Below are 57,671 nucleotides of genomic sequence, written 5' to 3' on the forward strand. Positions count from 1 at the left end.
AGAATTTGAGTGTGCCGATGGTGGGATGCGTAAGAACGAACCAGTTGAAGTGGTATTACGTCCGGAAGACATCTTCATTACAACGGTTGAAAAAGGTAAACTGAAAGTTAAAGTTGATACGCAATTATTCCGTGGCGTTCATTATGAAATTGTTTGTTACGATGAAGACGGTAATGAGTGGGTCGTTCATTCAACGCGTAAAGCGATTGAAGGCGAAGAAGTGGGCTTATACTTTGAACCAGAAGATATTCACGTAATGCGTTTTGGTGAAACTGAAGAAGAATTCGATGCTCGTTTAGAAAGCTACGAAGAGCAAGAGGAGGCGTAACCGTGACAAAAACAAAACGAATTTATTCGGTTCCCTATGTTCTATGGTTGTTATTATTTGTTATCGCACCGGTCTTGTTAATCGTCTATTATTCATTTTTAGATGGTAGTGGTGGTTTCACCTTAGAAAACTACAAAAACTATTTTACGTCTGGTACAAGTTTACGTATGACATTGAACTCACTAATTTATGCGGGGATTATCACGTTAGTTGTATTGTTAATTAGTTATCCAACGGCGTATTTATTAAGCAAAACCAAACATAAACAGCTATGGTTAATGTTAATTATTTTACCTACATGGATTAACTTATTATTAAAAGCCTATGCTTTTATCGGGATTTTTAGTATTAACGGAAGTGTGAATAACTTCTTATCATTCCTAGGGTTAGGTCGTCAGCAAATTCTTTTTACTGACTTGAGTTTTATTTTAGTGGCGGCATATATCGAAATTCCGTTCATGGTTATTCCCATTTTTAATGCGTTAGAAGAGTTAAACCCGTCGTTAATTAGTGCTAGTCGTGATTTAGGAGCAAATAGTTGGCAAACGTTCCGTCGTGTTATTTTTCCGTTATCAATGAACGGCGTGAGAAGTGGGGTACAAGCGGTCTTCATCCCATCACTAAGCTTGTTCATGTTAACGCGCTTAATTGGTGGTAATCGTGTTATTACTCTTGGTACAGCCATCGAACAACATTTCATGGTGACTCAAAACTGGGGAATGGGTTCAACGATTGGGGTCGTCTTGATTGTGGCAATGTTACTGATCATGACCTTAACTGGTGAGAAAAAACGTAAAGGAGTGAAAGTGAAGTAATGAAAAAATCATTTAAGTGGTCCAATTTATATTTAGTGTTAGTATTTGTGATTTTATATTTACCGATTATTTACTTAACGTTTTACTCGTTCAATGCCGGTGGCGATATGAATGGTTTCACAGGCTTTACGTTGGAACATTACCAAGCTCTATTTGAAGATAAACGTTTGTTACTGATTGTAGCAGATACCTTTTTACTAGCGTTCTTATCAGCGTTAATCGCAACGGTTATCGGAACATTTGGAGCAATGATGATTTACTATACGAAGAAAGTAGAACGCCGTAATTTATTATTAAGTTTAAATAACATTTTAATGGTGTCGCCTGATGTTATTATCGGGGCTAGTTTCTTAATCTTCTTTACATTACTAGGTATTAGTTTAAACTTCTTATCAGTGTTGCTATCACATATTGCGTTCAGTATTCCAATTGTGGTGCTAATGGTTTTACCAAAACTAAAAGAAATGAATCCATCGTTAGTTGATGCAGCAAAAGATTTAGGTGCAACTAACTGGCAAATTATTCATAAAGTTATTTTACCGTTCATTACACCAGGGATTATCGCGGGCTACTTTATGGCCTTTACGTATTCGTTAGATGATTTTGCCGTGACATTCTTTGTAACCGGAAATGGTTTTTCAACCTTAGCTGTTGAGATTTACTCACGTGCTCGTCAAGGGATTAGTTTAGAAATTAATGCCTTAAGTACGTTGTTATTCTTGTTCTCGATGTTATTAGTTGCAGGTTATTATTTCATCAGTCAAGAAAACACCACAAAAAAACAACGTGTGAATCGTAAGAAACAAAACGAGGTGGCAGACTTACTATGAAAAAATTAAAAGTTTTATTAATCGGCATCCTTGCCATCATTGTGATTTTATTTTTCACTAGTCGTCATATGCGTACAGCGCAAGGACATACTAGTGGTAACACTTTAACGATTTATAACTGGGGTGATTACATTGACCCAGAGTTAATTGGGAAATTTGAAGACCAAACAGGTTACAAAGTAAGTTACGAAACCTTTGATTCCAATGAAGCGATGTTTACTAAAATCAAACAAGGTGGGACGTCTTACGATTTAACGATTCCAAGTGAGTACATGATCCAAAAGATGATGAAAGAGGATATGCTTCATAAATTGGATTACTCAAAAATTAAAGGAATTGAAGCGATTGATCCGCGTTTTATGGACTTAGACTTTGATCCAGATAATCAATATTCTATTCCTTACTTTTGGGGGACGCTAGGGATTGTTTATAATGACAAACAATTTTCAGAAGACGATATTCAACACTGGGATGATTTATGGAAACCAGAATTACATGACAGTTTGATGTTAATCGACGGAGCTCGTGAAGTGATAGGCTTAGCTTTAAACAGTAACGGTCAGTCATTAAATAGTACGGATAAAGACGAGCTGTTAGCGGCGTCTAAGAAGTTAAGCACATTAACTGATAACGTCAAGGCTATCGTCGCTGATGAAATTAAAATGTACATGATTAATGAAGAAGCAAGCGTTGCCGTAACCTTCTCTGGGGAAGCAGCTGAAATGGTTGATAGTAATGAACATTTACATTATGTCATTCCAAGTGAAGGGTCAAATTTATGGTTTGATAATATCGTCATTCCTAAAACAGCTAAAAATATTGACGGTGCCTATGATTTCATTAACTTCATGTTAGAACCGGAAAATGCCGCTCAAAATGCCGAGTACATCGGTTATGCAACACCTAACAAAGAAGCAATGGCCATCATGCCAGAAGAAATCACAAGTGATGAACAGTTTTATCCAAGCGATGAAACCGTTAATAACTTAGAAGTCTATGAAGATTTAGGCTTAGAATATTTAGGTATTTATAACGATCTGTTCCTAGAATTCAAAATGCATCGAAACTAGAAAGTGCTTGAGGACGCGTTTAGGCCTGAGAAATATCGAAGAACAGTTAAAAATTGTTTCTCAAATTTTTAAACTGTTAAGAGCTATTTCCGAAGGACTGCGTTCGAAAGCCGGATTAAGCAAAGTTCTAACTCGTAAGATAAATATTTAAAGTAACAGGTGAGAGATAAATGATATCTTTCACCTGTTTTTGTTGGTTGAATAATGTTATATTAGTAAGAAAATAGACATTAAATAATAGAGGTGCTCCGATGGTTGATAAAGAAAAATGGTTAGAAATGTATAAAATAGCGAAGAAGTTAAAAAACACACAACATTTAGATATTTTTAACAATAAATATGTGGTTTTTAATTTTGATGATAAGCAACAACCAATCGTTGCTAGAATAGGAATAAGTAAGGGTACGCTAGTTGGTGTTAGTATTTTTCCAACAATTAAATCGCAATTATTTTTAAAAGATATGCATCACGGGACATCAAAAGTTGTCGACGCCTTTTCCTATGATCTTGCGTCGGTAGAATGTTTAATGGTTTATTTTGGTAATCGCTACGAAGTGTCGAAAGTGAGTTATCAGGTGATGAAGCAATTAGGTGTTAGCTTTCGAGGAGATGGCAACTGGATAATAGCAGAGTCTAATCAAATTGGATTTGACGGGAAGGTACCTACAAGTAAAGAAATTGAAGTAATGCAACAAGTTATGCGGGGCTATTTAAATTTATCAAAAAAAATTGAACAAGGTATATTTAATTTTAACTCTTCACTTCATTCAAAAAAATGGTTACATACTAAAATGAATTTAGCAACAGGCAAAAGTTTTGAAAGTTTAGAAAATTTTCAATATCCTAAGGCTTCCGTCGTTAAAATGCCAACACCTTTAAGTGATTTGGAGAAATATGAACTAAATAAAATAAGTAACCATCCTAAAATAAATCACGAATTAGAAATAACTTATTTTTATACAAGTACCTCAGAAAATGGTCAGTATTTTCCGATGTTAGCTGTTGCAGAACGTCATTCAAGCTTAATAGTAGCCATGGAGATGTTTAATGATGTCGAAGTAGTTATAGGTAATTTAAAATGTTTACTCTATAATTATGTTGTTGATTTTGGAAAACCTAAAAAGATATATCTTCGCTTAGAAGTGTTGAAAGAAGCTTTATGGGCTTTATGTCATGAACTTAATATAAAAATTGAGATGACTAATAATCTCCCTACACTTGAAATAGCTTTGATAGAAATAGGAGACTATTTACTGGATTCAGAAGAACTGCCAGAGGCTTTTGATGATGATACTGATTCGGATTACTGGTTTTAATGATTGAAGATGATTTATCCTTGTTACTATAAAGTATACCTAGCTTTTTTTGTTTTTCTCTATTAAAAATATGTTATCATGAACTTAATAAACTTTAGTAAGGATTGAGGGCTATGGAAATCATTGAAAAAGCGCCAGCTAAAATCAATCTAGGCCTAGATATTCTAGGGAAACGTCCTGATGGTTATCATGACTTGGAGATGATTATGGCGAGTGTTGATTTAGCAGATAAACTGATTATCAATGAATTACCGCAAGATAAAATTATCGTCAGAACCAATGCAACGTTTTTACCAGTCGATGAGAAAAATAATGTCTATCAAGCGGTAGCGTTAGTCAAAGAACAGTTTGGTATCAAGCAAGGACTGTCTGTTGAAATTAAAAAGACGATTCCTGTAGCTGCTGGTCTAGGTGGAGGTAGTAGTGATGCTGCGGCAGTATTACGTGGTGTCAATAAACTATGGCGTTTAGGTTTAAGTAAACAAGAACTAAGTGATATTGGTTTTAATGTAGGGACAGATGTTCCTTATTGCGTGCATGGGACCACGGCTTTTGTAGCTGGACGTGGTGAAATTGTAGAGCCTTTACCTCCAATGCCACAATGTTGGGTGGTAATTGTTAAGCCCCAGTTCAGTGTGTCTACTCGCAAAATTTTTGCTGACTTTGATATGACGGGTATTGAACATCCAGATATTCCAGGGTTAAAAGCAAGTATTCTTGAGCAAGATTACGATAAGATGATTAGCTTGATGGGGAATTCAATGGAACGTGCGACCATGCAACGTCGACCGGTTGTTCGTGAAATAAAAGAAAAAATGATGAAGTACGGTGCAGATGCAGCGTTGATGAGTGGCAGTGGACCAACCGTTTTCGGCCTTTGCCAAAATTATTCCCGAGCTAAACGTGTTTATAATGCCTTTCGTGGTTTTTGTAAAGAAGTTCATTTAGTTAGAACCATTAATCAATAAAAAAACTTGATTTTTGAACGGAAAACGTTATAATTTAACTATTAATAGACATGTGACTGGATAATACTAGGCATGGAACTAAGGGGACTTGATTTGATAGGCAAGCTCTTATTTCCGTGGCTAGTTTTTTATTTAAGGAGAAATTAAATGAAAGTCGTAAAGGTATTTAATCAAAATGCAGTGTTAGTAAATGATGAGGGACAAGATAAAATTGTAACGGGAAAGGGCATAGGTTTTGCTCGTAAACGTCATGATTTGATTAAACCTGATGAAGTAGAACGTATTTATGTGAACGATGAGAGCAAAAGTAAAATGATGCAATTACTGGAACACATCCAGCCAGAATATTTTATTGTGTCAGAAGAAATTATTTCAGAAGCAGAAAAAACGTTGAATTTGAATATGAATGAACATGTTCATCTTGTGTTAGCTGATCACATTGCGTTTGCAGTTGAGCGAATGAAATCAGGCATTGTGATGCAAAATAAATTATTGAATGAAATTCAAATCATGTATCCCGATGAATTTAGAATGGCCGAATGGGCAGTGAGACATCTAAAAAAACGATTTGACCTCGAATTTCCACTTGATGAAGCCGCTTATATTGCACTCCATTTTCACAGTGCTATTAATGGTAAAAGTAACACAAGCAAAAGTTTACGTGAAGTCACAATTGTTTCTGAAATGATTGAACTAATTGGCGAACGTTTGGCGATTGATTTTTCTCAAATGGCTAACAGTTTGGATTACTCGCGCTTGGTTTTACATTTGCGCTATGCGATTGAACGAGTCTATCAAGGGAAGTTACATAGTATGGATCAGGACGTACTCGCGATTATTAAAACAAAGTATTTAGAGAGCTATCAAATTGCGTGTGAAGTGACAGAAACGATTATGAATTATTATAATATCATTATTCCAAATGAAGAAATTGGTTATTTAACGTTACATGTGGAACGTTTAAAAAATCAGGTGCCAACATCTGATCATAAAAATTAATAATAGTAGGAGGACATAGATTATGTTTGGTATTTTTAAGAAAAAGAAAAAAGAAGAGGTTGTGGCATTTCATGCTGTAGCACAAGGAACAGTTATGCCGTTAGAGTCAGTTGGGGATGGTGTTTTCTCAGGTAAATTATTAGGAGATGGCTATGCGGTAAAACCAGAAACAGAAGAGGTTTACGCACCAGTTACGGGTAAAGTGGTGAGTGTTTTCCCAACTAAGCATGCGATTACTATTGAAACAGCGGAAGGCCTAGAAGTTTTAGTACATATGGGGATCGATACTGTGGAATTAAAAGGCGAACCATTTGAGGTATTTGTATCAGAAGGACAAGCTATCACCCCTGAAACGAAATTAGCGAACATGAACTTAGATAAATTAGCAGAAACAAATACTGTTTCGACGATTGTGATTGTTGTGACGAATATGGATAAAGTATCTAATCTTTCAACAGTTAACGAACATGTAGTAGCTGCTAGTGAACAAGTGACAACGGCTACAATGGCGTGAGGTTGAGTAAAAAAATACAATAAACAGAAAGAGAGGGAACTGATTGAGTCAGCTCTCTTTTTTCTTTACTTTTAATTACGCCGATTTATTGATAAAATAAGACATGATGCTTAAAAGAGAAGAGGAAGCGTAAATGCGCATATTATTTGTCGGAGATGTAGTTGGGTCTTTAGGAAGAGACTTAATTACGGAATATCTTCCAAAGTTAAAACAAAAAGAAAAACCTCAGGTGACGATTGTAAACGGTGAAAATGCCGCTGGTGGTCGTGGGATTACTGAGAAAATTTATAAAAAATTATTACAAGATGGGGCTGATGTGGTAACCCTTGGGAATCATACTTGGGATAATCGTGAAATTTTTGAATTTATTGAGCGAGCGCCTAAAATGGTTCGTCCAGCCAATTTTCCAGAAGCAACGACGCCCGGTCAAGGGATTGTCTATGTGAAAGTGAATGCGATTGAATTAGCGGTCATTAATTTACAAGGTCGCACGTTTATGACGCCAATTGACGATCCGTTTACTAAGATTGAAGCGTTAGTAGCTGAAGCCCGTGAACGTACGCCGTTTATTTTCGTTGATTTTCATGCAGAAACAACGAGTGAAAAACAAGCAATGGGTTGGTTTTTAAATGGCCAAGTTTCAGCGGTAGTCGGCACGCATACCCATGTTCAAACGTCTGATGCCCGTATTTTACCACAAGGCACAGCCTACTTAACCGATGTTGGGATGACAGGTCCTTACGACGGGATTCTAGGGATGCAGCGTGATAACGTGATTAATAAATTTATCACCGCCTTACCACATCGTTTTGAAGTGGTGGAGAATGGCCGTGGCATTTTATCCTACTGTGTGATTGATATTAATGATAAGACAGGTAAAGCAACGAAAATTACAAGTGGGTTGATTAACGAAGATCATCCGTTTAGATAAGTAGAAAAATGGAGAAACGTCATGAGTGAAGCAGATAAATTTCAAATGGAACAAACGGTTGAGGCCGCGTTGCAAGATTTATTAGCAGAGCTGGCTGAAAACCCGGTGATTATCGATTATAAAACAATTGAAGAACAAGCTAAGAACCATCCTAAATTGTCAGAGCTAGCTGAAGCGATTAAGTTTCAGCAAAAACAAGCAGTTAAATTTGCGCATTACGGCAAACCAGTTGCTGAGCAAGAAGCAATTAAACAAGCGGATGAGTTAATGCGAGAATTTGAAGACCATCCGTTAGTTGTGACGTATCGTCAACGCTTAATTGAAGCTAATGATTTATTACAATATGTGACCAATTTGATTGAAAAAGAGGTTAATATCGCGTTAACGCTCAAATTTGAAGACGCGTTGACTAACTATCAATCAAATGAAAAGGAATAGAAGGAGTGAATCCGTTTGTCTAAACAAGCTAAATTAACTCCAATGATGGAACAATATTTAGGTATCAAGGCACAGTATCCTGATGCCTTTCTTTTTTACCGTCTGGGAGATTTTTATGAAATGTTTTATGAGGATGCGACCAATGCCTCACAAATTTTAGAAATTACGTTAACAAGTCGCAATCGTAACGCCGAAAACCCAATCCCAATGGCAGGAATTCCGTACCATTCAGCGCAAGGATATATTGATACCTTGATTGAAAAAGGTTATAAAGTGGCGATTTGTGAGCAAGTCGAAGACCCCAAAGAATCCAAAGGAATGGTCAAACGTGAAGTCGTCCGTTTAATTACACCTGGAACCTTTATGGAATCAAAAGGGTTAGATGCCAAAGATAACAATTATCTAACTGCTCTTTATTTTGATGATAATGTACAAAAATACGGCTTTGCCTATGTGGATTTAAGTACCGGTGAATTAAAAACGAGTACGCTTGAGCAAGACGATAGTGTACTAAATGAATGCAGCAGCTTACAGACCAAGGAAGTTGTGTTAGCAAGTGAGATTAGTGAGACACTAAAACAACAATTAACCCAACGTTTGAATGTTTTATTTTCAACGCAATTAGAAAGTACTTCGACGACTGAAGTCGCGTATTTATCAGAGAATTTAAAAGATGACACGCAACGCATGGTCGTAGAACGTTTATTAGCCTATTTAAGTACGACACAAAAACGTAGCTTAGGTCATTTACAACAGGCTGAAAGCTATGAACCAGCGCACTTTTTAAAGTTGGATCACTATTCAAAATTCAATTTAGAATTAAGTCAGTCGATTCGTTCTGGCAAAAAACAAGGAACGCTTTTGTGGCTATTAGACGAAACAAAAACGGCGATGGGTGGTCGTTTATTAAAACAGTGGCTAGATCGCCCCTTGATTCAAGCGAGTCAAATTACCGCTCGCCAAAATATGGTGGAGTCATTATTAAATGCTTATTTTGAACGCTTAGATTTACAAGAAGCATTAAAAAATGTTTATGATTTAGAACGTTTAGCAGGGCGTGTGGCGTATGGTTCTGTCAACGGTCGTGATTTATTGCAATTAAAAGTGTCACTCCAACAAATTCCGATGATTCGTGAATTGTTAGAAGGCATAAATCAAGGTGAATGGGCTGAATTATTAGTCGATTTAGACCCAGTCACTGATGTCGTTGACTTGATTGAACAAGCCATCGATGAAGACGCACCACTTGCGATTACAGAAGGCAATGTCATCAAGAGTGGTTTCAATGAACAGTTAGATGTCTATCGTGATGCGATGACCAATGGCAAACGTTGGATTGCCGAGTTAGAAGCCCATGAACGCGAAGAAACAGGGATTAAGAAGCTAAAAATAGGTTTTAACCGTGTCTTTGGTTATTACATTGAAGTGACTAAGAGCCAGTTAGACTTAGTCCCAGAAAATCGCTATGACCGCAAGCAAACGTTAGCGAATGCTGAGCGTTTTATTACACCAGAACTAAAAGAAAAAGAACGTCTTATTTTAGAAGCAGAAGAAAAATCGCAAAGTTTAGAATATCAATTATTCCTACAAGTCCGAGAAGTAATCAAAGAATCCATTGAGCGTCTGCAAACGTTAGCCAAAGCAGTTTCAGCGATTGATGTCTTACAAAGTTTTGCGAGTGTTAGTGAGAAATATCAATATGTTCGTCCAACGATGGTTGAGGCCGGAAAAGAATTAAGCTTAATAGAAGGTCGTCATCCAGTTGTTGAAAAAGTACTGGGCCATCAAAAATACGTGCCGAACACAGTCAAAATGGATCCAGAAACGATGATTCTCTTAATTACTGGTCCAAACATGTCAGGTAAAAGTACCTACATGCGTCAATTAGCCTTAACGGTGATTATGGCGCAAATGGGTTGTTTTGTGCCAGCTGAATCAGCGATGATGCCAATTTTTGATCAAATTTTTACCCGAATTGGCGCATCAGATGACTTGATTTCGGGACAAAGTACGTTCATGGTTGAGATGATGGAAGCCAATGAAGCACTACGTCACGCGACCCCACAAAGTTTGATTTTATTCGATGAAATTGGCCGTGGAACTGCCACTTATGATGGGATGGCGTTAGCCGAAGCGATTGTCGAATATATTCATCAAGAAGTTGGTGCCAAAACATTATTCTCAACGCATTACCATGAACTAACTGATTTAGATCAAACGTTAGCGGGGCTTGAAAATATTCACGTCGGCGCGGTTGAAAAAGATGGGGATGTCGTCTTCTTACACAAAATGATGGACGGTCCAGCTGATAAAAGTTACGGAATTCACGTGGCGAAGTTAGCCGGCTTACCACAACCTTTATTAGAACGTGCGAGTGTGATTTTGTCTCATTTGGAAGGCAATCATGTGGAGAAAAAAAATTCAGGTGAAACGTCAAGCCTAACAATGCCAGCTCCTCCAGAACCAGTTGTTAAAACACCAGTTGTGGCTGAAGAACCAGTGATGGAAGTCGGCCAATTGTCATTGTTTGATGAAGTCAGTTCGGAAGAATCCGCTGTTTTAGATTCAGTAAAAAATGCGAATGTCTTAAATATGACGCCACTTGAAGCTATGACGTTAATTAATGAATGGCAACGTCAATTAAAAGGATAGGGGGCTAAGCTATGAGCAAAATTCAAGAACTTTCAGAACAACTAGCCAATCAAATCGCGGCCGGTGAAGTCGTTGAACGTCCCGCTTCGGTTGTCAAAGAGCTAGTTGAAAATGCGATTGATGCTGGTAGCACACAAATTGATATTAATTTAGAAGAAGCTGGCCTAAAGAAAATCCAAGTGATTGATAATGGTGAAGGCATTGCTGCTGATGATGTCTTGAATGCTTTTAAACGCCACGCCACTAGTAAAATTTTGACCCAAGATGACCTGTTTAGAATTAAGACATTAGGATTCCGTGGTGAAGCCTTACCGAGTATCGCGTCTGTTTCACGTTTCACCTTAGAAACATCGACGGGCGAAGAGGAAGGTAGCTATGTTTATCTTGAGGGTGGTAAGGTCAAGGAACACAAACCTCATTCACTACGTAAAGGGACAAATATAACGGTTGCTGATTTATTTTATAACACACCAGCACGTTTAAAATATGTGAAGACATTACAAACAGAATTATCAAACATTGTCGATTTATTGAATCGCTTAGCCATGAGTCATCCCAATATTGCTTTTCGTCTCGTTCATGATGGTAATCAAATGCTGCGCACTACAGGCAATGGTGATTTGAAACAAGCGATTGCGGGGATTTACGGTGTTAGCACAGCAAAAAAAATGTTAGCTGTCGCAGGTGAAGACTTAGATTTTAAAGTATCCGGTTATGTCTCGCTGCCTGAACTAACGAGAGCTGGTCGCCAATATATTTCAATTATTATTAACGGGCGCTACATTCGTAACTTTGCGCTTAATAAAGCAATAATCGCGGGGTATGGTTCGAAATTAATGGTTGGCCGTTACCCAATTGCCGTCCTACAAATTGAAATGGATCCGTTATTGGTCGATGTCAACGTTCATCCGACTAAGCAAGAAGTTCGTTTAAGTAAAGAACCAGAATTGATGCACTTAATCGAAACAAGTATTAAAGCCGTTTTCGAAGAACAACGCCTCGTACCACAAGTTGATACCAAAGATATTTTTAAGAAAAAAGTACCGAAAGAAAAGCCGGTTGAGCAATTAAGTTTAACGAGTGAAGAAGTTCAAGCAAGGTTAAATGAGCTAAAAAGTAGTGCCAATTCCGTGACATCACCAATGGAGCAGCCACTGCGTTCTGCTACTATCGGTAAAACGGGTCTAACCTATGATGCCACCAGTGGCCGTTTCTATGTTGATAAACAAAAAGTTGCCAATGACGTGCCACCGGTTGTTGCTGAACCAAACACGTTACTAGCTGAGGTAGAAGCTGAGTCCACGCCGATTGTGCCAACCTCACCAACAAAGATTCATAAACCAACCGTTCATTCAACAAGTATGGGCAGTGGTATCGTGGATATTGCTCACGTTTCACTAGAAAAATTAGCACAGCCGTTTGGTGAAGAAGTGGCGATTGAGTCTAAACATGTTACATCAGAACCACCAGTCCTAGAGTTAACGGATGTGAATGAACCAACTAAAAAAGCTTTCCCTCATTTAGAATATTTTGGTCAAATGCATGGAACTTATTTATTTGCTCAAAGTGAAGAAGGGTTATTTATTGTCGATCAACATGCTGCCCAAGAACGGATTAAGTACGAATATTACCGTGAAAAAATTGGTGATGTCGGTTCCGATTTACAAGAACTCTTAATTCCAATCGTCTTAGAGTATCCGCGTTCAGATTTACTCAAAATTCAAGAAAAAGAAAGCCTTCTTCAAGAAGTTGGGATTCATTTGGAAGCATTTGGTAGCAATAGTTTCATCGTGCGTTCGCATCCGACTTGGTACCCGAAAGGTGAAGAAGAAGCAATTATTCGTGAGATGATTGAGACTTTACTGCATACTGGCAAAGTTAGTGTCGCCAAGTTCCGAGAAGATACCGCCATTATGATGAGCTGTAAAAAATCAATCAAAGCGAATCATCATTTGGAACCTAACCAAGCACGCCAACTATTAGAAGATTTGGCTAAATGTCAAAACCCTTATAATTGTCCGCATGGGCGTCCAGTGCTAGTCCATTTTACAAATAAGGAAATGGAAAAAATGTTCAAACGCATTCAAGATCCACATTAATTTGTTTTCAATGGAACATTATCATGAATAAGGAAGAAGCAAATGAAAAAAATTATTTTAGCCTCACAATCACCAAGAAGAAAAGAATTACTAGCCCACATTACATCAGATTTTGAGGTACAGCCGGCTGATATTGATGAAACAGTCACACCAGGTATCACACCTGAAGTGTATGTCACACAAATGGCAGAACAAAAAGCAGCGCATATTTTTAACCAATATCCGGATCATTTAGTAATAGGTTGTGATACGGTCGTGGTGATGGATGGTGAAATTTTAGGGAAACCTGTTGATAAAGAAGATGCTAAAGCGATGTTACAACGCTATTCTAATCGCACACATGATGTCTTAACGGGCTTAACTTTAATGTCTAAAGACAAGCAAATCACCAAACTTGCACAAGCGAGCGTGACGTTTTATCCTTTAGATGACGATCAAATTAATGACTATGTTGCTAGTGAGGAGCCGATGGATAAAGCGGGTGCTTATGGCATTCAAGGTGGTGCGTCAATTTTTATTAAAGAAATTGAGGGCGACTATTATGCCATTGTTGGTTTTCCAGTGGGATTAGTCAATGAATTGTTGAAAAGTTTCTAACGAAACAGAAATGGGGTTGGGATTGTTATGAGTAAACCATCAAAAGAAGAATTAAAGGTGACGTTAACACCTTTACAATATGAGGTAACACAAGAAAGTGGAACGGAGATGCCATATTCAAGTGAGTATGATCAGTTTGATGAACAAGGGATTTACGTGGATATCGTTGGAGGCGAACCGTTATTTTGTTCATTAGATAAATATGATGCTGGTTGTGGTTGGCCATCATTTACGAAGCCAATTGCGACACTACAAGAATTAGATGATTTCAAATTAAGCCGTGCGCGTACGGAAGTGCGTAGTAGTCAATCGGATTCACACCTAGGTCACGTGTTTAACGATGGACCTGTCGAAGCCGGTGGTTTGCGTTATTGTATTAACGGGGCCGCACTACGATTCGTGCCAGTCAGTCAAATGGCAGAACAAGGATATGAGGATTATTTAGTTTTATTTGAATAGTAATAGATAACTATAAAAACCCCAACGTAATGATGAATTATGTTGGGGTTTTGCGTTATATGATGATGTTTTACAAAGGATATAGATTAGAGAGGCCATTAGTTTTTACGGCGATACTGATTTCTTCTGAAGTGAATGATTGCTTGTCCAATAAGAAACTATGCAAGGCTTCAAGTGACTCAGAAGATAAATAGCATTCTAAATAAGGCGGATCACTTAATTGATTAATTACGACCAAATCTTCTTTGATAAATGGTTGTTCAAGTAACTGCTTCATCGATTGAGGAGTTTTTGTTCTAATGACTACGTGTTCTTTACCGAGACGTTCATTAACGAAGGCTAATCGTTCTTGTTTTGTCATGTCATCACCTACTGTTGTTTTCTTTTATCGTTTAATAAACGAAAGGTTGGTGCAAGTTTAAGGCTGTAAAAATTGTTGGATGTTAGGCGTTAAATTAAATCGCAGACGGAGATTTTATACGGATTATTGTTATAAAAACAAACTCCCTCGGATAAAACACACGCCAATGTATTTTATCCGAGGGAGTTTGTTTAGAATTAGTAAATAACTTTAAAGCCTGTTTGTGAACGATAGGTTTGACCTGGGCGTAAAACAATATCCCCAAAGCCATCAAATTCGATTGCCCCAGGAGCGGCTTGTGTTTCTAAGGTAATACCTGTGAAGTTAGTAATTTTTTCACTTCCATCTTCTTTATCCGGCCCAAAGTTAGCAGAGAAAATCACCACCGCGTCTTCGTCTGTATGCATTTCAACTTTTATATCACCTGAAGGGCTAGTTAAAACGGCTTGTGGTTCCGTTGTTTTTTCTAAGAAGAAAGGATGATCTAAACCACCCACTAATACGTTTTGTTCGTAATTAGTGTCATAAATTTGTGCGAGTTTGCTAGCTTGGCGGAAGTCAAAAGGCGTTCCATCCACGGCACGTTTTTCTCCAGTTACCGTAACATCTTCGTTAATCACCGCGAACATGTCACTTGCTAATTGCAACGTATGCTCATGAATGGTTTCTTCATGGTTCCCTGTTAAGTTGAAATAAACATGGTTTGTAGGATTAAATAGTGTCGCATTATCGGTTGTCGCTTGGTAATCAATCACCCATTCATTATCATCTGTTAACGTATAAGTTACTTGCACCTCTAAATTTCCTGGAAAACCATTTTCTCCATCGGGACTATGATAACTAAACACTAATTGATTTTGTGCTTCATTAACGTCTGTTTTCCAAATTTTAGTTTCAAAACTTTCCGGTCCCCCATGTAGAGTATGATTATTTTGACTTGCTTGCGTTTCGACTTGATAGTCAGTTCCGTCAATCTCGAATTGTCCGTTAGAAATACGTCCAGCCACACGTCCAATGGTTGAACCTAAGTAAGTATCAATTGTTTGATAGCCAGTCGCATTATCAAAACCAAGCACGATATTTTTCTCGCCTTCAGCTGTAGGTACTAGCCATTTAACAATACGCGCACCTAAATCAGTTGCGCTTAATGAAACGTTATGTTTGTTAGTTATCGTATAAAGTGTTGCTCCGTTACCAAAATCTTGCACTGAAATTGTCATAAGTCACCTCGTAAATTATTAAGATAAAAGTATTATAACACGTAATTGTAAGCGATTGCTCAAAATGTAATCAAAAAAATCTCACTCGCACCATTAAATTAGCGAGTGAGACTTTTTGATTATAAGAAAATAATCCAGTAACCAATTAAGATAATACCAAGGATAATTCGGTACCAGCCAAAAGGTTTGAAGTCATTGGTTTTGATAAAGCTCAATAAGAACTTAATCGCAACAATGGATACTAGGAATGAAACAAGTGAGCCAACTAATAAGATAGTTAATTCGTCGCCTTGGAAACCTGTTCCTTCGCTAAAGAATTTTAATAGTTTTACTAAGCTACCTCCGAACATGACTGGGATACTTAGGAAGAATGAAAATTCAGTTGCGACAAAACGTGATGTTCCAATTAATAAAGCCCCTAAAATAGTTGCGCCAGATCGAGAAGTTCCGGGCATCAAGGCTAATACTTGGAATAAACCAATTAAGAAGGCCGTTTGATACGTGAATTCTTTGAAGTTGTTAATTTTGGGTGTACGTTTTTTATTAAAGTTTTCAATAACAATGAATAGTACCCCGTATAAAATTAACATAATTGCGATTGGTAAGAACTTGTGGAAGTTTGACTCGAACCAATCATCTAATAGAATACCTAAAACTCCAGCTGGAATGCAGCCTACAACGACTTTGAACCAAAGTGACCAAGTATCTTTTCGCTCTTCAGTACTCTTAGAAGGAGCGAAGGGGTTCAGTTTGTTGAAGAAAATAATAACTACCGCTAAGATTGCCCCTAATTGAATCACGACATTAAACATTTCAACAAATTCAGGACGTGCGTCAAAATTAATAAACTCTTGGACTAAAATTAAATGTCCAGTACTACTTACAGGCAACCATTCAGTGATGCCTTCGACAATCCCTAAAATAATTGCTTTTAAAATATTAAACCAATCCATAAAAAATTCCTTTCCATCTTCTGATTTATTAAGTATAACGTGTTTATAGTAGAAATCCAACAATTGACTACTTAAAAAAGTATTAAATTTCGGCTATATTCTAGCTAATAAGCAGTCATTGAATGGATAAGTGAAGTTATCCACTATTCACAATTAGTTATCAACAGTTTTTGTGGATAACTTGTTAATAATGTGTATAAGTGTGAAAAAAAGGGCAAAATAAGCAAAAAAAATGTGGGTAACTTCGGTAAAAGTTATCCACATTTTATTTAGTGCTTGTTAATTGTTGTCTAAAACACGTTTTAAGAATTCTTGGGTACGTGCTTCTTTAGGGTTGTTGAAAATTTCTTCTGGTGTGCCTTCTTCAGCGACAATGCCTTGGTTCATGAAAATCACACGATCTGAAACGTCACGAGCAAACGTCATCTCATGTGTCACAACCACCATGGTTAAACCTTCGTCGGCTAATTCACGCATGATTTTTAAGACTTCACCTACCATCTCTGGGTCAAGGGCTGAGGTTGGTTCGTCGAATAACAAACAATCAGGATTCATTGATAGCGCACGAGCAATCGCGACACGTTGTTTTTGTCCGCCTGATAATTGTTTGGGACGGGCATGAGCGAATTCACGCATGCCAACTTTTTCTAAATTAGCTAAGGCAACTTGTTCAGCTTCTTTGGGATTACGTTTTAAGACTTGGACTTGTCCAACGACACAGTTTTGTAAAACATCTAAATTATCAAACAAATTAAAGTGTTGGAACACCATCCCTAAGTGTGTACGTAGAGTTGATAAAGAGTAGTTTTCAGCTAAAATACTATCGCCTTTAAATTTGATATCACCACTAGTCGGCTCTTCTAATAAGTTAATACAACGTAGTAGCGTTGATTTTCCGGAACCAGATGAACCAATAATGGTTACTACTTCACCAGGTTGGATAGCTAAATCTACGCCTTTAAGAACTAAGTTATCCCCATATTGTTTATGTAAATTGATAATCTCAATCATGTTTTCCATCGTGTTTCCCTCTATTCTTGTTCAATTTTTTGGACTTGCATTTGGTTAGCGTATGGTGCGTAATATTTCTTCGGTTGATCCATACGGCGTTCGATGTAGCGTAAAATTTGTGTGACTAAGAATGTCATGACAAAGTAAATCACACAGATGATGAAGAATGTTTCAAAGAAACGGAAGTTCGCACCAGCTACTGTTTTGGCAGAGAAGAACAACTCTGACACGGCAATCACGTTTAATACTGAGGTATCTTTGATATTGATGACAAATTCATTCCCTGTTGCGGGTAAAATATTACGGATAACTTGTGGAATCACGACGTGGCGCATGGTTTGGAAATGTGTCATCCCGATCGCTTGTGCTGCTTCAAATTGTCCTTTATCAACAGAGAAAATACCACCACGCACAATTTCGGTCATATAAGCCCCCGTGTTGATTGAAACGATTAAAACCGCTGCTAATGTACGATTCATGTTGATACCAAACGCTTGTGCTAAACCGTAGTAGATAACCATTGACTGTACAATCATCGGTGTGCCACGGAAAATTTCAATATAAATAGAGAATAGGCCATTTAATAATTTGTAGAAGAAGTTTTTACCAGCTTTTTTCGGAGTTGGAATAGCACGGAAAATTCCGATTCCCATTCCGATAGCTGTTCCAATAATTGTTCCTAGGATTGAAATGAATAACGTCATCCCAGCACCACGTAAGAACATTGGCCAGTTTTCTTTCGCAATTTTCATAACCCATCCGAACCAACTTAAGTCGTTAGAGGTATCAGGTTGTTGATCGATGGCTTTGTTCATAATGCTTTCTCGCTCAGAAACCGGAATATCTGCCAAGATTTTGTTGATATCTTCGCGTAATTCACTACCTTTTCTTAAACCAATAGCGGCAGTTGAGTCAGCTTCTGATTGTTGGAAGCCATTTTCTTTTGTGAATTCGACTGCTACAAAGTTAGGATTTACTTTTTTAGCAGTTTTTCCTTCTACACTTTCAGAAACATAGCCATCAATAATCCCTGAATCTAGTGCCACACGCATCTCGGGGAAATCACCCATCGCTAATTCTTTTTGTACACCCTCGATTTGATCAATGGCATCATAGTGTAGTGTTCCCATTTGCGCTGTTAATTTTGCACCAGCAAAATCTTTTAGTGACGTTGCATGCTCATAAGGAGAACCTTTTTTTACCATAATGACTAATGATGCGTCATGATAAGCTTCTGTGAAGTCAATTGCTTTTCTGCGTTCTTCAGTTGGTGACATACCAGCGATAATGGCATCGATCTTACCTGATGTAAGGGCAGGAGGTAGACCATCCCAAGACGTTTTGACTATGACTAACTCTTTACCTAAACCTTCTGCGATTTTTTTGGCCATTTCTACATCATAGCCACCTGCGAATTCTTTTGAACCTTCAATCGGCACAGCGCCGTTTGAATCATCTTGTTGTGTCCAGTTGAAAGGTGGATAACCAGCTTCCATTCCCACTCGGAAGACGTTATCGTCATCAGCTGCTAAGCTCGTTCCACCAAATAGGGTAAGGGTTGTTGTGAATAAAATAATTGCAGTGAACCATCTGTAAAAGTGTCTCATTTAGATTTCCTCCTAAATTTTTCAATAAAAAAAGACCACATGATAAATACATGAGGTCTGAACGTTTACATTCTAATTGCCTAGCTGACAAAAATAGCGCAACTCAATCTTCACAGACTGAGACAGTCCAACAGCTCTTAACTGTTGTCCCAACATATACTAGTGAGGCTAGTATACATTTCGGCGGTTTTCCCTCCTGATAGTGTCAATGTTTCCTCAAACTCGACTATCATTCTTAATTACCGCGACCTCTACCTCATCATGAGGCATATTTAATTGTTTTGTTAGGTACTATCATAAAGCAAGAAGAGAATGAGGTCAAGTGAAAAAGTGAAAAATTCGACAAACTAGTTTAACGGCTATGTTTAGAAAGGCAGTGTTGAAAGATAAAATGGACAAAAAAACCATGACTTTTTCCGTCATGGTTTTTACTCGTTCTTATTAAGTTAATTAAGCAGCGACAGTTTTCTTAACGCGTCCTAAGATGGCTTGAATAACTGTTAATGCTAAGTTAGCCCAGATTAAGCTTGTGATTAATGAGCTGTATGTTGAGATTCCAAAATCCCATTTTTTGTAAACAAATAAGATGATTGCTAATAAAATAACAACTAATACGTTGAAAAATGCAAACGCCCATAAGTTTCCATTTTCTTTTCTAGCTAAGTAGAATAGTGATAAACCGATAGTTAAAACTGTCCAAGCGATGCCGACTAAGATACATGCCCAATAAATAATTGCTGGTACCATAATTCATTACTCCTTTATTGTTTATTCTCGTCCTATCATAACATTTTTTGTGAAAGTTGTCATGAAATAATCGCATAAGTTGTATCTTTTTCAAATAAAAGGACAGAAATCAGTAGCTTTGTTATAATGGATGAAAGAAAACGAGGTGGCTAAAAATGAAGTTAGCAGAAGCATTAATTGAGAAGAAAGCCTTGGAAGATAAGCAATATGAACTGATTGAACGCTTTAGACAAAGTGTTAAAATTCAAGAAGGTGAAAATTCTTTTGAAGATTGTACGGCCTTATTAGAAGAACTGGAAAACGTTCATCAAATGGCAAATGAGTTATTGAAAAAAATCACAAAAACCAACCAATTGGTGAAGATTGGCGATAAAACGTTGGTTGAATGTTTGATTGATCGCAAAACGCTAGCTACTGAGCGTGATAGTTTACAGAAACTTTATCATTATATGACCGAGAAAGATTATCGTATTTCTCGAGCTGAAATCAAAACAATTTTGACGATGAATCCTGTCGAATTGAATAAAAAAATCAATCACCTTGCTAAAGAATTACGTATGTTAGATGCGAAAATTCAAGAGAAAAACTGGACAGTTGATTTAATGGGATAACATACAAAGCGGGTGGACGCACTTTTAAAAAAGTCGGATATAGAAGTTGGAAACAAACTAATTGTTTCATATTGTAGGCTAAGTTGTAGGGGACAGCCAGTGGTAATCCCACAGTTATTTTGTATCCCTGTTTCGCGTACATGAGTATGATTTATTGTGTATTTTTTATGACGTTATATCACTTTTTTAGAAGCATGGGTGGGTTTAGTTTTAAAAGACAATTAGCAAGTACTAGTTGTCTTTTTTATTTGATAAGAGGATGTAATTGTTATTTTTTATTTGAAAGATTGACCTGTCTTAAAAAATAAGCTAATTTTAATAAATAATAAAAATTTATAATGGAAGGTTAGGAATTGAATATGTGGTTTATACCAGCAATTATTACCGTTCTTGCATGGGGAACGGCTGATTTATTTTATAAAAAAGGTAATGATCCTAAAGAAAGTCATAGTGCGTTACGTACCGTTATTATGGTAGGTCTAGTGATGGGGCTGCATGCGATTTTGTACATGATGGTTTATCAAGGGGTTAAATTTGATTGGCTAAATTTAGTCAAATATTTACCAGTATCATTCATGTATATTTTGTCGATGGCGATTGGATACAAAGGGTTACGTTACATTGAGTTATCGGTATCATCACCGATTAGTAACTCCTCAGGGGCAGTGTCAGCGCTACTGACGTTCCTGTTCTTAGGTGGTTCAATGACCAAAATGCAGTTTTTAGCAGTCGCCTTAATTTCAATCGGTATTTTCTTATTATCTATTTTTGAGAAACAAGAAGCAGATGCAGAACTAGCTGCAGAAGGGACCGTTGTTGATAAAAAATATCGTAAGAGTGCGATGGCCATTATTTTCCCTATTTTATATTGTTTAATTGACGGTATGGGGACATTTTTAGATGGTTATTATTTAGAAACAAAACAATTCATGTCAGAAGATCAAGCGTTAATTAGTTATGAAATGACTTTCTTGTTTGTTGGATTAGCATGTTGGGCTTACTTGAAATTTGTCAAAGGTGAGTCGATTGTTTTCCCGAAAGAGAAAAATCGACTATTAGCCGCTAGTTTTGAAACATTAGGGCAGTTTTTCTATGTCGGCGCGATTGCAAGTAATGCCATTGTTGTGGCACCGCTAATTTCTTCTTATAGCATTATTTCAGTGTTATGGTCACGATTGTTCTTAAAAGAAAAATTAAGTGTGAAACAATATTTAGTCATTGCGATGATTATGGTCGCGATTGCGATTTTAGGTTTTTACGACGGATAATAGATGAGCAAAAAGCGCTGACGTGAAGTCAACGCTTTTTATTTTAACGATTTTTGCATGTTCGTTTGTTCGCCATAATCGGTAATTATGGTGTCATAAGGTGTAAAGCCCATTTTTTCCCAAAAGTGATAGGCTGGCAAATTATCGGTAATAACACCTAGTCGCATGTGAAGATAATTGTTTTGTACTAGCTGTGTTTCAATTTGCTGATATATAAGGGAACCCCAACCTTGTTCGCGCATTTTTTGATGTAAGACAAGATAACCTAATGTGGCACTTTGGGATTCGGGATAATCAAGTAGCACATCGACAAAGCCAACAAGTTCATTGCCAGAAAAAATACCAAGGAGTTTCTTTTGGCTTAACTGAGTATTTGATGGAACATCTAACCAAAATTCAGAACGCACTTCCTCCAATGAGGGAATAGTCATTTGATAATCGCTAAAATAATCATCAGTAGTTAAAATCAGTTCATAAAAAAGTTGTTCATCATACGCTAAAGTTAATTCACGTAGATTATAAGGGTGCATGTTTTCCTCCTTTATTTGGTCGCACTATTCAAACGTTACAGTCGTTTTCATCATATCATAAATTTAATTGAAGGATTAATGAAAAAAGTTTTTAGATTAATACACATCTCGACTAGTTTTTTGTGAAATTATTTGAAATAATAGGTTTAGGAAATAAGTATTGGGACAATATTGGGAGGTAAGGGGCATGACTGAAAAAATAACTATAGCTTGTGAAAAAATTAAGGCAGCAAAGCAGCTTGTTTTCATGACAGGAGCAGGCGTGTCGGTTCCGTCGGGTATTCCTGATTATCGTTCGTTAGACGGTGTCTATGCCAGTCTTGAGGCACCAGAGTACTTGCTTAGTCATACGTGCTTGAAACGTGAACCTGAAAAGTTTTACCGATTTGTTAAAAATTTATACCATCCAGAAGCGCTGCCAAATGTCATTCATCAAGTGATGGTGGAGTTAGAGAAAGCCCAAGAAGTTTGTGTGATTACGCAAAATATTGATAGCTTACATCAAAAAGCTGGTCAGAAAAACTTAATTGAATTTCATGGCAGCTTGTATCATGTTTATTGTCAGCAGTGTGGCAAGTTGGTGCCGGTGAGCAGCTATTTAGATGGTGACTCTCATGAAGGGTGTGGCGGACAATTACGTCCTGACGTGGTGCTTTATGAAGAAGGATTGGACGAAAACAACGTGCAACACGCAATCCGTCAAGTCATGCAAGCTGATACGATTGTTGTAGTAGGGACTAGTTTGCGTGTTTATCCATTCGCGGGTCTCTTAGATTACCGTTCGCCAGATGCCCAAGTGATTTTAGTAAATAAAGAAGCACATCATGTTGGGGCTGAAACGTTAGCGGTTATTGGAGATGCAACAGAATTATTTAAACAATTAAAAAGTGAGCTAATGAAACAGTAAAAAGGAGTGATAGCTAATGGAACAAGCCCGTCGTCAAATTGATGAACTTGATCAACAAATTGTCGCGTTGTTGGAGAAAAGAATGAAAGTAGTAGAACAAGTCATTGCGATTAAACAAGCGCAGACTCGCGAGATTCTAGATAGCGAACGTGAGGAAAAGGTGATGGAAAAAGTAACGAACCATGTTAAACATCCACAATATCGACCATGTATTCAATCGATTTATGAAGAAATTTTAAAATGTTCAAAAGAGTATCAAGCAAGTAAAATGGGAAAATGAATGAGAAGTTGATTTCACATTTGACTCAGTATATACTGAGTGTAAAGTGAAGTTTACTTCTCTTTTTTGGGAGGGATTTAGATGATAAGCAATCAAGTGATAAAATATCGTAAAAAAGCAGGCTTAACTCAGGAAGCACTGGCTAAATTAGTTGGTGTTTCTAGAAGAACCATTGTGTCGTTAGAAAAAGGAAATTATACACCGTCACTAGTATTAGCATTGCAACTGGCTAAAGTTTTAGAAGTTGATATTAATGCATTATTTCAATTAGAGGAGGAATTATCATGAAAAAAATTATTGTTGAGCAAATAGGTAATATTATTTTGATTGGATTATTCGGGGCAGCATTATCTCAAACGTTGCTACTAAGTGTTAATCCACCAACAGGTATGTTATTTCAAATTAAAACTGGTTGGTTAACATCGTTGTTTATTTTATGGTTAATTATTTGGGGCGCGGTACGCATGATATTAGCTAGGAAATGGCGAATAGAAGGCTATCAATTTAATAAAGGAGAGTATAGCGTGCAAGATGAACGGGAAGAGTTAATCTCTAATTATGCGATTAAGAAAAGTTATGACGCGTTTAAAATAACATTAATAGTCGCGCTATGCGCATATTTTTTCTGTCAAACTGTGTCGTTATTCTCAGAAAATATGCAGTTAATTCTACCGATTATTTTAATTGTTACTAGTTGTTTAATTGCTATTATCACACATTTAGTTGCTTGGCTAATAGCAGATCGTAAATTTTAACTTGAAGTGAAAAGTGGTGGGGTGAGACCTATCTTAATGTGATATTAATGAAAATAAAGCGAAAACACTTGCATATTTTTTGAAAATACGGTACTTTTAAAAGGTTGATTAAAACAAGTTTAGTTATATATTTACAGAGTGTTGAAGGAGAATTAAGGAATAATGACAGAAAAAACGCCTAAGTTAAAGTATCAAAGAAACTATGTCAAAAAAATGGTCGCTACTTACATGACAGACGCTGAAGATTTTGCTTTATTAAGCCAAAAAGCTGACGCCGAAGCTATTCATAAATTAGTGAAGAAAAAAACATCATCAGCACGTATCGTTGAAGCGATGGATTTATACTTTAAAAAAGGTGAATTAAACCTTTTGAAATATTACGACAACGCCTTTGCTTCAATCAAAGGTTACGAAGCGACAACACCAGATGTTTTCGGTTTAAACGAATGGCATAGCCCAGAAGTAAAAGCAATGTTTGAAGCGAAAGTAACTGACCACGCGCAAACAATGGAAGTGAAAAAAGTTTTTGCTTCATTAGATGTTTCTGATATTGCTAAAATCACTAAATCAGAAAAATACACTAACTACATTACAATGGCTTGGTTAGTGGGGCTAAAAACAACAATGGAAACATTGGAAGAAAAATTTTCAAAATAATCGTTAATGATTAAGGGTGAGGCTGAAAAGTCTTACTCTTTTTTTGTTTCTTTTTCATTAAATGTCTAGACTTTTGTGGTAATCTTTTTGAAAACGTTCTATAATAGAACTATGTTTTTTTATGAGAGAGGATGAGCAATGTTGAAACAACCTATTTTTATGACGCCAGTCTTACAAGAAAAAATTTGGGGTGGCACTAAATTACGCGATATTTATCATTATGATATTCCCAGTGACAAAACAGGAGAATGTTGGGCAATTAGTGCACATCCAAACGGTATGGGCCATGTTTTACCTGAAAATGAATTCTCGGGCGAGTCACTAGCTGACTTATTTACGAATCAGCCTGAACTATTTGGCAACCCACAAGTTGATGTTTTTCCTTTATTAACAAAAATTATCGATGCAGCAGATGACCTGTCAGTGCAAGTCCATCCGGATGATGCTTATGGCTTAGAACATGAAGGTGAATTAGGAAAAACGGAATGCTGGTATGTGATAGATGCTGATCCAGGTGCTAAAATTGTTTATGGCCACACAGCTAAAACACGTGAAGAATTAGCAGAACGTATTCATAAGGGTGAATGGACAGAATTATTAGAGGAAGTGGAAGTTAAAGCGGGTGATTTCTTCTTTGTTCCAAGTGGCACAATGCATGCGATTGGCGCAGGTGTAACGATTTTAGAAACACAACAAAGTAGTGACACCACTTATCGTGTGTATGACTACGACCGTAAAGACGATCAAGGAAATGAGCGTGAATTACATATTCAACAATCAATTGATGTCACGACGGTTCCGCATCACATTGCACCGTTTGATCAAAAAGTCGAAAAAATTGGCGAAAGTGAATTGATTACCTTAATTGAAAGTGATTACTTCAACGTCTTTCACTGGTTAATTAACTCACCAGTTAAATTAAATCAAGTGAACAAATACACGCTAGTAAGTGTCTTAGAAGGTGAAGGGACTATTATGATTGATGAGAACGAATGGCCACTTGCCAAAGGACAACACTTCATTATTCCAGCGACTGTTTCAACTTGGAAACTATCGGGTAATTTAGATATTATCGCTTCAACTCCGGGAGTTAAAAATAATTAAAAGTGCTTGAGATAGCGTTTAGCTATAGCGGCCTATATCTTTATATAAAAAAATCTAGCTCTTTTGAGCTAGATTTTTTTTACGAATTGTTTTAATGGCTCTGTGCCAAATAATTTTTCTTGAGTCAACAAAATATTGGCACAAGCTAGGCTATCTTCTAGCGCGTCATGGTGGTTGTTGAGTGTGATGCCTAAATTTTGACAAACAGTATTTAAGCGGTGGTTGTCAAAATCAGGAAATAACTTACGACTACTTCTAACCGTACACAGTGACTGGAAGTGTGCCGCAGGTAAATCATAATAGTCTAAACACCCTTTTAATACCCCATTATCAAAAGGGGCATTGTGCGCGGCAACGAGATGTTGAGTTTGGAAATATTGTGATAACTCAGGCCAAATTTCTGCAAAAGTGGGCGAATTTTTTACCATCTCAGGTTTAATGCCGTGCACTTGGATGTTTCGCCAGTGAAAATCGGTTTCTGGGCGTAATAATGAGTAATAGTTGCCGATGATTTGGCTATCTTGAACAAAGACCAACGCGACCGAACACGCACTGTGCCGTGCTGCATTAGCCGTTTCAAAGTCCATTGCGATAAAATTCATCTTGAAATTCCTCCTTAAGCGATGGTTAGTTCAACGGGGCAGTGATCGCTACCGAAAATATCTGCATGAATTTTGGCATCGATTAGTCGTGGTACTAGGCTTTCAGATGTTAAGAAATAATCAATCCGCCAGCCAGCGTTGTTTTGACGGGCATTGAATCGGTAACTCCACCATGAATAGGCACCTTCTAAGTCAGGATAGAAATGACGGAACGTATCGATATACCCCTCTGCTAATAAGTTCGTGAAAGCTTGTCGTTCTTGTGGAGAAAAACCAGGATTTTGTTGATTAGTTTTCCAGTTTTTTAAGTCGATATTTTGATGAGCAACATTTAAATCACCGCAAACAATCACAGGCTTCTGTACATTTAATTGATTCAAGTGATTTTTGAAAGCTTCTTCCCAGCTTAAACGATAGTCAAGACGTTTTAACTTGGCTTGTGCATTGGGCGTGTAACAGGTGACTAAGAAAAATTCAGGGTATTCTAAGGTAATGACACGTCCTTCTTGATCGTGTTCTTCAATTCCTAAACCGTATGTCGCATTCAGTGCTTCTTCTTTAGCAAAAATGGCGACACCAGAGTAGCCTTTCTTAACCGCATAATTCCAATATTGATGATAATCAGGCAATTCAAGATCAATTTGTCCGGCTTGTAGTTTAATTTCTTGTAAGCAGAAAAAGTCTGCATCTAGCTGGTTGAAAATCTCTATAAAATCCTTTTGTATGACGGCTCTTAAACCATTAACATTCCACGAAATAAATTTCATATATTATAGCCTCCGCTTGTTTATAATCATTCCTTATTGTATCACAAAAAGCGTGTATTCTTAGTTGTTTATTTAGGGAAACTGCTTTATGATTAAAGAAACGATAAGAAAGTAGGGAGTCTCATGAAGTTAATAATTAAGCAACTCGATGAAATGTCTACATTAGAATTATTGCGTGTGTTTCAAGAACGTGTGGCGGTATTTGTGGTAGAACAAAACTGTCCTTATCAAGAAGTTGATGAACTTGACGAACGCGCAACACATATCTGGTTGAGTGAAGGTGATGAGATTGTGGCTTATACGCGTGTGATTCCTTATGAACACCATACGGCTTTTGGTCGTGTATTGGTTAATGAAGATTATCGAGGCAATGGCTATGGTCAAAAAATAGTCGCTGCTACAATAGCCTATATTAGAGAACACGATTTTGCTCAGCGTATCGAAATTTCAGCGCAGGCTTATTTAGAAGGATTTTATAAAAATTTCGGATTCATTCCTATTTCAGAAGTGTATCTTGAAGATGATATTCCTCATATTGTGATGGAAATCAACGAAAAATAATATAAGTTATTTATTAGAAAGCTAATTTTTGCTAATTCGTGTAAACATGGTAAAATATAAGCGATCTTATTTTAGAAAGAGGAACGACATAGTGAATAAAGAATTGATTACTGAAGATTTACAGGGGATTCGTTTGTTTTTCGATGAACCATTATCGACGTATACGTATACTAAAACAGGTGGACCAGCTGACGTGTTGGTTTTTCCTGAAAATCAAGACCAAGTCAAGCAAGTTGTTGATTATTGTTTAGCCAACGATTATCCTTGGTTAGTATTAGGTAATGCAAGTAACTTAATTGTTAAAGATGGCGGGATTGAAGGGTTTGTTATTATATTAACTGACATGAAACAAGTGGCGTTAAAAGATAATCAAATTACCGTGGATGCAGGAGCATCACTAATTGAAACGACTAAATTAGCATTAGAAGCGTCATTGACAGGCTTTGAGTTTGCTTGTGGCATTCCAGGTAGTATCGGTGGAGCGGTTTATATGAATGCTGGTGCTTATGGTGGCGAAATTAAAGATGTGTTTACTTCATGCCAAGTTATTTGGGAAGATGGCACGATTGAAAAATTGACATTAGATGATATGAACTTTCGTTATCGTCATAGCCTATTACAAGAGAAAAAAGGTGTTATTTTAAGTGCAACCTTCACTTTGAAAAAAGGCAAGTACGACCAAATTTTTGCGAAAATGGATGAATTGACGTTTTTAAGAGAAAGTAAACAACCGCTAGATTTACCTTCTTGTGGTAGTGTCTTTAAGCGTCCAGAAGGGTATTATACAGGCGCATTAATTCAAGCTGCTGACTTACAAGGTTACACAATTGGTGGCGCACAAGTTTCAACTAAACATGCGGGTTTTATTGTGAATATTGGCGACGCGACAGCAACCGATTATATGGAACTGATTGCCCATATTCAAACGGTGATTTTTGAACGTAACCAAGTCCAATTAGAACCAGAAGTTCGAATTATCGGTAGAGATTAAAAAAGAAACCTAGGAGCAAGACTGCGAATGCGTCTTGTTCCTAGGTTTTTCTTCTTTGTGGAGTGTTATTGAGAAGATGCCAACATGCGGACTTGGTTAGCTGTCTTAATCAGGTCAATTGCCTCATTAATTTTATAATTTTCTTGCATGATGACACCTTTTAATAAGAATAGTTGGTCTAAATAATAATAAATTTGCTTTTCTTTTGCCCAATTGATACCACATTCAATTAATTTTTGAGCTAATTCTATTTGGCCTTGATGGATAAGTGCGACACAAATGTTATATAAAGAACGAACTAATTCGTGGCGAGTGAGATCATGTTTTTTTTCTTCAAAGCTAGTTGAAATTTGATTGATGTAGAGTAACCCTTTGGCTAAATTATCATTATTTAAATGATAAGTCGCTAATTCACACATAATCATTAATTCCATGTCAGTTAGGTATGGTTTGTTATTTTTTTTATACGTATAGTTTAAACTTTTTTCTAAAAGGGAGAAGGCGTGCTCTGATTGTGGATCATAAAATGCCAATAAACAGGCTTTGTAATAGTGAAAGGCTTGTAGTTGTGTATCAGTAGTAAATGATTCTAAGAAATGATTCGTTGTCATTAAATTATTTAATAGTGAATATTGTTCGGTTGAATGATAATAGCTAATCAAATCTAATACTTCTTGAGCTTGTGCATTTTTTCGATTAACAGAGGAGTCGTTGTGAGATAGGACTTCATCGACAGATTTATTAAGGCGGGAACATAACTGTTGCATGATAATAACGTTTGGTATAACATCGTTATTTTCGATGCGACTCAACATAGCTTGGGAACAAATATTTTCTGAAACATCTTTTTGTGACAGTTTGAGTTCTTTTCTTATTTTCTTCAAAACAGTGCCATATACAAAGTTTTCCATAATCTTTACACGCTCCTTAATATGAAGTTCATCTGATATTAGGGTACCACCTATATAGAATACGTCGCAATTATTATGCTTATATTAATGTTATTTTATTTTGGTTAATAATAACACTGTTTTGTCTAAAATATCATATTCCAAGTGTTGAAAAAACTGATGTTATCACTGGTAAATAGATTTACGCAAAAATATGTTGTGCATTTTTTATGTTATATGATAGAATAAGTGTAGTGATATGTTTGTAACGGAGAAACAAAGGAGTCTATTAAACGAATCCTTGTATTCCCTTCAAGAACTACACGAAATATTTGGGAAAAGGAGGAGTTTAATAATGACAGAAGGAACAGTTAAATGGTTTAACGCTGAAAAAGGTTTCGGATTCATTACAGTTGAAGGTGGAGATGATGTATTTGTACATTTCTCAGCTATCCAAGGTGAAGGATTCAAAACTTTAGAAGAAGGTCAAGCAGTTACTTTCGAAGTAGAATCTGGCGATCGCGGACCTCAAGCAGTAAACGTTAACAAAGCGTAATTATTGCATCTAATGATTGAACTTATAGAAGACTTACTAGTTTTGCTAGTGAGTCTTTTTTTTTATTTGTTTGGTAGTTTTACACGTACTGATTGAAGAGATAATTTAGTCATAAGCGCAATTAAAACACTTGCAAAACGAATGATTAATGAGTATTATTATAAGTGTGGTTAGCACTCTTGAGTTTTAAGTGCTAATCTTAATAAAGCAAATGGAGGGATTTAAGTTGTTAAAACCATTAAGAGATCGTGTCATTATTGAAGTGGCTGAGCAAGAAGAAGTCACATCAGGAGGGCTGGTATTAACTTCAGCCTCTAAAGAAAAACCACAAGTAGGAACCATCCTAGCAGTGGGACCAGGTCGTACGTTAGAAAACGGTGAAACATTACCATTAACAGTTCAAGTAGGCGACCAGGTTGTATTTGAGAAATATGCAGGTTCAGAAGTGAATCATGCTGGAAAAGATTATTTAATTGTTCATGAAAAAGATATTATTGCGATTGTAGAATAGAAAGTAGAGGATGATTGAATATGGCTAAAGATATTAAATTTGCAGGCGATGCTCGCGAAGCAATGGTCAGAGGGGTAGATACCTTAGCTGACGTGGTAAAAGTAACATTAGGACCTAAAGGACGTAATGTTGTGTTAGAAAGAGGTTTTGGGTCACCATTAATTACTAATGATGGGGTAACAATTGCCAAAGAAATCGAATTAGAAGATCACTTTGAAAATATGGGAGCTAAATTAGTATCTGAAGTAGCTTCTAAAACAAATGATATCGCAGGTGACGGTACAACAACTGCGACTGTTTTAACACGCGCGATTGTTCGTGAAGGAATTAAAAACGTAACTGCTGGTGCAAACCCAGTTGGTATCCGTAAAGGGATTGAACTAGCGACTAAAACAGCGGTTGAAGCGTTACATGCCATTTCTCAACCAGTTGAAACAAAAGAATCAATTGCACAAGTTGCGGCAGTTTCATCAGGTTCAACAGTCGTAGGTGACTATATTTCTGATGCGATGGATAAAGTTGGTAACGACGGTGTTATTACAATCGAAGAATCTAAAGGGATTGAAACAGAATTAGACGTTGTAGAAGGTATGCAATTTGACCGTGGCTACTTATCACAATACATGGTGACGGATACAGATAAAATGGAAGCTGTTTTAGAAGATCCATATATCTTAATTACTGACAAGAAAATCTCTAATATCCAAGATATCTTGCCATTATTAGAGCAAATTTTACAACAAGGTAAGCCATTATTAATTATCGCTGATGATGTCGATGGCGAAGCATTACCAACATTAGTGTTAAATAAAATCCGCGGTACTTTCAATGTAGCGGCTGTTAAAGCACCTGGCTTTGGTGATCGTCGTAAAGCGATGTTAGAAGATATTGCTATCTTAACTGGCGGTACAGTCATTACAGAAGATTTAGGTTTAGAATTGAAAGATGCGACAATGGAAGCTTTAGGAACTGCTAAAAAAGTGGTTGTAGATAAAGATAATACAACCATCGTTGAAGGTGCTGGTTCAGCTGAAGCAATCGCTAACCGTGTTGCTTTAATCCGTGGCCAAATCGGAGAAACAACTTCTGATTTTGATCGTGAAAAATTACAAGAACGTTTAGCTAAATTATCTGGTGGGGTTGCCGTAATTAAAGTCGGTGCACCAACTGAAACTGAATTAAAAGAAATGAAATTACGTATTGAAGATGCGTTGAATGCGACACGTGCGGCGGTTGAAGAAGGTATCGTATCAGGTGGTGGTACTGCCTTAGTTAACGTTATCCAAAAAGTGTCAGCTATTGAAGCAACTGGTGATGAAGCAACAGGAGTAAGCATTGTCTTACGTGCATTAGAAGAGCCAGTTCGTCAAATCGCTGAAAATGCCGGTGTTGAAGGTTCAATCATCGTCGACCGTATGAAACGTGAGGAATTAGGTTTAGGTTTCAATGCAGCAACTGGTGAGTGGGTAAACATGATTGAAGCAGGAATTGTTGACCCAACAAAAGTAACGCGTTCAGCCTTACAAAACGCAGCAAGTGTAGCGTCATTAATCTTAACAACTGAAGCTGTAATTGCTGATCAACCAGCACCAGAAATGCCAGCAGGACCAGGAATGGACCCAGGTATGATGGGCGGTATGATGTAATTAAGTTAGATTCAGAGGATCAATCTTGAGAGGTTGATCCTCTTTTTGGTTGGTGAACTAACTAAAATAGTGTAGAATATTCATTAATCGGTTATTTTTCAAGAAAGGGCTGTGATGTGTATGAAAACATCAGCAGAATTAAAACAAATCGCAAAAAGTAGTTTGCAGGGGAAATGGGGAGCGGCTATTATGCTTAACTTAGTTCCAGTTTTACTTAATGTGATTTTAACAATTATTCCTGTAATGTTAGCTATTTTTGGATGGATCTTTTTATCTAGAAATTTTGATGTTACGATAGAGTCGTTGAATGGTGATAATATTGCAGATTTTTGGGATCGTAGTTCTACTTTGATTGGCTCATTATTTTTTATGGGGATTAGCTGGACGCATCTAGCATTGGTTAGGAATCGTTCAACCCAAATTATGCCATTAGAAAACAACTTGCAAGGATTTAAAGCAGGTGTTATTGGCAATAACTTCTTTATTAACATCATGATTTTCATTTTAACGGCTTTGTGGAGCATGCTATTTGTCATTCCAGGTATCATTAAAACGTATTCTTACTCACAAGTGAATTATTTGTTTTATGATCGTTTGGAACATAATGAACCTGTTCAGGTGATGGACGTGATTACCGATAGTCGTCGCTTAATGAATGGTCATAAAGGTCGTTTATTTATGCTGGATTTATCGTTTATTGGCTGGCATATATTAGCAGCATTGAGCTTTGGTATTGGCTACTTATGGTTAACTCCTTATATCAATGCAACCAAAGCGGCATTTTATCAGGATTTGATTGAAAATAATTATGAGTTTGGTTTACAGTAGTTTGATTATTGAATAACATTTAGTGCCTTTAGTCAGCATCTAGCGAAGATGTTGGCTATTTTTTTGACGACCAAATGAAAGTGCTTGCATTTTTTTATTAAAGAGGTTACTCTATATGTGTAACTTGTATATACATGTGATCAAACAAAAATGAAAGAAGGCGTATTAAAATGGGAAAATATTCAAAAGATGCCGCAGAGTTGCTAAATGCAATTGGAGGTAGTGATAATATTTCAGCTGTGACACACTGTGTGACACGTATGCGTTTTGTTTTACAAGACCCTGAAAAAGCTAATATTCCTGAGATTGAAAAGATTAGTGCGGTTAAAGGAACGTTTACTCAATCGGGTCAGTTTCAAGTTATTATTGGAAATGATGTTCCAGAATTTTATAATGATTTTGTAAAAGTATCCGGTAAAGAAGGCGTGTCTAAAGATCAAGCAAAAGTTGCAGCTAAACAAAATATGAATGTCATTCAACGAATTATGGCAACGTTAGCCGAAATTTTTACGCCGTTAATTCCTGCGTTAGTTGTAGGTGGTTTAATTTTAGGTTTTAGAAACGTTTTAGAAGGTATTCAATTTGATGCTTTAGATGGACAGACTATCGTTCAGGTCTCACAATTTTGGCAAGGGGTAAATGATTTCTTATGGTTACCAGGGGAAGCCATTTTTCACTTCTTACCAGTAGGGATTACATGGAGTATTGCACGTAAAATGGGTACCACTCAAATTTTAGGGATTATTTTAGGGATTTGTTTAGTGTCACCGCAATTATTGAATGCTTATGGTGTAAGTGGTGCAACAGAAATTCCACAATGGGATTTTGGATTTTTTGCAATCGATAAAATTGGTTATCAAGCCCAAGTAATTCCGGCGATGATGGCTGGCTTCTTATTATCTTATTTAGAAATTTGGTTAAGAAAAGTCATTCCAAATGCGATTTCAATGATTTTAGTACCATTGTTCTCATTACTACCAACCATTTTTATTGCGCATACAGTATTAGGGCCAATCGGTTGGAAAATCGGTTCGGCTATTTCCACTGTCGTAAATGCTGGTTTAACAAGTAGTTTAAATTGGTTGTTCGGAGCAGTGTTTGGTTTCTTCTATGCCCCGCTAGTTATTACAGGTCTACATCACATGACTAATGCGATTGATTTACAATTAATTGCTGACTTTAATGGAACCAACCTGTGGCCGATGATTGCTTTATCAAATATCGCACAAGGCTCAGCAGTATTAGGTATTATTTTAATTAACCGTGGAAACAAAGAGGAAGAACAAGTTTCAATTCCTGCGATGATTTCTTGTTATTTAGGAGTAACAGAACCTGCGATGTTTGGGATTAACTTGAAATACATGTATCCATTTATTGCCGGAATGGTTGGTTCAGGGTTAGCCGGCATGGTGGCCATTTTCACAGGTGTACAAGCATCATCAATTGGTGTTGGAGGTTTACCAGGTATCTTATCTATCAAAACAGGAACGTTGTCGTTTGCATTATGTATGCTAATTGCGATTGTTGTACCGGTCGTATTGACTTATGTTTTCAATAAGTACCGTGTATTTGCTAAAAAAGAAGCATTTTAACCAAAATTCAAGTGAAGAAACAAGAAGATAAAACAGTAAGGATGTTAGACATGAACAATTTTAAAGAAAAAGTAATTTATCAAATTTATCCAAAGTCATTTAAAGATACAACTGGCAATGGTGTAGGCGATTTACAGGGGATTGTTGAGAAAATTCCTTACTTAAAAGAATTAGGGGTGGATATGATTTGGCTTAACCCAATCTTCCCGTCACCCCAACGTGATAATGGTTATGACGTGTCTGATTACACGGCAATTAATCCTTTATTTGGAACGATGTCAGAGTTTGAAGACTTAGTCAAAAAGCTAAAAGCAGAAGGTATTGGTGTGATGTTAGATATGGTTTTTAATCATACGTCGACAGAGCACGAGTGGTTTCAAAAAGCTTTGGCCGGTGATAAAAAATATCAAGATTATTATATTTTACGCCCGTTACAGGCTGAGGGCTCATTACCAACTAATTGGGAATCGAAGTTTTCAGGGCCGGCTTGGGAACGTTTTGGTGAGACTGATTTATATTATTTACATTTATTTGATGTCACACAAGCTGATTTGAATTGGCGTAATCCTGAGGTTAGAGCTGAGATGCACAACATTTTAAATTTTTGGCTAGATAAAGGTGTTGAAGGGTTCCGTTTTGATGTAATGAACTTAATCGGAAAAGACGAAGAGTTAATTGATGCGTTACCTGGTCAAATTGATAAACTGTTATATACAGATCGTCCGATAGCACACACATTTATTCGTGAAATGAATCAAGCAGCCTTTGGTCAGCGAGAAAATATTGTGACAGTTGGAGAGATGTCTTCAACCACCATCGAGCAAGGACAATTATATTCGAATCCAGAACGCGACGAGTTAACGATGATTTTTAGTTTCCATCATTTAAAAGTCGATTATCAAGATGGGCAAAAATGGACGAAAATGCCTTATGATTTTATGGCGCTAAAAAATATTTTGAATGACTGGCAAGTTGGAATGTCAGACGGGAATGGTTGGAATGCCTTATTTTGGAATAACCATGACCAACCACGCGCTTTAAATCGTTTTGGGGATACTGGTCAGTACCGTGAAAAATCAGCCAAAATGTTAGGGGCGACGATTCATTTGATGCGTGGCACACCTTATATTTATCAAGGTGAAGAAATTGGGATGTTAAATCCTGATTATGCATCGATTACCGATTTTGTCGATGTGGAGTCACATAATGCCTATGCGGAATTAGTCGCAAATGGGATGAGTGAAGACGAGGCCCTAATGATGATTCAAGAAAAATCACGCGATAATAGTCGTTCACCGATGCAGTGGGATACGAGTCTGCATGCTGGATTTACAGAAGGAACGCCCTGGCTACAACTTGGTAAGACATTTGAAGAAATTAATGTTGCAGCCGATTTAGCGTCAGAGACAAGTGTTTTTAAATTTTATCAACAGTTAATCCAATTACGTAAGCATTATGCGGTTATTTCTGAAGGGGAGTATGTGCCACATTTGATGGAACATGAACGAATTTTTAGTTATATCAGACAAACAGATGCTGAAGAACTGATAGTTTGGAATAACTTCTATGATCAAGTGGAAGAAATTATCATTCCTTCTGAGTATGTAGTGGCAGGAGAAGTGTTATTATCAAATGAAGACGAACAACCAGCTATTGATAATGATCGTTATTTATTAAAACCATTTGAAACATTAGTTTTATATCGAAGAAAATAATAATAGGAACCTCTATGTTGTGTTAAAACAACAAAAGAGGTTCCTTTTTGGCCTTATTTGATTTGACTAAATTTTCTAGTTATGGCGTCTTCTAGCAAAATCTACAAATTTGAACTTGTCAATGGTATGACGGGATTCGGTATATTGGAATAGTTGTGTGTCTTCTAAATAAACATCGCTACGAACGACGACTACATAGTCTTGATGACCTAAATATGTTACATCATCTTGTGTTGCGGCTTCAACAGTAATGGTTTTAGTCGCATAGCTGATTGCTAAACCTAAACTATTCTCTAAATACTCATAGATTGACTGTTCTGCGACTTCATTAGGAATTTCAGGAATGATATCTGGATGGAAATAATCGTGATCAATAATCACTGGACTACCATCTAACCAGCGTTGACGTTTTATGTAGCGAAGACCATTTGGACTTGTTAATTCACTGTGTTTTTTAATTGTATCAATAGTCTTGATAAGATTATTAGACAGGACAGTTGTTTGACTAGTTAAATGCTGTGAGGCTACTAATTCCTGGTAACTTGTTAGACCTGAAACAGGGAAATTAAATTGTTTTGGTGAAATAACAATGGATCCTTTTCCACGTATTTTTTGAATATAGCCGTGTTCTAATAAAAGATTCAAAGCTTTTCGGATTGTTTCTCTTGATGTTTGGTATTGTTTAGCTAATTCATTTTCGCTTGGTAAATATGTACCATTTTCATATTCTTTATTTTGTATTTTTAGTTTTAAATCGTGGAAGATTTGTTTGAATTTATTCATAAAAAGAGCCCCCTCAAGGTCAGTTTATCATATTTTAGTGAAGGTTTGTTCAAAAAACTCATCGCAGATTGTTTTGTAACTTAATTTTAAAAGTGTATAATATAATGGACGAAGTGATAAGGAGGTTTAGCTAAGATGACAATGATTTTGTTGCTTCTGGCGTGTTCTGTTGTATTGGGTGTTGTGATTACGATTATCATGAACTATCGAAAAAAAGAACAAACTGATGAAATGTATGGTGTATTAACGAATATTTTATATTCTTTAGGGATAGCGACATTGGTTTATGGTATTATAGTGTTAGCGTATACAATAATATTTTTATTGAGTAGTGATTTGTTCACGTAACTCAAAGTAAAAGGAGCGAAAACATGACAATTGCAGTTTTAGGTGGAGCAGGGTACATTGGTTCTCATGCAGTAAAACAATTAGTAGCACAAGATTTTGATGTTGTGGTGATCGATAATTTATTAACAGGTCATCAAGCGGCTATCGACAGTAAAGCGCGTTTTTATGAAGGAGATATCCGTGATAAGGAATTTATGCGTTCGGTTTTTTCTAAAGAAAAAATTGAAGGTGTGATTCATTTCGCCGCGAGTTCGTTAGTGGGTGAGTCAGTAGGCAAACCTTTAAAATATTTCAATAATAACGTTTATGGGACTCAAATCACTTTAGAAGTGATGCAAGAGTTTGGTGTCAAAAACATTGTCTTCTCTTCAACAGCTGCGACTTATGGTGAGCCTGAAGAGGTGCCAATTAAAGAAACGACAGCGACTAATCCTAAGAATCCTTATGGTGAAAGTAAGTTAATGATGGAAAAAATGATGCACTGGTGTGATGAAGCGTATGGTATTAAGTACGTTGCGTTACGTTACTTCAATGTTGCTGGGGCTGATCTAGAAACTAAAATTGGGGAAGATCATAATCCTGAGACACATTTAGTGCCAATTATTTTACAAACAGCCTTAGGGCAACGTGAAGCCATCACGATTTTTGGTGACGATTATCCAACGGCTGATGGCACATGTATTCGTGACTATGTTCATGTTGTAGATTTATGTGAAGCACATATTCTAGCGCTTAACTACTTAAAAGAAGGTAACGAAAGTAGTGTCTTCAACTTAGGTAGTAGCGAAGGTTTTTCAGTTAAAGAGATGGTCGAAGCAGCGCGTCGTGTGACAGGTAAGGAAATACCAGCTAAAATAGGTGAACGTCGTGCAGGTGATCCAGCAGTTTTAATTGCGTCACCTCAAAAAGCTTATGACATTTTAGGTTGGAAACCACAATATACGAATGTTGATAAAATTATCGAAACAGCATGGGAGTGGCATGTTAGTCATCCGAATGGTTATCAAGGATAAAAATAAGTAACAAATATTATTTAAAAAGATTGATAAATAAAAGAGTTGTGGCTAGTTGGCTACAACTCTTTTTTGAGAATAGAAATATATCATTTAGGTTAAATTTGGTGGTTTCCACTTGTTTATTGCACGATTTTTTTATAAGATAGATACTATGTTTTTTACAAATAGATATTAAGGGGTAATGCAAATGAATAAAGTAGGTTTTGATCCACAGAAGTATATTGAAGAACAATCTAAGTATATTCTAGAACGCGTAAATAACTACGATAAATTATATTTAGAATTCGGTGGTAAATTAATCGGTGATATGCATGCTAAGCGCGTGTTGCCAGGTTTTGACCAAGATGCAAAAATCAAATTACTACATAAGTTAAAAGATCAAACAGAAATCATTATTTGTGTCTTCGCAGGTGATATTGAGCGTAACAAAATTCGCGGAGATTACGGCATTACTTATGATATGGATATTATGCGTCAAATTGACGAATTAGCAGAGTATGAATTATCAGTGAATAGCGTGGTAATCACTCGTTTCAACGGACAACCAGCTACTAAAATTTTCATCAACAAATTAGAACAACGTGGGATTAAAGTTTACACACATGGTGTGATTGAAGGTTATCCAGTCAACGTTGATAAAATTGTCAGCGATGAAGGATTCGGCATGAATACGTTCATCCCAACAACAAAACCGATTGTGGTCGTAACGGGACCTGGTGCTGGAAGTGGTAAATTAGCGACATGTCTAACTCAGTTGTATCATGAGAGTCGTCAAGGTCGCGAAGCGGGTTATTCAAAATTTGAGACCTTCCCGGTTTGGAATGTGCCACTGAAACATCCATTAAATATTGCCTATGAAGCAGCAACAGTCGATTTGAAAGACGTGAACATGATTGATTCGTTCCATTTCGATCATTACGGTGAAATTGCGATTAACTATAATCGTGATATTGAAACGTTCCCAATTATTAAACGTACGATCGAGCGTATTACTGGTCGTGAATGTGAATTCAATTCACCAACTGACATGGGTGTAAACCGTGTTGGGTTTGGTATTATTGACGATGAGGTCGTGAAAGAAGCCTCAAAACAAGAAATTATTCGTCGCTATTTTGCTTCAGAATGCGACTATAAAAAAGGTTTAATTGATTTAGAAACTTTAAATCGTGCGCAAATCATTATGGAGGAAGTTTCATTAAAACCTGAAGATCGTCCAGCTGTGACACCAGCTAGAGAATACGCAGAGCGTTTAAAAGCTGAAAACGCAGCGAATCCTGACTTCACACCAGCTGTTATGTCGTTAGAATTAGCGGATGGTAGTATTATTTCTGGTAAGAGTTCTGATTTAATGGAAGCAACAGCTTCAGCTATTTTAAATGCGATAAAATCTTTAGCCAATATTGGCGATGATATTTTGTTATTATCACCTAATATTTTAGAGCCGATTCAAAATCTTAAAGCGAATGAACTATCAGGTCGCTTAATGGGGTTAAATGCTAACGAGATTTTAATTGCGTTATCCATTAGTGCCGTAACGAATCCCGTTGCGCAACTAGCATACAGCAAATTAACGGCATTAAAAGGCACACAAGCTCATTCAACGGTTATGTTAAATAAAGATGACGAGCAAGTCTTACGTAGTTTAGGTATCGAATTTACGTGTGAACCAGAGTTTTCGTCTAAGAATTTGTTTTATATGTAAAATAAATAAATTGAATAGGCTAGAGCGCATGCTCTAGCCTTTTTTCTAATCATCTATTTGTTCAGCTGCTTCTTTTTCTATTAAGCGATATTTCTCCATTTTCTTACTAAAAAGCTCACCATTTGAAGGGGGAGTATACGTGATTGCGTTCGCTCCAGCTTTAATTGTTTCGATAATTCCTTCATCAGTAGGACCACCAGTTGCGATAATTGGGATGTCAGGATAGCGTTCACGCATCACACGAACGACTTCCGCAGTTTCTTTCCCACCGCTTACATTTAAAATGCTAGCACCAGCTTCAATTTTTTCGTCGACATCAGTATAAACAGATGTGATCGTTGCAATAATTGGAATATCAATAGTTTCCTTAATTGCTGCAATGGTTTCACGAGGAGTCGGTGCATTGACGACAACACCAATTGCCCCTTGAGATTCAGCAAAAAGACTCATTTGAGCCGAACGAGGACCTTGGGTTGTACCGCCACCCACACCACAAAAAACAGGGATGTCTGCTGCTTCGGTGATACTCTTGGTAATCGTAGGGTGAGGTGTAAACGGATAAACGGCAATGACCGCATCCGCATCGGTGTTACGGATAATCGCGATATCAGTTGTATAAATAATTGCCTTAATTTTTTTGCCGAATATTCTAATTCCGCTACACGTGCGAATGGCTTCTGGTAACTTAATAATGTCTTGACGTAATGGTGTCATAATTTCTGGAATTTCGTTTGCTTTCATAAGATTCCCTCCTCGTGTTGTTATGTTAGTTTTATTCTATCATAAATTCAAAAAATGCCTGCGTGAAAACGTAATGTTCTTGCGTATTTTTTTGTGAGATAGGAAGGAGGGCGAATGCGTGAATAGGTGGCAGTTGCTAGATAAACGATGGTTAATCGGATTAGGGATGGTCGTTATGTTAGTGGTGGGTGGATTATTTATCAAAAGTACACAATCCACTTCGAATACCGATTTTGTGGTTGAGAAGCAATTTAGTACAAGTCTGGATGATGTAGCATTAGGGACGAGTGATAATGTTGCGATAGACCAAACGAGTGAATCTGTTGAGGTTGTCGCATATGCGGATATTAAAGGTGAGGTTCATTCGCCTGGTATTTATCAAATTACGCCTAACATGCGTGTTTCGGGAGTGATTGACCTAGCGGGGGGGATGACGGAGAACGCTGACGTTAATCAAGTCAATTTAGCCCAAATTGTCACGGATCAAATGATGATTTACGTACCCGCTGAAGGCGAAGAAGTTTCAGAAGTGGTACATAATCAAGCAGAAGAATCGGAAATAACTGATGCAGTTAACGGTGATAGCGACATAGCATCTGGGCAAAGCGAGGATAAAGTTAATATTAATACAGCAAATTTGACAGAATTTCAGACGCTAAATGGTGTTGGAGCGGTTAAAGCGCAAGCGATTATTGATTACCGTGAAGCAAACGGAGCTTTTCAATCGATTGAAGATTTAAAAAATGTGAAAGGAGTCGGTGAAAAAACCTTTGATAGTTTGAAGGAATCGATTACAATTGACTAAAAGAGTAATTGAGGAGGTATTTGTGATGACATTTGAAAGGATTCCTTGGGATCAGTATTTTATGGCACAAAGTGTCTTGTTGGCGATGCGTAGTACTTGTACACGTTTAGCGGTCGGGGCAACGATTGTCCGTGATTCTCGTGTCATTGCCGGTGGATACAATGGTTCTGTCAGCGGCGATGTTCATTGTATTGATGAGGGGTGTTATGTGGTTGATAATCATTGTGTACGTACGATTCATGCGGAGATGAACGCTATTTTACAGTGTGCTAAATTTGGAGTACCGACTGAAGGTGCCGAAATTTATGTGACACATTTTCCGTGCTTACAATGCACGAAAATGATTATTCAAGCTGGAATCAAAAAAATTCACTATTTAAACAACTATCGCAATGACGAGTATGCGTTACAGTTGTTGGCACAAACAAATACTGAAGTGCATCAAGTCGAACTTGATAAGAATTTTTTTGCTGAATTACAATTTGGAGATGAAGAAATCAGCGGATGAGTTATTAAAAGAACGTTATTATGCTTATTTTAGACAAACCCATACTTTACGCCAATATGTCGTTTTTCCAGTTATGACATTAGTCGTAAGTTTTGGTATGTGGCGGGAACGTTCTTGGTTAATGGTTAGTTTATTTTTGATAGTTATCACACGCGTAATGATGACACGACAAAAGCAAGTAATAGTTAGTTGCTTAGTGAGTGTCATTGTTTCCGCGTGTTTTTTTATGGCTTTTGCAAGAACACCACGGCCTGCTCCGAGTGCTGAGCGGACGTTTACAACGGTCATACAACCTCAAACGATAGTGATTAAAGGTGACTATTTTCAGTTTACAGGTGTAACCCCTGGACAATCAGGTAAGAGCCGTTATCGCTACAAATTGACTAGTGAAGCTGAAAAAAATGTGTATCAGCAACTCGCTCGTCAGGCCAGTGTTAAAGTAACGGGGAAGTTTAGTTTGCCTAAAACAGCAAGGAATTTGAATGGTTTTGATAATCGTCGGTATTTATCTGAGCAAGGAATTGATTACTTAGTCGATGTCAAATCTCTTGAAATATTTGGTGTGAAGGCCTCTTTTTCACCACTAGTTAAGTTGCGTGAGTGGAAAAGTTGGTTGCTTCACTACGTTAATCGAACGTTCGGTTACTATACACGTTTGTATGTGAAAAGTTTGTTGCTCGGAGACAAGGGGGAGGAGTTTGCAAACGAACGTGAATCATTTGAAAAACTAGGAATTTTGTATTTGTTTAGCATTTCGGGGATGCATGTGACTTTTTTTGCGAGTTTATGGCACAAACTTTTAAGGCGTACTCCGTTAGCTTTAGAATGGATTGAATGGTTAGAGTACGGTTATTTATTCGCTCTGTATTTCTTGTTTGGTGAAGGGATTGCGGTCCTTAGAGCTTTGTTAGCATATGTTTTATTGACACGTAATCGACGTTATCGGCTTGGTTTTTCTAGTTTAGATACCTGGGCCCTTAGTTTGTTAGGGTGTTTTTTGTTGAAGTCAGAAGCTATTTTTTCAATCGGTAGCTGTTACTCGTTCTTCTTAACCTTTTGTTTAATATATTTGCGACCGAGTCTTGCTAGATATGCAAGCGGTTGGCGGTATAATTTCTTAATTAGTGTTGGGTTATCACTACTAGCCTTTCCGCTTAATAGTTACTTTTTTTACGAAAATCGTCTATTAGCATTTGTGTTCAGTTTTGTCTTGTTGCCACTTATTTGTCGTGTGTTATTGCCTCTAATTTGCTTTTCTTTAGTGACGCCATTTTTGGCACAGTTAGTTGAAATGTTATTTAAAGGTTGTCATTTCTTGTTTGTATTATTAGGAGAATTACCAATCGCTCATGTAATAACGGGCAAAATCCCATTGATTGGCTTAATGGCCATGTTAGTGTTGTTAGGTTGGAGTTTAATTAAACTTGAGAGTAGTTGGCGACAATCACTGATAGGTGTCTGTTTGATGGCAAGTCTTACTTGTAGTTATAAGTATTTGAATTACCAAGGGTTAGTGGCTTTTGTAGATGTTGGTCAAGGAGATTGCTTGGTCATTCAAGAACCCTTTCACGGAACGGTAACGATTGTCGATGTCGGTGGGAGGATGTTGTATGAGAAAGAAGCGTGGCAACAATCTCTTAATGTACCAGGCGTTACTTATACTTTATTACCGTTTTTGAAAAGTCTGGGTATTACGCGTGTTGATGCCTTAGCGTGTACGCATGCAGATGCCGATCATGTGGGTGATTTGGTGGCGGTTTTAGATAGTGTCACTGTTGAGCGTTTGGTATTTCCGACAGGACTTGAGCAAAATGAATCGTTTGCTCGTAAAATTCAGCCATATGCTAAACAAATCGCTTTTCAACAAGTATTAGCGGGAACTAAATTTAAGTTAGGTGATTTGGTGTTTGATGTGCTATCTCCTACCAAAGTTGAAGATGACGGCGGCAATAATGATTCACTCGTGTTATCCACCCAGATAGGACAAGCAAATTTCTTGCTGACAGGTGACATGGAAGAAGCGGGAGAGCTATCGTTGTTAAAACGTTATCCTAACTTGAGTATCGATGTCTTAAAAGTTGGACACCATGGCAGTAAGACTTCAACAACGGATGCTTTTATTGCACAAATTCAACCCAAACTAGCGATTATTTCATGTGGGGAAAACAATCGTTTTGGACATCCTCGTCCTGAGGTGTTGGAGACACTTGCCAAGTACCAAGTGAACGTTTGTCGGACAGATTTAAAAGGCATGATTTATTTTGAATGGTCGGGTTTAACGGGGAAAATAAAAGGTCCGCTGACGTTAGTTGCGGATAGTCGGTAAAGTTACTTAATCTTTCGATTTAAATTTCAAAGTGCCTATCTTAGGGCTCGTTTATTAAACGAGTTAGGGTATAATGGAGGGATGAATAAGTAAGTCGAGGTGTATTATGGAACAAGCAGTAAACATATTGTCCAGTGTTTTTGGATATGAGACGTTTCGTCAGGGACAAACCGAGGTAATTGAAACGATTGCCAATCAACAAGATGTTTTAGCGATTATGCCAACCGGTTCAGGAAAGTCGCTTTGTTATCAAATTCCAGCGCTGATGGCTGAAGGGATTACGATTGTTGTTTCGCCACTTGTTTCATTAATGAAAGATCAAGTGCGTGAGTTGCTTGCAGCAGGTATTCGAGGTGCCTATATTAATTCGTCGCTAAGTGAAGCACAAATCAATAAAGCCTTGTTTAATTTGAGTCAGGGGATGTACAAAATTGTCTATGTGGCGCCTGAACGTTTAATGACACCACGCTTTTTAGCGGCGGTTAGTGAAGTGCCTGTTAGTTTAATCGCAGTTGATGAAGCGCATTGCTTATCGCAATGGGGGCATGACTTTAGGAGTAGCTATTTAGCGATTCCAGAATTTATTGCCACTTTTGAAGCACGTCCAACGATTGCGGCGTTTACTGCAACAGCTAATGTCAAAACGCAGCACGATATTTTAGCATATCTGGGATTACAAGAGCCACTTATTGTAAAAAATAGTTATGATCGTCCTAACTTATATTTCGCAGTCGAAGTTGTGGCAAATCGTCGAAAATTTGTTGAGTATTACGTTCAGAAAAATCCAGGTGAAAGTACGGTCATTTATGCCTCAACGCGTAAAGAAGTCGAAAAGATCGCTAATTTCCTAGTTGAGTTAGGGGTCAAAGCGACCTATTATCATGCGGGTTTATCAAGTGACGAACGCACACGTCATCAAGATGCGTTTATTTTTGGCGAAGCGGATGTGATTGTGGCAACGAATGCTTTTGGAATGGGGATTAACAAACCCGATGTGCGTCACGTCATTCACTATAACTTACCAAAAGACTTGGAGAGTTACTATCAGGAAGCAGGTCGAGCGGGTCGCGATGGGGAACCGGCCAAGTGTACCTTGTTATTTTCACGTGCGGATATCGTGTTGAATCGTAAAATGTTAGTGTCTAGTTCTGAAATGTATGAAACAAGTGACGAGCAACAATTTTATAAAAATAAATCCCTTGATGCGATGGTACAGTATGCAACGACAACTAGTTGTTTACGTCGAGTGATGCTAAATTATTTTAATGAAGAGAGGTCGAGTGACTGTGATAATTGTTTGAACTGTCAGACGACGTTTGAAGAAAGAGAGATTACCGAAGAAGCACGGGCTGTGATGCACTATTTGGCAGAACTACAACAAGCGCATCGTCAAATTGGTAAGGAACGTGTGATTCAATCGTTGATGATGGCTGAAAGTGACGCATCCCCTATCAATTCAGATTGGCTAGGCAGTTTGGCCGACAAAACCAAATTAGAAGTGACGGAAGTGATGGATTATTTATTAGACCATTATTTTATTTCAATGGACGTCCTGAACTATTATGTGCTAAGTTTGACGGAGAGAGGTCAAGCGTGGTTGATGGAAGAAACACCGTTAATGATGCCTTTGCGTAAAAAAACAGCCTATCAAGCATTAAAAAACGAGAAGAAAAGTAAAAAAACAAGTGAACTTGTTATTTCAGCCGATAATCAGTCCTTATATAACCGTTTAGCTGATTTACGTAAAGAATTAGCCCAAGAACAAAACTTACCGGCTTACGTGGTGTTTGGAAATAAGAGTTTAGCTGAGATGGCAACTTATCAGCCACAAACGAAAGAAGCCTTTTTAGCTATTAAAGGAGTCGGTGAATCGAAATATGAAACATATGGTGAAGTGTTTATTCAAGCGATTCAAGCTTATTTAGCTGACTAGTTCAATTCTTAATGAACAGTTACGATTATGCTATAATAGGTAGGAGTTCAGAGGTGTAAAAATCAAGGAAATATAAAATACTAGAATAGCAAGGAAGACAAGCATGACGTTACAACAAGAATTAACAAAGATTAGTAAAGGTCAGCTAGCACCGGTTTATTTACTAGTCGGTTCAGAGCAATATTTAGCTGATTTATTTATGAATACACTTAAAGAAGCGGTTTTAACTGAAACAGATGATGAGATGAATTTTATTCGTTTTGATATGGAACAAGCGCCGTTATCGTTAGCAATTGAAGAAGCCAATACGATTCCCTTTTTTGGCGACCAGCGAGTGGTTCAAATGGATAATCCTTACTTTTTGACGGGCGAACGCAATAAGGTGAGTGTCGAACATAATACGGATTTGTTGGTAGCTTACTTGCAGTCACCGATGGAGTCAACCATTTTAGTCATTTGTGCCACTTATGAGAAGTTAGATAGTCGTAAAAAAATCGTAAAAGAGTTAAAAAAACAGGCGACGCTGATTTCAATCGAGCCGCTAAAAGAACAAGAGTTACGCAATTATGTACGCCAGAGTGTCGAAGGCCGTGACTATGAAATTACACCAGAAGCGCTAGATAGTTTGTTATATTTGTGTCAAATGCAATTAGGGCGCGTTATGTCAGAACTTGATAAAATCATGCTTTATGCAATGGCAACGAAAAAAATTACCAAACCGATTGTCGAAAGTTTAGTCGCTAAATCACTAGAACAAAATATTTTTGAAATGGTTGATTATGTTATGAAAAAACAGCCAGAGAAGAGCCTACGTTTGCATCAAGAATTACTGTTACAAGGTGAAGATACGATTAAAATAACAGCGATTTTGTTACAACATATTCGTTTATTAATCCAAGTCAAAATCATGTTAGGGATGGGTTATCAAAAGAGTAATATGGCCGATGTATTGAAAATTCATCCGTACCGTGTGCAACTAGCTATGCAATTAGTAAAATCATATGATTTGAAATTGTTAGGTCAACTTTATGATAGTTTGGCTCAAAATGATTGGTTAACTAAGACGGGACAAATGGATAAAGAGTTGCTTTTTGAGTTGTTTATTTTGAAATATAGTGCATCGTAAGTTATTGACTTTTCTAGCAATTTGTTTCATACTAAAGGTACATTTTAATAGAACGACCATCACAAAGGGGTGCCAGTTGGCTGAGATCATACCCTTGAACCTGTAGTGTTAAGACACGCGTAGGAATTGTGATGGAGTATCAACGTGAACGTTATACTCCTCCTTTGTTGTATGGTATCGTCTATACAATTTAAAGGAGGAGTTTTTTTATGCAACAACAAGTAACGCGCTCATCAAGTAAAGTATTAATTGGAGTCGAAGGTGCCATTTTTGCAGCGTTAGCGATGGTGTTATCATTCATTCCGACTACCATTGGTTCAAGTTTTACGATTTCATTAGGGATGATTCCGTTGACAATGTATGCTTTGAAACGTGGCGTAGCACCAGGATTATTAGCGGGTCTTGTCTGGGGATTACTACATTTTGCAACAGGACAAGTTGCTTACTTATCAGTTAGTCAAGTGTTGATTGAGTATTTAGTTGCCTTTACAATGGTTGGTCTAGCTGGTATCGTATCCAAACAATTCATCGCTAACAAACAAACCAAAGCAGCCTATAAATGGTTAGTAATAGCGGTTTTCATTGGAACAATCGCTAGATTTTTCTGGCATTTTGTGGCAGGCGTGATTTTCTGGGGGCAATATGCATTATGGGGCATGGCACCTATGTTGTTTTCATTTATTATGAATGGTGTGAGTGGACTGGCTACAGCCATTGTAACGGCTCTTGTTTTGAGTTGGATTTATAAACTATCTCCTCGATTATTTTTGAATAATTAATTGTCCGTAAAAACTATCCTTAATTCAAACGCTTATGATATGATTAGGTGGAGATGAGAAGAAGGGATGTGTCAGGATGACAGAATGGTTCGTGAATTTAACGCCGTGGCAACAAGCCTTGGGCGGTACCGCATTTACATATGGGATGACAGCACTCGGTGCGGCGTTAGTATTTTTCTTTAAAGAAATTAAAAAGGATGTCTTAAATTTGATGCTTGGTTTTGCTTCAGGTGTCATGATTGCGGCAAGTTTTTGGTCGCTTCTAGATCCGGCAATTGAGCGTGCGAGTGAGAATGGAGATATCCCTTGGTTAGTCGTAGGGATTGGGTTTATTCTAGGTGGTTTATTTTTATATCTAGCTGATAAAGTGATTCCTCACATGCACTTTGGTGATAACCAAGAGCAAGAAGGTATGCCTAGCCACTTAAAAAGAACGGTCTTATTAGTTTTTTCAATTACGTTACATAATATTCCCGAAGGTTTAGCAGTCGGGGTCGCGTTTGGTGCAGCAGCTTCAGCTGATAACCCAACGCAAGCAGTCCTGGGTGCTTTAGCGGTTGCTATCGGGATTGGAATTCAAAACTTCCCCGAAGGTGCAGCTGTGTCAATTCCTCTTCGTCAAGAGGGGTTGAGTCGATGGAAATCATTTTTATACGGTCAAGCTTCAGGGTTAGTTGAGCCGATTGCCGGAATTGCGGGTGCCTTATTAGTAGCACGTATGACTTTCATTTTACCCTATGCCTTAGCGTTTGCAGCAGGTGCAATGATCTATGTGGTGGTGGAAGAACTAATTCCAGAAGCACAACAAACTACAACCAAAGGGGCTCATTACGGCGTATTTGGTGTGATGGCTGGCTTTGTGATTATGATGATTTTGGATGTTGCTTTAGGTTAGTAGGTTTATCAATATTATAATGAGCTAAAGTTCTTACAACAGTGTTTGTAGGGGCTTTTTTATTGAAACTATTTGGAAAAGAACTTTTAAGTGTGGTAATAAATTCTCGTAGATTAACAAAGCCAATCGTATTTCTAAAATATTTCTTTCTAAATAATTTTGACCTGTGTGGTTGGGAATAATAAAAAAATCTCCTGTCTAGAGTTATCTAGAGAGGAGATTTTAAGTTATCGTCGTTGTATCCGCCAATTTTCGATGACACGCACGGTAATGTAAATCATCAAAATAGGAAAAATTAGTTTTAAAGCAAAGCCTAATAACTTACCAACTAAAATCAAACCAAATGAAAGGGCGAATAGGATCACAATTAGTTTAATAATATTATCTACATTGTAACGATTCATTGAACGTCACTCCTTGTTTTGTTTTATTAAACTAAGTATAGCAAACACTTATGACAAATTAATGGTGCTTAGGACTGATTTTTACAATATTATAAATATTTATTAGTGCGTTAGAAATAAGAGATACCAGCCTAATACCTAGGAAGGGGTAAAGTCTTAGTTTGGGCTTTGTAGAACTTGTGTTAAAACCCAAAAAAGAGTAGACAGAGACGATGAAACTCTGCTACTCACTTATAGGGGAAACTCTTGAAGAAAGAAGATTAGAAGAAACAATCTAATTGTTTTCTAATCTTACTAATTATATTCTCATAAACCTTATGATAAAGCAAGCGGAAAGTTTATAAAAATTTAAAAAAAGCTCATTTTTGGACGAAAGTCTAAAAAATGAGCTTTTTGTTTAAAATTTAACAGGATATAAGTCAAAACATTCAACTAAAACGTGATTGACGTGTTCTAATAGTTCGCTTTTTTCTTGATAAAACTTTTTTGTTTTGACAGTGACGTTATTATTATTAGTGTAAATCCATTGTGTGAAGTCTTCTTGTTGCTTAACTTGCTGATCAGAGCGTGAAAATAAAAGATAATCATATAAAATATCAAATTTCATCTCTTGTTTGAAACCTTCATGGAGAGCGACAGCCATAATTAATGCTTCCGGTGTCAGTTCACCTACAGCAATAGTTTGTTCATCGATTATAAGTCGCGCTATTTCAGCTTTAAACGGGACGCAGGCATTACAACCGCCGTCAGTCATTTCATAGTCAATTTCAAGTACTGCTGTCTTTGTCATTATCATTACCTACCTTTATTATTAGTTGGCTGCGCCAATTAGTTTGGTGAATTCATCAATTGGAAGGTCGTTTGAAATTTCTATACGACTTAAACTTAACAAACCGTTACTTTTAGAAGCAAGTCCAGTGTTAGTCGTTAGGCCAAGCTTATAACCAGCTTCTTCAGCTACTTCAATTATGTCATCGTTATAACTATTTTCTGGGTAAGCGATCGTGGTTGTGGTTTGTTTTAAGGTGGTATCCAAGGTTTCTTTTGACTGTTTAATTTCGGTCGTTAGTGTACTTGGTTTTAAATCGGTCAAAGCTAATCCATTAGCTGTGCCGCTTTCAACATTAATTTCACCACTAATTAACATTTCTTGCAAATCATAAAGATTAGCGTAGGTCACATTACCTTCTTTATTGGGTAAATAATTAATAGTCGCTTGCATTTTATAGCGTTGAAGCAAAGGGAAAGCAAATTTGTATTGATTATAGTAGCCATTATCAAATGTTAGCCAGATAATTTTTTCAGCAGGCTTCTTATTTTTTGTCAATACCTCGTAGGCTTCTTGTGGTGTTAATGTATAATAATCTTCTTTTTTTAGCCATTCTAATTGTTGGGTAAAATTTTCTATGCTGAGTGTTTCCTTAGATGCTTGATTGTTGAGGTATGAATAAGCGATGATTGGGAATTGAATGTCTGAACCTTCTGTGGCACTTTCCCATTTTGAACTATCAGGAATTTGCATATTTCTCTTAACAATAGCTGTTTCATCAATTTTGCTTACATTGACTTGACTAGAATCCACCAATACTTCATTTTTATGCAGTTGTGGTGTTTCTTTTTTATTCGCATTGTTTTTCGAAATGAAAACAATGGATAAAATCATTAACTCAATAAAAATAATCGTCACAAGGACCGAAATTATTTTTTTTCGCATGATGTAATTCCTCCAAAAAAATCCTTTTAACCCATCCTAACATATAAAAAATCATTACTCAAATTCTTTTTTAGGGCCAAAAAAACATAAAAATAAATAAAAAAATTCTTTATAATTAAATAAAACATTCACAAAAATAACAAATTTAAGGTTTAATATATGAACATACCAACAAACAAACCCTAACAAAACTTTTCATTATTTACTTCCAAAGTAAATAAAAATCTCCTTTTCTCCTAGTGTGAACTAGGGGAATTTTTTTTGCAAAAAAATAGACATAAAAAAAAGAGAAGGCAAACTTCTCTTATCTTTAGTCATTAGTTAGCTTTTGTTAATTTAGCATGTAAACGAGCTTTATCGCGGCTAGCTTTGTTTTTGTGGATTAAACCTTTAGAAGCAGCCATGTCGATAGCTTTGTTTGCAGCGTTTTGTAATTCAGCTACGTTGTCAGCACCAGCTTCTACAGCTTTATCAAAGTTTTTGATAGCAGTACGCATTGCGCTCTTTTGAGAAGCGTTTAAATCGTTAGATTTATTGCTAGTACGTACGCGTTTGATTGCAGATTCGATATTTGGCATGTATTTCACCTCCAATTATTCTAAGTTCTAATTGTACTGAAAACAGACACAATTCAACATTCTTCATTATACCTAATTCAATTTTGATTTGCAATAATATTTTTTTCAAAGGAATTAAATTACAGCTATTTTGAAACAAAATGACTATTAGACTAGTTTCGCAATTTTTTGGGGTAAAATAAAGATGGAAAAATGTTTAAAAAGCAACTATAATAGAAATGTTTGTATGCAAAGCTATTATAGTAGAAAATATGAATAATTACTTTTATAAAAAATTGAATAGGTAGGTGGAAATTTTGGGAAGTATTGATTTTGCGGCAGGGCACGTTAATCTGGCCTTGATCGTAACATTGGTTCTCGTAGTAGGTGTTATTTTCGTTAATGGATGGACGGATGCACCTAACGCTATTGCAACAGCTATTTCAACTCGCGTTTTGAAACCAAAGACGGCGATTTGGATGGCAGTAGTTATGAATTTCTTGGGGGTTGTCGTAATGACGTTCCTAAATGCGACTGTTGCGGAAACAATCAGTAACATCGCGGATTTTGGGAGTGATCAACGAACAGCGCAAATAGCCCTTGCAGCGTCGCTCTTTGCGATTGTTTTTTGGGCAGTCGCATCTTGGTACTATGCAATTCCAACGAGTGAGAGCCATGCTTTAATCGCAGGCTTAACCGGATCAGCGATGGCTTTATCAGGTTTAGATGCCATCAACATGTCAGAATGGTCAAAAGTACTATTCGGTTTAGTCTTCTCAACTGTTGCTGGGTTTGTCGGAGGTTATTTAGTCGTTCGACTAATTGAACGCCTTTTCAGACATACGGATCGCCGTAAAACGAATAAAATATTCAGTGCTGGTCAAGCTGTAGCGGCAGCAGGAAATGCTTTCTTACATGGTGCACAAGATGGTCAAAAATTTATGGGAGTGTTCATGTTAGGACTTTCATATAACGGTTTTGTGGACAACGTAGCGGGTGGTTACACCATCCCGATGGAAGTCATGATTGTCTGTTCATTGATCATGGGATTCGGAACATCTGTCGGCGGAATGAAAATTATCAAGTCTGTCGGAATGGACATGGTAAAACTAGAAACATATCAAGGTTTTTCAGCTGATTTAAGTGCAGTTATTACATTATTTATTTGTTCTTGGACAGGAATTCCTGTTTCAACAACTCACACAAAAACAACCGCTATAATGGGGGTTGGTGCAGCCAAACGTATGTCGAGTGTTAACTGGTCAATCGTTGGTAACATGGTATTAGCTTGGGTCTTGACATTCCCAGGGGCAGGAATTATCGCCTATGTAATGGCAAAAATTTTCTTGATGATATTTTAGACTAGGAGAATAGAAAAATGGCTAGAAAGAAAGAATTTAACTACTTTGAAAATTTAACAAAATTAGCTGAAAAGAGTGAACAAGCAGCTAAAAAAATGCAAGAATTAATCAATGACTTCTCAGAAGATAAAGTGGCTACATATACGCATGAAGTTCACGAAATCGAACGTGAAGCAGATCAAATTTCTCACAAAATCTTAAATGAGTTGAATCACTCATTTGTAACACCTATTGATCGCGAAGATATTGTATCAATTACCGAACACTTAGACAATGTTTGTGATGGAATCAACGCCTTAACATACTTATTCGATACTTATGCAGTATCTGAATTACGTGCTGATACAGATAAAATTGCTGAATATGTAGTAGATGCAACACACGCCTTGGTGGTAGCAACACAAGAATTTTCTAAATTTAAACAATCAAAAGTTTTAAAAGCTAAAATTGACTACGTGAATGAGATTGAAGAAAAAACTGATATTTTATACCGTTCATTAATTAAAGAATTAATTACTAAAGAAGAAAACGTCATGAACGTTATCAAATGGAAAAATATCTACGAAGGTTTTGAAGTGGTAGTGAACAACGCTGAAAAATCTGCGGATATTTTATACGGTTTGGTTATTAAAAATACTTAATCTCTAAAAATAATCCTTATTAAAAAGCTAGAAAGTCATAACTTTTTAGCTTTTTTTATTGCTTAGTTAGGGGGATTCATTAGAGCTACTGCAATATCAGTTTAGTGGAGAGAATTTTTGTCTATAAGAGCTCTTTAGTTTTTGCTTAATTTGACAAAACACAAATAAAAAATGGTATGATTATTTAGATAAAAATGTAAGTTGAAAAATAGTAGGAAAGTGGTGGTAGCTTTGTCAAAAAAAGCAGCAGTAGATTTAGATTGGAATAATTTAGGCTTCTCTTATATTAAAACAGATGAACGTTATATTTCACATTGGAAAGACGGTGTCTGGGATAAGGGGACTCTAACAGAAGACAATCAAGTGACGATCAGTGAAGGGTCAACTGTTATTCATTATGGTCAGTCATGTTTTGAAGGCTTAAAAGCTTACCGCACTAAATCAGGTGAGGTTCAATTATTTAGACCAGAAGAAAATGCTAAACGTCTACAACGCAGCTGTCGTCGTTTATTGATGCCGGAAGTGTCTGAGGAACAATTCTTATCAGCGGTTAAACAAGTCGTGATTGCCAATGAACGCTGGATTCCGCCGTATGGTACAGGAGGTACTTTATACCTACGACCTTATGTGATGGGGGTAGGAGATAATATTGGAGTAGCGCCTGCTCAAGAATATATTTTTGGTGTCTTCGCCATTCCGGTTGGTGCTTATTTCAAAGGCGGTCTAGCGCCGACGAGTTTCATTATTTCCGAATACGACCGCGCCGCTTCACATGGAACGGGTGGCGTTAAAGTAGGCGGTAATTATGCTAGCAGTTTACTACCGGGGAAAGAAGCTAAGCAACGTTCTTTTAGCGATTGCATTTATTTAGACCCAGCGACTCATACTAAGATTGAGGAAGTTGGTGCCGCGAATTTCTTTGCGATTACGAAAGATGGTCGCTTTGTGACACCTGATTCGCCTTCGATTTTACCAAGTATTACCAAGTATTCATTATTGTATTTAGCTGAACACCATTTGGGGATGCCAGTTTCTCAGGAAGATATTTATATTAACCAGCTGGATCAATATGCCGAAGCAGGAGCTTGTGGAACGGCAGCGGTTATTTCTCCGATTGCTGGGATTCAAAATGGTGAAGACTACCATGTCTTTTATTCAGAAACAGAAGTTGGTCCAGTAACACGTCGATTATATGATTTATTAACAGGTATTCAATTTGGTGATGAAGAAGCACCAACAGGTTGGATAACAAAAGTTTTATAGAATGAAAAAATGCCAAGATAACGCTAAAAACGTTTGATTGGCATTTTTTAGTGTTCTTCTGTAGTTAGTTTTTCAAAAAATGTGCTATAATAAAAATGTAGGTAGTGAGTAACTGTCTTTTTGAAAGGAGTCGTTACGAGATGTTTGAGAAATTTTTTGATATGAAAGAGGCACGACGTCGTAAAAAGGCTCTTGCTAAAAGTGAAAAATTACGTGAGAAAAACACATTGCTACGACAACAAGGCAAAGAGCCGACTCAAGGCTGGAATAAGATGGTGGATACTGGTTTAGTCGGTATGAACAAGATGAATCGTGGGCAAGTGGATATGTTGGGGGATCCTGAAGGTACATACAACATTATCGCCGAGGAGCAAAAGAACTTAGCTAATAAACGAAATTAAATAACGTTTGAATTCTTTAACGGATGGATGAATATTCTGTTCAACAATACAAATATAATCGTTAATTAATATAAAGAGTGTGATTTAATTAATCATGCTCTTTTTTGTTTTGTTTAATGTTAAAATAACATTAAGTTTCAAATTAAATGAAAATAATGAGGTAAAACAAAATGGAAAAATTTTTAGGAAAAAAGGACTGGCTCGCGATTTTACTGTTTGGCCTGTTCGGTCAATTTGCATGGACGATTGAAAATATGTATTTTAATGTATTTATGTACAATACGATTACAACTGATAGTCGTGCGCTAGCGAATATGATTTTTGCCAGTGCAGTTGTGGCGACGCTCACGACGTTACTGATGGGCGCGTTAACTGATAAGCTAGGTAAACGTAAAGGGTTCATTGTCTTGGGGTATATTTTGTGGGGGCTTTCGACGTTAGCTTTTGGGTTTATTTCAGTCGATAACGTGGCGAGATTGTTTCCGAGTTTAAATGCGGTGACGTTAGCTGCCACAATCGTGATTGTGATGGACTGTGTGATGACTTTTTTTGGAAGTACGGCGAATGATGCGGCGTTTAATGCTTGGATTAATGATGTGACACCAACGAAACAACGTGGGCGTGTTGAGACAGTGTTGGCGGTCATGCCATTAGTGGCAATGCTAATTATTTTTGGCGGCTTCGATTGGTTAACGCAACAAGGGCGCTGGGATTTATTTTTTATTATTTTTGGTGTGATGATTACCTTTGGCGGGGTAGTCGGTGCGTTCTTAATTGAGGAACAACCACAAATTGAGCGCCACGAAGGTAATTATTTTAGTAATATTTGGTATGGTTTCAAACCACGTGTGGCTAAGCAACATCCAGTACTGTATACCGCCCTGTGTTTACTGGCTATTTTAGGAATTAGTACCCAAACGTTCATGCCGTATTTTATTATTTATATGCAAAAGTATTTGGCATTAGATAATTACACGATTCCTTTAGGTGTGATATTAATTGTTAGTAGTGTGGTGAGTGTTTTAAGTGGTAAGTGGATTGATACATTTGGTAAATTGCACTTTTTACCGATTGCAACGTTAATTGAAGTGATTGGTTTAGTAGGGTTATTTGCGAGTCGTTCGATGGTGTTGATTATTATTAGTGGTGTCTTAACTGTCGGTGGTAATATGGTAATCACTGCTTGTATTAACGGGATTGTGCGCGACTTTACACCTAAAGACCGTTCTGGGCATTTTCAAGGGGTGCGAATGTTTTTTAACGTGCTAATTCCGATGGCGATTGGGCCGTATTTAGGCTCGATGGTGATTAAAGGTAGTGGTGAGACATACACGGAGCTAGGGGAAGTTAAAGAAGTGCCAACGCCGATGATTTTCATGGCAGCTGCGTTAGTCTTAGTGATATTAGCTTTTTGGAGTGTTTATTTGAAGAAAAAATGGCAAGATGAGGTGAAGTAACGCATGGTCAAAACGATTGATTTATATACAAAGTGGGGAGAATACGTTGTGAAAACGGATGAGTTACCATTAAATGACTATCCTCGTCCGCAATTAAGGCGTGATAATTGGCAAAATTTAAACGGCTTTTGGGAGTACGCTATTTCTCAGAGTGAAACCGTTCCTGATAAATTTGACGGACAAATTCGCGTACCGTTTTCACCTGAGAGTTTGTTGTCGGGTGTG

Annotated in this window: 62 protein-coding genes and 2 riboswitches (2 of these 64 running past the window's edge); of the genes, 46 read left to right on the forward strand and 16 right to left on the reverse strand. The window is 37.1% G+C overall.

All coding sequences use genetic code 11. The features are described 5' to 3' along the window. The 14 genes from FA707_RS01040 to msrB form a co-directional block, all read left to right on the forward strand. On the forward strand, window positions 1-328 hold the 3' end of the coding sequence (locus FA707_RS01040; protein WP_136952484.1) for an ABC transporter ATP-binding protein. Its footprint begins 770 nt before the window's first position; 328 of the gene's 1,098 nt are visible here — the last part of the coding sequence; its start codon lies beyond the left edge, outside the window; the stop codon is at window positions 326-328. A 2-nt stretch (window positions 329-330) separates the two neighbouring features. Next, window positions 331-1,143 (forward strand): ABC transporter permease, encoded by an 813-nt coding sequence (locus FA707_RS01045; RefSeq protein WP_136952485.1) that lies wholly within the window; start codon window positions 331-333, stop codon window positions 1,141-1,143. Beyond that, complete coding sequence (locus tag FA707_RS01050) at window positions 1,143-1,973, forward strand: ABC transporter permease (RefSeq protein ID WP_136952486.1); 831 nt, start codon at window positions 1,143-1,145, stop codon at window positions 1,971-1,973. The genes FA707_RS01045 and FA707_RS01050 overlap by 1 nt, the downstream gene beginning before the upstream one ends. Next, entirely contained in the window at window positions 1,970-3,043 is a 1,074-nt protein-coding gene (locus FA707_RS01055) for an ABC transporter substrate-binding protein (protein ID WP_136952487.1), read from the forward strand. The genes FA707_RS01050 and FA707_RS01055 overlap by 4 nt, the downstream gene beginning before the upstream one ends. Window positions 3,044-3,294: 251 nt before the next feature. Beyond that, on the forward strand, window positions 3,295-4,359 hold the full coding sequence (locus FA707_RS01060; RefSeq protein ID WP_136952488.1) for a DUF7309 domain-containing protein: 1,065 nt from the start codon (window positions 3,295-3,297) through the stop codon (window positions 4,357-4,359). Between the two features lie 113 nt (window positions 4,360-4,472). Beyond that, on the forward strand, window positions 4,473-5,327 hold the full coding sequence (gene ispE, locus FA707_RS01065) for a 4-(cytidine 5'-diphospho)-2-C-methyl-D-erythritol kinase (protein WP_136952489.1): 855 nt from the start codon (window positions 4,473-4,475) through the stop codon (window positions 5,325-5,327). Window positions 5,328-5,474: 147 nt separating this feature from the next. Continuing rightward, entirely contained in the window at window positions 5,475-6,326 is an 852-nt protein-coding gene (locus FA707_RS01070; RefSeq protein WP_136952490.1) for a PRD domain-containing protein, read from the forward strand. Window positions 6,327-6,348: 22 nt separating this feature from the next. Further along, on the forward strand, window positions 6,349-6,840 hold the full coding sequence (locus tag FA707_RS01075) for a PTS sugar transporter subunit IIA (protein ID WP_136952491.1): 492 nt from the start codon (window positions 6,349-6,351) through the stop codon (window positions 6,838-6,840). A gap of 133 nt (window positions 6,841-6,973) precedes the next feature. Next, entirely contained in the window at window positions 6,974-7,771 is a 798-nt protein-coding gene (locus FA707_RS01080; protein WP_136952492.1) for a TIGR00282 family metallophosphoesterase, read from the forward strand. A 21-nt stretch (window positions 7,772-7,792) separates the two neighbouring features. Next, window positions 7,793-8,209: a YlbF family regulator gene (locus tag FA707_RS01085; protein ID WP_425471289.1), complete on the forward strand. Its 417-nt coding sequence runs from the start codon at window positions 7,793-7,795 to the stop codon at window positions 8,207-8,209. A 42-nt stretch (window positions 8,210-8,251) separates the two neighbouring features. Then, window positions 8,252-10,861: a DNA mismatch repair protein MutS gene (gene mutS / locus FA707_RS01090; RefSeq protein ID WP_425471311.1), complete on the forward strand. Its 2,610-nt coding sequence runs from the start codon at window positions 8,252-8,254 to the stop codon at window positions 10,859-10,861. Window positions 10,862-10,872: 11 nt separating this feature from the next. Continuing rightward, a complete protein-coding gene (gene mutL / locus FA707_RS01095; RefSeq protein WP_136952494.1) occupies window positions 10,873-12,960 on the forward strand; it encodes a DNA mismatch repair endonuclease MutL in 2,088 nt (695 codons plus the stop codon). Between the two features lie 42 nt (window positions 12,961-13,002). Further along, window positions 13,003-13,557, forward strand: coding sequence for a Maf family protein (locus tag FA707_RS01100; protein WP_136952495.1), 555 nt, complete (start codon window positions 13,003-13,005; stop codon window positions 13,555-13,557). A gap of 27 nt (window positions 13,558-13,584) precedes the next feature. Then, window positions 13,585-14,016 (forward strand): peptide-methionine (R)-S-oxide reductase MsrB, encoded by a 432-nt coding sequence (gene msrB, locus FA707_RS01105; protein WP_136952496.1) that lies wholly within the window; start codon window positions 13,585-13,587, stop codon window positions 14,014-14,016. Window positions 14,017-14,086: 70 nt separating this feature from the next. Here msrB and FA707_RS01110 read toward each other — a convergent pair whose 3' ends face one another. The 6 genes from FA707_RS01110 to FA707_RS01135 all read right to left on the reverse strand — a co-directional run bounded on the left by FA707_RS01110 (window position 14,087) and on the right by FA707_RS01135 (window position 19,915). Next, window positions 14,087-14,377 carry a hypothetical protein gene (locus tag FA707_RS01110; protein ID WP_136952497.1) on the reverse strand — a complete coding sequence of 97 codons (291 nt, stop codon included), beginning with the start codon at window positions 14,375-14,377 and terminating at the stop codon, window positions 14,087-14,089. A gap of 197 nt (window positions 14,378-14,574) precedes the next feature. Next, on the reverse strand, window positions 14,575-15,597 hold the full coding sequence (locus tag FA707_RS01115; protein ID WP_136952498.1) for an aldose epimerase family protein: 1,023 nt from the start codon (window positions 15,595-15,597) through the stop codon (window positions 14,575-14,577). 119 nt (window positions 15,598-15,716) lie between these two features. Further along, window positions 15,717-16,550, reverse strand: a complete 834-nt coding sequence (locus FA707_RS01120) for an undecaprenyl-diphosphate phosphatase (RefSeq protein ID WP_136952499.1) — start codon at window positions 16,548-16,550, stop codon at window positions 15,717-15,719. A gap of 279 nt (window positions 16,551-16,829) precedes the next feature. Next, window positions 16,830-17,570: an amino acid ABC transporter ATP-binding protein gene (locus FA707_RS01125; protein ID WP_136952500.1), complete on the reverse strand. Its 741-nt coding sequence runs from the start codon at window positions 17,568-17,570 to the stop codon at window positions 16,830-16,832. Between the two features lie 11 nt (window positions 17,571-17,581). Next, window positions 17,582-19,168 carry an ABC transporter permease subunit gene (locus FA707_RS01130; protein ID WP_136952501.1) on the reverse strand — a complete coding sequence of 529 codons (1,587 nt, stop codon included), beginning with the start codon at window positions 19,166-19,168 and terminating at the stop codon, window positions 17,582-17,584. Between the two features lie 86 nt (window positions 19,169-19,254). Next, window positions 19,255-19,430, reverse strand: a riboswitch (Lysine riboswitch). Window positions 19,431-19,618: 188 nt separating this feature from the next. Beyond that, entirely contained in the window at window positions 19,619-19,915 is a 297-nt protein-coding gene (locus FA707_RS01135; RefSeq protein WP_136952502.1) for a hypothetical protein, read from the reverse strand. A 155-nt stretch (window positions 19,916-20,070) separates the two neighbouring features. Between FA707_RS01135 and FA707_RS01140 the strand changes: the two genes are divergently transcribed. After that, window positions 20,071-20,526, forward strand: a complete 456-nt coding sequence (locus FA707_RS01140) for a DIP1984 family protein (protein WP_136952503.1) — start codon at window positions 20,071-20,073, stop codon at window positions 20,524-20,526. A 359-nt stretch (window positions 20,527-20,885) separates the two neighbouring features. Beyond that, window positions 20,886-21,794 (forward strand): EamA family transporter, encoded by a 909-nt coding sequence (locus FA707_RS01145; RefSeq protein WP_136952504.1) that lies wholly within the window; start codon window positions 20,886-20,888, stop codon window positions 21,792-21,794. Window positions 21,795-21,832: 38 nt separating this feature from the next. On the opposite strand, the gene FA707_RS01150 is transcribed toward FA707_RS01145, so the two are convergent. Then, window positions 21,833-22,324 carry a GNAT family N-acetyltransferase gene (locus tag FA707_RS01150; protein ID WP_136952505.1) on the reverse strand — a complete coding sequence of 164 codons (492 nt, stop codon included), beginning with the start codon at window positions 22,322-22,324 and terminating at the stop codon, window positions 21,833-21,835. A 187-nt stretch (window positions 22,325-22,511) separates the two neighbouring features. Here FA707_RS01150 and FA707_RS01155 point away from each other — a divergent pair, with 187 nt between their 5' ends. From FA707_RS01155 to manA, 6 genes are all read left to right on the forward strand, one after another. Further along, on the forward strand, window positions 22,512-23,231 hold the full coding sequence (locus FA707_RS01155; protein WP_136952506.1) for an NAD-dependent protein deacylase: 720 nt from the start codon (window positions 22,512-22,514) through the stop codon (window positions 23,229-23,231). 16 nt (window positions 23,232-23,247) lie between these two features. Next, entirely contained in the window at window positions 23,248-23,511 is a 264-nt protein-coding gene (locus FA707_RS01160; RefSeq protein ID WP_136952507.1) for a chorismate mutase, read from the forward strand. Window positions 23,512-23,592: 81 nt separating this feature from the next. After that, window positions 23,593-23,799 (forward strand): helix-turn-helix transcriptional regulator, encoded by a 207-nt coding sequence (locus FA707_RS01165; RefSeq protein ID WP_136952508.1) that lies wholly within the window; start codon window positions 23,593-23,595, stop codon window positions 23,797-23,799. Further along, window positions 23,796-24,266, forward strand: coding sequence for a hypothetical protein (locus tag FA707_RS01170; protein WP_136952509.1), 471 nt, complete (start codon window positions 23,796-23,798; stop codon window positions 24,264-24,266). The genes FA707_RS01165 and FA707_RS01170 overlap by 4 nt, the downstream gene beginning before the upstream one ends. Window positions 24,267-24,428: 162 nt before the next feature. Next, window positions 24,429-24,923 (forward strand): hypothetical protein, encoded by a 495-nt coding sequence (locus FA707_RS01175; RefSeq protein WP_136952510.1) that lies wholly within the window; start codon window positions 24,429-24,431, stop codon window positions 24,921-24,923. 141 nt (window positions 24,924-25,064) lie between these two features. Further along, entirely contained in the window at window positions 25,065-26,027 is a 963-nt protein-coding gene (gene manA / locus FA707_RS01180; RefSeq protein ID WP_136954137.1) for a mannose-6-phosphate isomerase, class I, read from the forward strand. Window positions 26,028-26,095: 68 nt separating this feature from the next. Here the strand turns inward: manA and FA707_RS01185 are convergent, their stop codons facing one another. Both FA707_RS01185 and FA707_RS01190 read right to left on the reverse strand, forming a co-directional pair. After that, a complete protein-coding gene (locus FA707_RS01185; protein ID WP_136952511.1) occupies window positions 26,096-26,629 on the reverse strand; it encodes a 3'-5' exonuclease in 534 nt (177 codons plus the stop codon). Window positions 26,630-26,643: 14 nt separating this feature from the next. Next, window positions 26,644-27,396: an exodeoxyribonuclease III gene (locus FA707_RS01190; RefSeq protein ID WP_136952512.1), complete on the reverse strand. Its 753-nt coding sequence runs from the start codon at window positions 27,394-27,396 to the stop codon at window positions 26,644-26,646. Between the two features lie 123 nt (window positions 27,397-27,519). Between FA707_RS01190 and FA707_RS01195 the strand changes: the two genes are divergently transcribed. Beyond that, window positions 27,520-27,957 (forward strand): GNAT family N-acetyltransferase, encoded by a 438-nt coding sequence (locus FA707_RS01195; protein ID WP_136952513.1) that lies wholly within the window; start codon window positions 27,520-27,522, stop codon window positions 27,955-27,957. Window positions 27,958-28,048: 91 nt separating this feature from the next. Beyond that, window positions 28,049-28,948 carry a UDP-N-acetylmuramate dehydrogenase gene (gene murB, locus FA707_RS01200; RefSeq protein WP_210409625.1) on the forward strand — a complete coding sequence of 300 codons (900 nt, stop codon included), beginning with the start codon at window positions 28,049-28,051 and terminating at the stop codon, window positions 28,946-28,948. A gap of 65 nt (window positions 28,949-29,013) precedes the next feature. Here murB and FA707_RS01205 read toward each other — a convergent pair whose 3' ends face one another. After that, on the reverse strand, window positions 29,014-29,859 hold the full coding sequence (locus FA707_RS01205; RefSeq protein WP_136952515.1) for a helix-turn-helix domain-containing protein: 846 nt from the start codon (window positions 29,857-29,859) through the stop codon (window positions 29,014-29,016). Window positions 29,860-30,193: 334 nt separating this feature from the next. Between FA707_RS01205 and FA707_RS01210 the strand changes: the two genes are divergently transcribed. From FA707_RS01210 to treC, 6 genes are all read left to right on the forward strand, one after another. Continuing rightward, a complete protein-coding gene (locus tag FA707_RS01210) occupies window positions 30,194-30,394 on the forward strand; it encodes a cold-shock protein (RefSeq protein WP_135255216.1) in 201 nt (66 codons plus the stop codon). A gap of 226 nt (window positions 30,395-30,620) precedes the next feature. After that, window positions 30,621-30,905 carry a co-chaperone GroES gene (groES, locus tag FA707_RS01215; protein WP_136952516.1) on the forward strand — a complete coding sequence of 95 codons (285 nt, stop codon included), beginning with the start codon at window positions 30,621-30,623 and terminating at the stop codon, window positions 30,903-30,905. A 20-nt stretch (window positions 30,906-30,925) separates the two neighbouring features. Then, a complete protein-coding gene (gene groL, locus FA707_RS01220; RefSeq protein WP_136952517.1) occupies window positions 30,926-32,551 on the forward strand; it encodes a chaperonin GroEL in 1,626 nt (541 codons plus the stop codon). Window positions 32,552-32,671: 120 nt separating this feature from the next. Further along, complete coding sequence (locus FA707_RS01225; protein WP_136952518.1) at window positions 32,672-33,379, forward strand: DUF975 family protein; 708 nt, start codon at window positions 32,672-32,674, stop codon at window positions 33,377-33,379. Between the two features lie 170 nt (window positions 33,380-33,549). Then, window positions 33,550-34,971: a PTS system trehalose-specific EIIBC component gene (treP, locus tag FA707_RS01230; RefSeq protein ID WP_136952519.1), complete on the forward strand. Its 1,422-nt coding sequence runs from the start codon at window positions 33,550-33,552 to the stop codon at window positions 34,969-34,971. A 50-nt stretch (window positions 34,972-35,021) separates the two neighbouring features. Beyond that, complete coding sequence (gene treC, locus FA707_RS01235; protein WP_136954138.1) at window positions 35,022-36,686, forward strand: alpha,alpha-phosphotrehalase; 1,665 nt, start codon at window positions 35,022-35,024, stop codon at window positions 36,684-36,686. 75 nt (window positions 36,687-36,761) lie between these two features. On the opposite strand, the gene treR is transcribed toward treC, so the two are convergent. Further along, window positions 36,762-37,469 (reverse strand): trehalose operon repressor, encoded by a 708-nt coding sequence (gene treR / locus FA707_RS01240; RefSeq protein WP_136952520.1) that lies wholly within the window; start codon window positions 37,467-37,469, stop codon window positions 36,762-36,764. Window positions 37,470-37,604: 135 nt separating this feature from the next. On the opposite strand from treR, the gene FA707_RS01245 reads away from it, so the two are divergent. The 3 genes from FA707_RS01245 to FA707_RS01255 all read left to right on the forward strand — a co-directional run bounded on the left by FA707_RS01245 (window position 37,605) and on the right by FA707_RS01255 (window position 40,535). Further along, window positions 37,605-37,817: a hypothetical protein gene (locus FA707_RS01245; protein WP_136952521.1), complete on the forward strand. Its 213-nt coding sequence runs from the start codon at window positions 37,605-37,607 to the stop codon at window positions 37,815-37,817. 23 nt (window positions 37,818-37,840) lie between these two features. Continuing rightward, entirely contained in the window at window positions 37,841-38,830 is a 990-nt protein-coding gene (gene galE / locus FA707_RS01250; protein WP_136952522.1) for a UDP-glucose 4-epimerase GalE, read from the forward strand. Between the two features lie 190 nt (window positions 38,831-39,020). Next, complete coding sequence (locus FA707_RS01255) at window positions 39,021-40,535, forward strand: DUF1846 domain-containing protein (protein WP_136952523.1); 1,515 nt, start codon at window positions 39,021-39,023, stop codon at window positions 40,533-40,535. Window positions 40,536-40,580: 45 nt separating this feature from the next. Here FA707_RS01255 and FA707_RS01260 read toward each other — a convergent pair whose 3' ends face one another. Then, window positions 40,581-41,276, reverse strand: coding sequence for a beta/alpha barrel domain-containing protein (locus FA707_RS01260; protein ID WP_136952524.1), 696 nt, complete (start codon window positions 41,274-41,276; stop codon window positions 40,581-40,583). A gap of 118 nt (window positions 41,277-41,394) precedes the next feature. Between FA707_RS01260 and FA707_RS01265 the strand changes: the two genes are divergently transcribed. From FA707_RS01265 to FA707_RS01295, 7 genes are all read left to right on the forward strand, one after another. Then, a complete protein-coding gene (locus FA707_RS01265) occupies window positions 41,395-42,081 on the forward strand; it encodes a helix-hairpin-helix domain-containing protein (RefSeq protein ID WP_136952525.1) in 687 nt (228 codons plus the stop codon). A 25-nt stretch (window positions 42,082-42,106) separates the two neighbouring features. Next, window positions 42,107-42,589, forward strand: coding sequence for a ComE operon protein 2 (locus FA707_RS01270; RefSeq protein WP_136952526.1), 483 nt, complete (start codon window positions 42,107-42,109; stop codon window positions 42,587-42,589). Continuing rightward, window positions 42,570-44,915 (forward strand): DNA internalization-related competence protein ComEC/Rec2, encoded by a 2,346-nt coding sequence (locus tag FA707_RS01275; protein WP_168177323.1) that lies wholly within the window; start codon window positions 42,570-42,572, stop codon window positions 44,913-44,915. Before FA707_RS01270 ends, FA707_RS01275 begins: the two co-directional genes overlap by 20 nt. A gap of 106 nt (window positions 44,916-45,021) precedes the next feature. Next, a complete protein-coding gene (gene recQ / locus FA707_RS01280; protein ID WP_136952528.1) occupies window positions 45,022-46,848 on the forward strand; it encodes a DNA helicase RecQ in 1,827 nt (608 codons plus the stop codon). Between the two features lie 103 nt (window positions 46,849-46,951). Continuing rightward, window positions 46,952-47,974, forward strand: coding sequence for a DNA polymerase III subunit delta (holA, locus tag FA707_RS01285; protein ID WP_136952529.1), 1,023 nt, complete (start codon window positions 46,952-46,954; stop codon window positions 47,972-47,974). Between the two features lie 55 nt (window positions 47,975-48,029). Continuing rightward, window positions 48,030-48,117: riboswitch (TPP riboswitch) on the forward strand. 66 nt (window positions 48,118-48,183) lie between these two features. Beyond that, complete coding sequence (gene thiT, locus FA707_RS01290) at window positions 48,184-48,753, forward strand: energy-coupled thiamine transporter ThiT (protein ID WP_136952530.1); 570 nt, start codon at window positions 48,184-48,186, stop codon at window positions 48,751-48,753. A gap of 76 nt (window positions 48,754-48,829) precedes the next feature. Continuing rightward, on the forward strand, window positions 48,830-49,648 hold the full coding sequence (locus tag FA707_RS01295) for a ZIP family metal transporter (protein ID WP_136952531.1): 819 nt from the start codon (window positions 48,830-48,832) through the stop codon (window positions 49,646-49,648). A gap of 227 nt (window positions 49,649-49,875) precedes the next feature. On the opposite strand, the gene FA707_RS10435 is transcribed toward FA707_RS01295, so the two are convergent. The 4 genes from FA707_RS10435 to rpsT all read right to left on the reverse strand — a co-directional run bounded on the left by FA707_RS10435 (window position 49,876) and on the right by rpsT (window position 52,344). Next, window positions 49,876-50,052 (reverse strand): hypothetical protein, encoded by a 177-nt coding sequence (locus tag FA707_RS10435; RefSeq protein ID WP_154299877.1) that lies wholly within the window; start codon window positions 50,050-50,052, stop codon window positions 49,876-49,878. 397 nt (window positions 50,053-50,449) lie between these two features. Beyond that, window positions 50,450-50,842: a DUF4809 family protein gene (locus FA707_RS01300; RefSeq protein WP_168177324.1), complete on the reverse strand. Its 393-nt coding sequence runs from the start codon at window positions 50,840-50,842 to the stop codon at window positions 50,450-50,452. A gap of 21 nt (window positions 50,843-50,863) precedes the next feature. Continuing rightward, window positions 50,864-51,766 carry a polysaccharide deacetylase family protein gene (locus FA707_RS01305; protein ID WP_136952533.1) on the reverse strand — a complete coding sequence of 301 codons (903 nt, stop codon included), beginning with the start codon at window positions 51,764-51,766 and terminating at the stop codon, window positions 50,864-50,866. Window positions 51,767-52,083: 317 nt separating this feature from the next. Continuing rightward, the gene (gene rpsT, locus FA707_RS01310; protein ID WP_136952534.1) at window positions 52,084-52,344 is read right to left on the reverse strand and encodes a 30S ribosomal protein S20; all 261 of its coding nucleotides are present in this window, start codon (window positions 52,342-52,344) and stop codon (window positions 52,084-52,086) included. Between the two features lie 305 nt (window positions 52,345-52,649). On the opposite strand from rpsT, the gene FA707_RS01315 reads away from it, so the two are divergent. The 6 genes from FA707_RS01315 to FA707_RS01340 all read left to right on the forward strand — a co-directional run. Continuing rightward, window positions 52,650-53,684, forward strand: a complete 1,035-nt coding sequence (locus FA707_RS01315) for an inorganic phosphate transporter (protein WP_136954139.1) — start codon at window positions 52,650-52,652, stop codon at window positions 53,682-53,684. Window positions 53,685-53,701: 17 nt separating this feature from the next. Continuing rightward, window positions 53,702-54,325: a DUF47 domain-containing protein gene (locus FA707_RS01320; RefSeq protein WP_136952535.1), complete on the forward strand. Its 624-nt coding sequence runs from the start codon at window positions 53,702-53,704 to the stop codon at window positions 54,323-54,325. 231 nt (window positions 54,326-54,556) lie between these two features. Beyond that, window positions 54,557-55,588 (forward strand): branched-chain amino acid aminotransferase, encoded by a 1,032-nt coding sequence (locus tag FA707_RS01325; protein WP_136954140.1) that lies wholly within the window; start codon window positions 54,557-54,559, stop codon window positions 55,586-55,588. 140 nt (window positions 55,589-55,728) lie between these two features. After that, the gene (locus FA707_RS01330) at window positions 55,729-55,989 is read left to right on the forward strand and encodes a hypothetical protein (RefSeq protein WP_246032330.1); all 261 of its coding nucleotides are present in this window, start codon (window positions 55,729-55,731) and stop codon (window positions 55,987-55,989) included. A 170-nt stretch (window positions 55,990-56,159) separates the two neighbouring features. Further along, complete coding sequence (locus FA707_RS01335; protein ID WP_136952536.1) at window positions 56,160-57,446, forward strand: MFS transporter; 1,287 nt, start codon at window positions 56,160-56,162, stop codon at window positions 57,444-57,446. 3 nt (window positions 57,447-57,449) lie between these two features. Continuing rightward, on the forward strand, window positions 57,450-57,671 hold the beginning of the coding sequence (locus FA707_RS01340; RefSeq protein ID WP_136952537.1) for a glycoside hydrolase family 2 protein. Its footprint extends 1,548 nt past the window's final position; 222 of the gene's 1,770 nt are visible here — the first part of the coding sequence; the start codon lies at window positions 57,450-57,452; the stop codon falls past the right edge of the window.

This window comes from Vagococcus zengguangii (assembly GCF_005145005.1).
Taxonomy (GTDB): Bacteria; Bacillota; Bacilli; order Lactobacillales; family Vagococcaceae; genus Vagococcus_A; species Vagococcus_A zengguangii.

What these genes read in the sequence shown, in the direction of transcription:
- FA707_RS01050 (WP_136952486.1), top strand. Translation starts at nt 1,143, where the DNA reads ATGAAAAAATCATTTAAGTGGTCCAATTTATATTTAGTGTTAGTATTT.
- FA707_RS01055 (WP_136952487.1), top strand. Translation starts at nt 1,970, where the DNA reads ATGAAAAAATTAAAAGTTTTATTAATCGGCATCCTTGCCATCATTGTG.
- FA707_RS01060 (WP_136952488.1), top strand. Translation starts at nt 3,295, where the DNA reads ATGGTTGATAAAGAAAAATGGTTAGAAATGTATAAAATAGCGAAGAAG.
- ispE (WP_136952489.1), top strand. Translation starts at nt 4,473, where the DNA reads ATGGAAATCATTGAAAAAGCGCCAGCTAAAATCAATCTAGGCCTAGAT.
- FA707_RS01070 (WP_136952490.1), top strand. Translation starts at nt 5,475, where the DNA reads ATGAAAGTCGTAAAGGTATTTAATCAAAATGCAGTGTTAGTAAATGAT.
- FA707_RS01075 (WP_136952491.1), top strand. Translation starts at nt 6,349, where the DNA reads ATGTTTGGTATTTTTAAGAAAAAGAAAAAAGAAGAGGTTGTGGCATTT.
- FA707_RS01080 (WP_136952492.1), top strand. Translation starts at nt 6,974, where the DNA reads ATGCGCATATTATTTGTCGGAGATGTAGTTGGGTCTTTAGGAAGAGAC.
- FA707_RS01085 (WP_425471289.1), top strand. Translation starts at nt 7,793, where the DNA reads ATGAGTGAAGCAGATAAATTTCAAATGGAACAAACGGTTGAGGCCGCG.
- mutS (WP_425471311.1), top strand. Translation starts at nt 8,252, where the DNA reads ATGATGGAACAATATTTAGGTATCAAGGCACAGTATCCTGATGCCTTT.
- mutL (WP_136952494.1), top strand. Translation starts at nt 10,873, where the DNA reads ATGAGCAAAATTCAAGAACTTTCAGAACAACTAGCCAATCAAATCGCG.
- FA707_RS01100 (WP_136952495.1), top strand. Translation starts at nt 13,003, where the DNA reads ATGAAAAAAATTATTTTAGCCTCACAATCACCAAGAAGAAAAGAATTA.
- msrB (WP_136952496.1), top strand. Translation starts at nt 13,585, where the DNA reads ATGAGTAAACCATCAAAAGAAGAATTAAAGGTGACGTTAACACCTTTA.
- FA707_RS01110 (WP_136952497.1), bottom strand. Translation starts at nt 14,377, where the DNA reads ATGACAAAACAAGAACGATTAGCCTTCGTTAATGAACGTCTCGGTAAA.
- FA707_RS01115 (WP_136952498.1), bottom strand. Translation starts at nt 15,597, where the DNA reads ATGACAATTTCAGTGCAAGATTTTGGTAACGGAGCAACACTTTATACG.
- FA707_RS01120 (WP_136952499.1), bottom strand. Translation starts at nt 16,550, where the DNA reads ATGGATTGGTTTAATATTTTAAAAGCAATTATTTTAGGGATTGTCGAA.
- FA707_RS01125 (WP_136952500.1), bottom strand. Translation starts at nt 17,570, where the DNA reads ATGGAAAACATGATTGAGATTATCAATTTACATAAACAATATGGGGAT.
- FA707_RS01130 (WP_136952501.1), bottom strand. Translation starts at nt 19,168, where the DNA reads ATGAGACACTTTTACAGATGGTTCACTGCAATTATTTTATTCACAACA.
- FA707_RS01135 (WP_136952502.1), bottom strand. Translation starts at nt 19,915, where the DNA reads ATGGTACCAGCAATTATTTATTGGGCATGTATCTTAGTCGGCATCGCT.
- FA707_RS01140 (WP_136952503.1), top strand. Translation starts at nt 20,071, where the DNA reads ATGAAGTTAGCAGAAGCATTAATTGAGAAGAAAGCCTTGGAAGATAAG.
- FA707_RS01145 (WP_136952504.1), top strand. Translation starts at nt 20,886, where the DNA reads ATGTGGTTTATACCAGCAATTATTACCGTTCTTGCATGGGGAACGGCT.
- FA707_RS01150 (WP_136952505.1), bottom strand. Translation starts at nt 22,324, where the DNA reads ATGCACCCTTATAATCTACGTGAATTAACTTTAGCGTATGATGAACAA.
- FA707_RS01155 (WP_136952506.1), top strand. Translation starts at nt 22,512, where the DNA reads ATGACTGAAAAAATAACTATAGCTTGTGAAAAAATTAAGGCAGCAAAG.
- FA707_RS01160 (WP_136952507.1), top strand. Translation starts at nt 23,248, where the DNA reads ATGGAACAAGCCCGTCGTCAAATTGATGAACTTGATCAACAAATTGTC.
- FA707_RS01165 (WP_136952508.1), top strand. Translation starts at nt 23,593, where the DNA reads ATGATAAGCAATCAAGTGATAAAATATCGTAAAAAAGCAGGCTTAACT.
- FA707_RS01170 (WP_136952509.1), top strand. Translation starts at nt 23,796, where the DNA reads ATGAAAAAAATTATTGTTGAGCAAATAGGTAATATTATTTTGATTGGA.
- FA707_RS01175 (WP_136952510.1), top strand. Translation starts at nt 24,429, where the DNA reads ATGACAGAAAAAACGCCTAAGTTAAAGTATCAAAGAAACTATGTCAAA.
- FA707_RS01185 (WP_136952511.1), bottom strand. Translation starts at nt 26,629, where the DNA reads ATGAATTTTATCGCAATGGACTTTGAAACGGCTAATGCAGCACGGCAC.
- FA707_RS01190 (WP_136952512.1), bottom strand. Translation starts at nt 27,396, where the DNA reads ATGAAATTTATTTCGTGGAATGTTAATGGTTTAAGAGCCGTCATACAA.
- FA707_RS01195 (WP_136952513.1), top strand. Translation starts at nt 27,520, where the DNA reads ATGAAGTTAATAATTAAGCAACTCGATGAAATGTCTACATTAGAATTA.
- FA707_RS01205 (WP_136952515.1), bottom strand. Translation starts at nt 29,859, where the DNA reads ATGGAAAACTTTGTATATGGCACTGTTTTGAAGAAAATAAGAAAAGAA.
- FA707_RS01210 (WP_135255216.1), top strand. Translation starts at nt 30,194, where the DNA reads ATGACAGAAGGAACAGTTAAATGGTTTAACGCTGAAAAAGGTTTCGGA.
- groL (WP_136952517.1), top strand. Translation starts at nt 30,926, where the DNA reads ATGGCTAAAGATATTAAATTTGCAGGCGATGCTCGCGAAGCAATGGTC.
- FA707_RS01225 (WP_136952518.1), top strand. Translation starts at nt 32,672, where the DNA reads ATGAAAACATCAGCAGAATTAAAACAAATCGCAAAAAGTAGTTTGCAG.
- treP (WP_136952519.1), top strand. Translation starts at nt 33,550, where the DNA reads ATGGGAAAATATTCAAAAGATGCCGCAGAGTTGCTAAATGCAATTGGA.
- treC (WP_136954138.1), top strand. Translation starts at nt 35,022, where the DNA reads ATGAACAATTTTAAAGAAAAAGTAATTTATCAAATTTATCCAAAGTCA.
- treR (WP_136952520.1), bottom strand. Translation starts at nt 37,469, where the DNA reads ATGAATAAATTCAAACAAATCTTCCACGATTTAAAACTAAAAATACAA.
- FA707_RS01245 (WP_136952521.1), top strand. Translation starts at nt 37,605, where the DNA reads ATGACAATGATTTTGTTGCTTCTGGCGTGTTCTGTTGTATTGGGTGTT.
- galE (WP_136952522.1), top strand. Translation starts at nt 37,841, where the DNA reads ATGACAATTGCAGTTTTAGGTGGAGCAGGGTACATTGGTTCTCATGCA.
- FA707_RS01255 (WP_136952523.1), top strand. Translation starts at nt 39,021, where the DNA reads ATGAATAAAGTAGGTTTTGATCCACAGAAGTATATTGAAGAACAATCT.
- FA707_RS01260 (WP_136952524.1), bottom strand. Translation starts at nt 41,276, where the DNA reads ATGAAAGCAAACGAAATTCCAGAAATTATGACACCATTACGTCAAGAC.
- FA707_RS01270 (WP_136952526.1), top strand. Translation starts at nt 42,107, where the DNA reads ATGACATTTGAAAGGATTCCTTGGGATCAGTATTTTATGGCACAAAGT.
- FA707_RS01275 (WP_168177323.1), top strand. Translation starts at nt 42,570, where the DNA reads ATGAAGAAATCAGCGGATGAGTTATTAAAAGAACGTTATTATGCTTAT.
- recQ (WP_136952528.1), top strand. Translation starts at nt 45,022, where the DNA reads ATGGAACAAGCAGTAAACATATTGTCCAGTGTTTTTGGATATGAGACG.
- holA (WP_136952529.1), top strand. Translation starts at nt 46,952, where the DNA reads ATGACGTTACAACAAGAATTAACAAAGATTAGTAAAGGTCAGCTAGCA.
- thiT (WP_136952530.1), top strand. Translation starts at nt 48,184, where the DNA reads ATGCAACAACAAGTAACGCGCTCATCAAGTAAAGTATTAATTGGAGTC.
- FA707_RS01295 (WP_136952531.1), top strand. Translation starts at nt 48,830, where the DNA reads ATGACAGAATGGTTCGTGAATTTAACGCCGTGGCAACAAGCCTTGGGC.
- FA707_RS10435 (WP_154299877.1), bottom strand. Translation starts at nt 50,052, where the DNA reads ATGAATCGTTACAATGTAGATAATATTATTAAACTAATTGTGATCCTA.
- FA707_RS01300 (WP_168177324.1), bottom strand. Translation starts at nt 50,842, where the DNA reads ATGACAAAGACAGCAGTACTTGAAATTGACTATGAAATGACTGACGGC.
- FA707_RS01305 (WP_136952533.1), bottom strand. Translation starts at nt 51,766, where the DNA reads ATGCGAAAAAAAATAATTTCGGTCCTTGTGACGATTATTTTTATTGAG.
- rpsT (WP_136952534.1), bottom strand. Translation starts at nt 52,344, where the DNA reads ATGCCAAATATCGAATCTGCAATCAAACGCGTACGTACTAGCAATAAA.
- FA707_RS01320 (WP_136952535.1), top strand. Translation starts at nt 53,702, where the DNA reads ATGGCTAGAAAGAAAGAATTTAACTACTTTGAAAATTTAACAAAATTA.
- FA707_RS01330 (WP_246032330.1), top strand. Translation starts at nt 55,729, where the DNA reads ATGTTTGAGAAATTTTTTGATATGAAAGAGGCACGACGTCGTAAAAAG.
- FA707_RS01335 (WP_136952536.1), top strand. Translation starts at nt 56,160, where the DNA reads ATGGAAAAATTTTTAGGAAAAAAGGACTGGCTCGCGATTTTACTGTTT.